At 42.6% G+C, this 57,671-nt stretch carries 58 protein-coding genes (2 of these 58 only partly in view); 33 read left to right on the top strand and 25 right to left on the bottom strand.

Annotated elements, in window-relative coordinates; all coding sequences use genetic code 11:
- Positions 1–373 carry the end of a hypothetical protein gene (locus NI389_RS05545; protein WP_308361943.1) on the top strand. 1,511 nt of this gene lie to the left of the window's left edge, so the window shows 373 of its 1,884 coding nt (coding positions 1,512–1,884); its start codon lies off the left edge, out of view; its stop codon occupies positions 371–373.
- A 152-nt stretch (positions 374–525) separates the two neighbouring features.
- Positions 526–1,182, top strand: coding sequence for an RluA family pseudouridine synthase (locus tag NI389_RS05540; protein WP_308361942.1), 657 nt, complete (start codon positions 526–528; stop codon positions 1,180–1,182).
- A 212-nt stretch (positions 1,183–1,394) separates the two neighbouring features.
- Here NI389_RS05540 and NI389_RS05535 read toward each other — a convergent pair whose 3' ends face one another.
- Complete coding sequence (locus tag NI389_RS05535; protein WP_308361941.1) at positions 1,395–1,937, bottom strand: GNAT family N-acetyltransferase; 543 nt, start codon at positions 1,935–1,937, stop codon at positions 1,395–1,397.
- 555 nt (positions 1,938–2,492) lie between these two features.
- Here NI389_RS05535 and NI389_RS05530 point away from each other — a divergent pair.
- From NI389_RS05530 to NI389_RS05485, 10 genes are all read left to right on the top strand, one after another.
- Entirely contained in the window at positions 2,493–2,891 is a 399-nt protein-coding gene (locus tag NI389_RS05530) for a PadR family transcriptional regulator (protein WP_308361940.1), read from the top strand.
- Positions 2,878–3,375, top strand: a complete 498-nt coding sequence (locus NI389_RS05525; protein WP_308361939.1) for an HAAS signaling domain-containing protein — start codon at positions 2,878–2,880, stop codon at positions 3,373–3,375. The genes NI389_RS05530 and NI389_RS05525 overlap by 14 nt, the downstream gene beginning before the upstream one ends.
- On the top strand, positions 3,342–3,767 hold the full coding sequence (locus NI389_RS05520) for a sensor domain-containing protein (RefSeq protein WP_308361938.1): 426 nt from the start codon (positions 3,342–3,344) through the stop codon (positions 3,765–3,767). The genes NI389_RS05525 and NI389_RS05520 overlap by 34 nt, the downstream gene beginning before the upstream one ends.
- Positions 3,768–3,796: 29 nt before the next feature.
- Positions 3,797–4,792 carry a CPBP family intramembrane glutamic endopeptidase gene (locus NI389_RS05515; RefSeq protein ID WP_308361937.1) on the top strand — a complete coding sequence of 332 codons (996 nt, stop codon included), beginning with the start codon at positions 3,797–3,799 and terminating at the stop codon, positions 4,790–4,792.
- Positions 4,793–5,072: 280 nt separating this feature from the next.
- Positions 5,073–7,100 carry a methyl-accepting chemotaxis protein gene (locus NI389_RS05510; RefSeq protein WP_308361936.1) on the top strand — a complete coding sequence of 676 codons (2,028 nt, stop codon included), beginning with the start codon at positions 5,073–5,075 and terminating at the stop codon, positions 7,098–7,100.
- An 11-nt stretch (positions 7,101–7,111) separates the two neighbouring features.
- Positions 7,112–7,609: a hypothetical protein gene (locus NI389_RS05505; protein WP_308361935.1), complete on the top strand. Its 498-nt coding sequence runs from the start codon at positions 7,112–7,114 to the stop codon at positions 7,607–7,609.
- Between the two features lie 24 nt (positions 7,610–7,633).
- Entirely contained in the window at positions 7,634–8,152 is a 519-nt protein-coding gene (locus NI389_RS05500; protein WP_308361934.1) for a carbohydrate porin, read from the top strand.
- 78 nt (positions 8,153–8,230) lie between these two features.
- The gene (locus NI389_RS05495; protein ID WP_308361933.1) at positions 8,231–8,647 is read left to right on the top strand and encodes a hypothetical protein; all 417 of its coding nucleotides are present in this window, start codon (positions 8,231–8,233) and stop codon (positions 8,645–8,647) included.
- A 350-nt stretch (positions 8,648–8,997) separates the two neighbouring features.
- Positions 8,998–12,099 (top strand): LodA/GoxA family CTQ-dependent oxidase, encoded by a 3,102-nt coding sequence (locus NI389_RS05490; RefSeq protein WP_308361932.1) that lies wholly within the window; start codon positions 8,998–9,000, stop codon positions 12,097–12,099.
- Positions 12,100–12,120: 21 nt separating this feature from the next.
- Entirely contained in the window at positions 12,121–13,221 is a 1,101-nt protein-coding gene (locus NI389_RS05485) for an NAD(P)/FAD-dependent oxidoreductase (protein ID WP_308361931.1), read from the top strand.
- Between the two features lie 87 nt (positions 13,222–13,308).
- On the opposite strand, the gene NI389_RS05480 is transcribed toward NI389_RS05485, so the two are convergent.
- Positions 13,309–13,788, bottom strand: coding sequence for a nuclear transport factor 2 family protein (locus NI389_RS05480; protein ID WP_308361930.1), 480 nt, complete (start codon positions 13,786–13,788; stop codon positions 13,309–13,311).
- 105 nt (positions 13,789–13,893) lie between these two features.
- Here NI389_RS05480 and NI389_RS05475 point away from each other — a divergent pair, with 105 nt between their 5' ends.
- Together NI389_RS05475 and NI389_RS05470 are read left to right on the top strand one after the other, a co-directional pair.
- On the top strand, positions 13,894–14,298 hold the full coding sequence (locus NI389_RS05475) for a winged helix-turn-helix transcriptional regulator (protein WP_308361929.1): 405 nt from the start codon (positions 13,894–13,896) through the stop codon (positions 14,296–14,298).
- Positions 14,261–14,419, top strand: coding sequence for a hypothetical protein (locus NI389_RS05470; protein ID WP_308362605.1), 159 nt, complete (start codon positions 14,261–14,263; stop codon positions 14,417–14,419). Before NI389_RS05475 ends, NI389_RS05470 begins: the two co-directional genes overlap by 38 nt.
- 34 nt (positions 14,420–14,453) lie before the next feature.
- On the opposite strand, the gene NI389_RS05465 is transcribed toward NI389_RS05470, so the two are convergent.
- Together NI389_RS05465 and NI389_RS05460 are read right to left on the bottom strand one after the other, a co-directional pair.
- Positions 14,454–14,597, bottom strand: coding sequence for a hypothetical protein (locus NI389_RS05465; RefSeq protein WP_308361928.1), 144 nt, complete (start codon positions 14,595–14,597; stop codon positions 14,454–14,456).
- 670 nt (positions 14,598–15,267) lie between these two features.
- The gene (locus NI389_RS05460; protein ID WP_308361927.1) at positions 15,268–15,900 is read right to left on the bottom strand and encodes a vWA domain-containing protein; all 633 of its coding nucleotides are present in this window, start codon (positions 15,898–15,900) and stop codon (positions 15,268–15,270) included.
- Between the two features lie 304 nt (positions 15,901–16,204).
- Between NI389_RS05460 and NI389_RS05455 the strand changes: the two genes are divergently transcribed.
- On the top strand, positions 16,205–16,708 hold the full coding sequence (locus NI389_RS05455) for a hypothetical protein (protein ID WP_308361910.1): 504 nt from the start codon (positions 16,205–16,207) through the stop codon (positions 16,706–16,708).
- 328 nt (positions 16,709–17,036) lie between these two features.
- Here the strand turns inward: NI389_RS05455 and NI389_RS05450 are convergent, their stop codons facing one another.
- From NI389_RS05450 to NI389_RS05410, 9 genes are all read right to left on the bottom strand, one after another.
- A complete protein-coding gene (locus NI389_RS05450) occupies positions 17,037–17,543 on the bottom strand; it encodes a hypothetical protein (RefSeq protein WP_308361909.1) in 507 nt (168 codons plus the stop codon).
- Between the two features lie 171 nt (positions 17,544–17,714).
- Positions 17,715–18,575, bottom strand: a complete 861-nt coding sequence (locus NI389_RS05445) for a hypothetical protein (protein WP_308361908.1) — start codon at positions 18,573–18,575, stop codon at positions 17,715–17,717.
- On the bottom strand, positions 18,572–21,022 hold the full coding sequence (locus tag NI389_RS05440) for a fimbria/pilus outer membrane usher protein (RefSeq protein ID WP_308361907.1): 2,451 nt from the start codon (positions 21,020–21,022) through the stop codon (positions 18,572–18,574). Before NI389_RS05440 ends, NI389_RS05445 begins: the two co-directional genes overlap by 4 nt.
- A gap of 10 nt (positions 21,023–21,032) precedes the next feature.
- On the bottom strand, positions 21,033–21,728 hold the full coding sequence (locus NI389_RS05435) for a fimbrial biogenesis chaperone (RefSeq protein WP_308361906.1): 696 nt from the start codon (positions 21,726–21,728) through the stop codon (positions 21,033–21,035).
- Positions 21,729–21,950: 222 nt separating this feature from the next.
- Positions 21,951–22,550, bottom strand: a complete 600-nt coding sequence (locus tag NI389_RS05430) for a sensor histidine kinase (protein WP_308361905.1) — start codon at positions 22,548–22,550, stop codon at positions 21,951–21,953.
- Positions 22,528–23,232, bottom strand: a complete 705-nt coding sequence (locus NI389_RS05425) for a hypothetical protein (protein WP_308361904.1) — start codon at positions 23,230–23,232, stop codon at positions 22,528–22,530. The genes NI389_RS05430 and NI389_RS05425 overlap by 23 nt, the downstream gene beginning before the upstream one ends.
- Complete coding sequence (locus tag NI389_RS05420) at positions 23,186–23,929, bottom strand: response regulator transcription factor (RefSeq protein WP_308361926.1); 744 nt, start codon at positions 23,927–23,929, stop codon at positions 23,186–23,188. The genes NI389_RS05425 and NI389_RS05420 overlap by 47 nt, the downstream gene beginning before the upstream one ends.
- Positions 23,930–23,939: 10 nt before the next feature.
- Entirely contained in the window at positions 23,940–24,332 is a 393-nt protein-coding gene (locus NI389_RS05415; RefSeq protein ID WP_308361902.1) for a DUF3019 domain-containing protein, read from the bottom strand.
- Positions 24,333–24,338: 6 nt separating this feature from the next.
- Positions 24,339–25,172: a MipA/OmpV family protein gene (locus tag NI389_RS05410; protein WP_308361925.1), complete on the bottom strand. Its 834-nt coding sequence runs from the start codon at positions 25,170–25,172 to the stop codon at positions 24,339–24,341.
- Between the two features lie 234 nt (positions 25,173–25,406).
- Between NI389_RS05410 and NI389_RS05405 the strand changes: the two genes are divergently transcribed.
- The 4 genes from NI389_RS05405 (at position 25,407) to NI389_RS05390 (ending at position 28,826) form a co-directional block, all read left to right on the top strand.
- Positions 25,407–26,564, top strand: a complete 1,158-nt coding sequence (locus NI389_RS05405; RefSeq protein ID WP_308361924.1) for a serine hydrolase domain-containing protein — start codon at positions 25,407–25,409, stop codon at positions 26,562–26,564.
- A gap of 142 nt (positions 26,565–26,706) precedes the next feature.
- Positions 26,707–27,195: an RNA polymerase sigma factor gene (locus NI389_RS05400; RefSeq protein ID WP_308361923.1), complete on the top strand. Its 489-nt coding sequence runs from the start codon at positions 26,707–26,709 to the stop codon at positions 27,193–27,195.
- A gap of 4 nt (positions 27,196–27,199) precedes the next feature.
- Entirely contained in the window at positions 27,200–27,844 is a 645-nt protein-coding gene (locus NI389_RS05395; RefSeq protein WP_308361897.1) for a hypothetical protein, read from the top strand.
- Between the two features lie 85 nt (positions 27,845–27,929).
- Positions 27,930–28,826: an EamA family transporter gene (locus NI389_RS05390; protein WP_308361922.1), complete on the top strand. Its 897-nt coding sequence runs from the start codon at positions 27,930–27,932 to the stop codon at positions 28,824–28,826.
- A 69-nt stretch (positions 28,827–28,895) separates the two neighbouring features.
- Here the strand turns inward: NI389_RS05390 and NI389_RS05385 are convergent, their stop codons facing one another.
- Positions 28,896–29,567: a hypothetical protein gene (locus NI389_RS05385; protein ID WP_308361921.1), complete on the bottom strand. Its 672-nt coding sequence runs from the start codon at positions 29,565–29,567 to the stop codon at positions 28,896–28,898.
- Positions 29,560–29,904 carry a PadR family transcriptional regulator gene (locus NI389_RS05380; RefSeq protein ID WP_308361893.1) on the bottom strand — a complete coding sequence of 115 codons (345 nt, stop codon included), beginning with the start codon at positions 29,902–29,904 and terminating at the stop codon, positions 29,560–29,562. Before NI389_RS05380 ends, NI389_RS05385 begins: the two co-directional genes overlap by 8 nt.
- 291 nt (positions 29,905–30,195) lie before the next feature.
- On the opposite strand from NI389_RS05380, the gene NI389_RS05375 reads away from it, so the two are divergent.
- The 3 genes from NI389_RS05375 (at position 30,196) to NI389_RS05365 (ending at position 33,050) form a co-directional block, all read left to right on the top strand.
- The gene (locus NI389_RS05375) at positions 30,196–31,593 is read left to right on the top strand and encodes a hypothetical protein (protein WP_308361892.1); all 1,398 of its coding nucleotides are present in this window, start codon (positions 30,196–30,198) and stop codon (positions 31,591–31,593) included.
- Positions 31,594–31,926: 333 nt separating this feature from the next.
- Positions 31,927–32,511 (top strand): Crp/Fnr family transcriptional regulator, encoded by a 585-nt coding sequence (locus NI389_RS05370; RefSeq protein WP_308361920.1) that lies wholly within the window; start codon positions 31,927–31,929, stop codon positions 32,509–32,511.
- Positions 32,512–32,597: 86 nt separating this feature from the next.
- Positions 32,598–33,050 carry a DMT family transporter gene (locus NI389_RS05365; RefSeq protein ID WP_308361890.1) on the top strand — a complete coding sequence of 151 codons (453 nt, stop codon included), beginning with the start codon at positions 32,598–32,600 and terminating at the stop codon, positions 33,048–33,050.
- A gap of 72 nt (positions 33,051–33,122) precedes the next feature.
- Here NI389_RS05365 and NI389_RS05360 read toward each other — a convergent pair whose 3' ends face one another.
- Complete coding sequence (locus NI389_RS05360) at positions 33,123–33,650, bottom strand: AidA/PixA family protein (RefSeq protein WP_308361889.1); 528 nt, start codon at positions 33,648–33,650, stop codon at positions 33,123–33,125.
- Between the two features lie 538 nt (positions 33,651–34,188).
- On the opposite strand from NI389_RS05360, the gene NI389_RS05355 reads away from it, so the two are divergent.
- The gene (locus NI389_RS05355; protein WP_308361888.1) at positions 34,189–35,742 is read left to right on the top strand and encodes a serine hydrolase domain-containing protein; all 1,554 of its coding nucleotides are present in this window, start codon (positions 34,189–34,191) and stop codon (positions 35,740–35,742) included.
- Between the two features lie 45 nt (positions 35,743–35,787).
- Here NI389_RS05355 and NI389_RS05350 read toward each other — a convergent pair whose 3' ends face one another.
- Positions 35,788–37,104 (bottom strand): NAD(P)/FAD-dependent oxidoreductase, encoded by a 1,317-nt coding sequence (locus NI389_RS05350; RefSeq protein WP_308361887.1) that lies wholly within the window; start codon positions 37,102–37,104, stop codon positions 35,788–35,790.
- 336 nt (positions 37,105–37,440) lie between these two features.
- Here NI389_RS05350 and NI389_RS05345 point away from each other — a divergent pair, with 336 nt between their 5' ends.
- Positions 37,441–38,787: a glycosyl hydrolase family 28-related protein gene (locus tag NI389_RS05345; protein ID WP_308361886.1), complete on the top strand. Its 1,347-nt coding sequence runs from the start codon at positions 37,441–37,443 to the stop codon at positions 38,785–38,787.
- A 136-nt stretch (positions 38,788–38,923) separates the two neighbouring features.
- Here NI389_RS05345 and NI389_RS05340 read toward each other — a convergent pair whose 3' ends face one another.
- Together NI389_RS05340 and NI389_RS05335 are read right to left on the bottom strand one after the other, a co-directional pair.
- Entirely contained in the window at positions 38,924–39,961 is a 1,038-nt protein-coding gene (locus tag NI389_RS05340) for a cytosolic protein (RefSeq protein ID WP_308361885.1), read from the bottom strand.
- Positions 39,962–40,120: 159 nt separating this feature from the next.
- Positions 40,121–40,834 carry a hypothetical protein gene (locus tag NI389_RS05335; protein WP_308361884.1) on the bottom strand — a complete coding sequence of 238 codons (714 nt, stop codon included), beginning with the start codon at positions 40,832–40,834 and terminating at the stop codon, positions 40,121–40,123.
- Between the two features lie 183 nt (positions 40,835–41,017).
- On the opposite strand from NI389_RS05335, the gene NI389_RS05330 reads away from it, so the two are divergent.
- Positions 41,018–41,224, top strand: coding sequence for a hypothetical protein (locus tag NI389_RS05330; RefSeq protein WP_308361883.1), 207 nt, complete (start codon positions 41,018–41,020; stop codon positions 41,222–41,224).
- 48 nt (positions 41,225–41,272) lie between these two features.
- On the opposite strand, the gene NI389_RS05325 is transcribed toward NI389_RS05330, so the two are convergent.
- A complete protein-coding gene (locus NI389_RS05325) occupies positions 41,273–42,172 on the bottom strand; it encodes a LysR family transcriptional regulator (RefSeq protein ID WP_308361882.1) in 900 nt (299 codons plus the stop codon).
- Between the two features lie 137 nt (positions 42,173–42,309).
- Here NI389_RS05325 and hutH point away from each other — a divergent pair, with 137 nt between their 5' ends.
- Complete coding sequence (gene hutH, locus NI389_RS05320) at positions 42,310–43,815, top strand: histidine ammonia-lyase (RefSeq protein ID WP_308361919.1); 1,506 nt, start codon at positions 42,310–42,312, stop codon at positions 43,813–43,815.
- Positions 43,816–43,829: 14 nt separating this feature from the next.
- Positions 43,830–45,827 carry a urocanate hydratase gene (locus tag NI389_RS05315; protein WP_308361880.1) on the top strand — a complete coding sequence of 666 codons (1,998 nt, stop codon included), beginning with the start codon at positions 43,830–43,832 and terminating at the stop codon, positions 45,825–45,827.
- 77 nt (positions 45,828–45,904) lie between these two features.
- Here NI389_RS05315 and NI389_RS05310 read toward each other — a convergent pair whose 3' ends face one another.
- Positions 45,905–46,129, bottom strand: coding sequence for a hypothetical protein (locus NI389_RS05310; RefSeq protein ID WP_308361879.1), 225 nt, complete (start codon positions 46,127–46,129; stop codon positions 45,905–45,907).
- 209 nt (positions 46,130–46,338) lie between these two features.
- Entirely contained in the window at positions 46,339–46,845 is a 507-nt protein-coding gene (locus NI389_RS05305; RefSeq protein ID WP_308361878.1) for a hypothetical protein, read from the bottom strand.
- Positions 46,846–46,998: 153 nt separating this feature from the next.
- Between NI389_RS05305 and NI389_RS05300 the strand changes: the two genes are divergently transcribed.
- On the top strand, positions 46,999–48,213 hold the full coding sequence (locus NI389_RS05300) for a hypothetical protein (RefSeq protein WP_308361877.1): 1,215 nt from the start codon (positions 46,999–47,001) through the stop codon (positions 48,211–48,213).
- A 168-nt stretch (positions 48,214–48,381) separates the two neighbouring features.
- Positions 48,382–49,359, top strand: a complete 978-nt coding sequence (locus NI389_RS05295; protein ID WP_308361876.1) for a YbbR-like domain-containing protein — start codon at positions 48,382–48,384, stop codon at positions 49,357–49,359.
- Positions 49,360–49,426: 67 nt separating this feature from the next.
- On the opposite strand, the gene NI389_RS05290 is transcribed toward NI389_RS05295, so the two are convergent.
- Positions 49,427–50,851, bottom strand: coding sequence for an MFS transporter (locus tag NI389_RS05290; protein ID WP_308361875.1), 1,425 nt, complete (start codon positions 50,849–50,851; stop codon positions 49,427–49,429).
- A 225-nt stretch (positions 50,852–51,076) separates the two neighbouring features.
- Between NI389_RS05290 and NI389_RS05285 the strand changes: the two genes are divergently transcribed.
- The 3 genes from NI389_RS05285 to NI389_RS05275 all read left to right on the top strand — a co-directional run bounded on the left by NI389_RS05285 (position 51,077) and on the right by NI389_RS05275 (position 54,714).
- On the top strand, positions 51,077–51,331 hold the full coding sequence (locus NI389_RS05285; protein WP_208843865.1) for a DUF3297 family protein: 255 nt from the start codon (positions 51,077–51,079) through the stop codon (positions 51,329–51,331).
- A gap of 143 nt (positions 51,332–51,474) precedes the next feature.
- Positions 51,475–51,960 carry a DUF4124 domain-containing protein gene (locus tag NI389_RS05280; protein ID WP_308361874.1) on the top strand — a complete coding sequence of 162 codons (486 nt, stop codon included), beginning with the start codon at positions 51,475–51,477 and terminating at the stop codon, positions 51,958–51,960.
- A gap of 204 nt (positions 51,961–52,164) precedes the next feature.
- A complete protein-coding gene (locus NI389_RS05275; RefSeq protein WP_308361873.1) occupies positions 52,165–54,714 on the top strand; it encodes an Ig-like domain-containing protein in 2,550 nt (849 codons plus the stop codon).
- A gap of 76 nt (positions 54,715–54,790) precedes the next feature.
- Here the strand turns inward: NI389_RS05275 and NI389_RS05270 are convergent, their stop codons facing one another.
- A complete protein-coding gene (locus tag NI389_RS05270; protein WP_308361872.1) occupies positions 54,791–55,882 on the bottom strand; it encodes an alpha/beta hydrolase in 1,092 nt (363 codons plus the stop codon).
- 86 nt (positions 55,883–55,968) lie between these two features.
- Here NI389_RS05270 and NI389_RS05265 point away from each other — a divergent pair, with 86 nt between their 5' ends.
- Entirely contained in the window at positions 55,969–56,856 is an 888-nt protein-coding gene (locus NI389_RS05265) for a LysR family transcriptional regulator (RefSeq protein ID WP_308361871.1), read from the top strand.
- Between the two features lie 80 nt (positions 56,857–56,936).
- On the opposite strand, the gene NI389_RS05260 is transcribed toward NI389_RS05265, so the two are convergent.
- Positions 56,937–57,671: the 3' portion of a hypothetical protein gene (locus NI389_RS05260; protein ID WP_308361870.1), read on the bottom strand. It continues 261 nt past the right edge of the window; the window shows 735 of its 996 coding nt (coding positions 262–996); its start codon lies off the right edge, out of view; the stop codon is at positions 56,937–56,939.

Genomic DNA, 57,671 nt, shown 5'->3' with positions numbered 1-57,671 from the left:
TACGGCTAACAAAAATGACTACTTAGGTACATTTGAAATACTCGATAATGAATATGAGGGTGAAAAACGCTACTTTACTTTATCGTCAGAAGGCAAAGCTGTATGGTCAGGTGCATTGGATGCGACACCTCGTTTTCTGACTCGTTATGAAAATGATGGTAGCTTGTCGCTTTTATATGACAACGATTGTGAATTTCCCGATCAGCCATTTGATGACTGCTTAGCATTTATCAAAAAGACCAATCCAGATACGTATTATCTTATCAATATCAAGTTAGTGCACCGAGAAGGGAGCAATTTTGGACTGGCTTACTCGATTAATTCGACTTATGGATTTTACAATTCTCTACGCACGCTGAAAAAAGTGAACTAATTCGTTTAGTGTTATACGCAAAGGCATACTTCGTTATGCCTTTTAGTTTTTAATCCAAAATTGAAGTTTGAGCGCGTCAATAACAGCCGTGCTTTGTGGCGAGAGTTCGCTCAGGTATAATTGACTCAATTTAGTTCGTAATAGCACTTAACATGCAGATATTTGAATACAATCCGCCAAGCGACCCATGGCTCGATATTCGCTATGAAGACGATGATTTAGTCATTATTAATAAACCTTCAGGTTTACTATCGAATCCAGGACGTGCTGAAGTCACGTTCGACTGCGCTCTAACACGTCTGGAGAGGCAACTTGGATGTATTTATTTGGTGCATCGCTTGGACTGCTCTACCTCTGGTGTCATGGTGTATGCCAAAAGTAAACGGGTGGAAATTGATCTGAAGGTGCAATTTCAAAACCGAGAAACAAGTAAAATCTATATCGCTGAAGTCCAAGGACAGCTAGTCGAAAAAGAGGGATGCATTGATTTGCCGCTTGCAAAAGATTTCGACAATGTACCCAAACAAAAAGTCTGCCAAGAGCAAGGTAAAAGCGCAATAACCTATTATCGCGTACTTGAAGAGCGAGAAAATTCAACGCTGGTAGAGTTAAAACCTGTAACAGGGCGTACGCATCAATTACGAGTGCATATGCTGGCGCTCGGGCACCCTATTTTAGGGGATGATTTTTATGGAGATGCGGGTTGTATCGCGGCTTCAACACGACTCAATTTACACGCGCAAACCTTAAGTTTCACGCACCCAACTAGCAAAGAACGAGTCAGTTTTAGCGCGGAGCATGAGTTTTAATCTCAATAAAAGCTGCGCGTTTGTTCAATTTAACGAGCCACCAAAAACAGAGTGTTCACGTTATGGGATGATTACACCCAACGGGCGTGAACACAGGCTCAACTGCGTTTGGTCGTTCTTTATAAACGTTGGGGGCTGAGTCTATTGGGCGACTATCCGAACCGTCTTTTTGAACCTAGATGCCTGTAACGTTGTCGTGCAAACGTAAAGAGTCAATTAAACCGACCCATAACGACAAACCGCGTATCGGGGAATAAGATCCCAACTTGAGGCAGTTTTAATGCCGAAAAACCATAACGCTGCATAACTGGGACTCGATGTTCAGGGCAGTCAAGCAATAAACTCTTTACACCTAAGTCGTCACATAAATTGAGGCGCTCGCGAATTAAGGCGCTCGCAATCCCTTTGCCACGCCAAGAAGGGACAACAACCAATCTACCCATGGTTGCGAAAGGGGCGGGCAGTTCAAGTCCGTCATAGAGCTCTTGTTCAGGAAGATGACTTAAGGTGCTGCTAATGCAAAGTCGTGCTGTTGCTATCATTCCTGTGTCAGAAGTTACCGCCCAAAGGTGGGCATCTTGGTCTGCCTCTTCTAGCCAGACTTGTTGGCAGGCCTTCTGGCGGTCACTATGTTGGTTGTCTTGCCAAATGGATGCACGGAGTGACCCTATTTCGTTAAGGGTATCCGTTGGGGCGTGCTTAGGTTTGAAATACTGAGTGCTAAGCGCTGGCAAAGCCGCAAGATTTGACGGCATAACAAATTTCCTTTTAGCGTCATGTAAGCCTTGCTTAAAAGCAATTGGGCCTAGTTTGAATCGAGGTTTGAGTTTAGTCGCTGAGCGATAAAATGCCGAAAAAATGTTACTTTTTTGTGATGTTCCTGCTTTTTTAATCTTTCTATTCTGGGACGCTATTTGCGTGACTGAGTCAAAGCGGCTTTAACTCACGAATAACGAAAGGGAAAATGACCTAAACCAGTATTTCTAGAATCTATCAGAACGAAACCAAAGTGAATTTAGGTGGGCACACAGGGCAAGAGAGAAGGCAAAACAACAAGGTCAAATTGGCTTCTCAGCGAGAATATTCAATTCATAGAACAGACAGAGATTAAGATACTAGCCTCGTAACGCATTTGTTGAGGAAAATGATAACTCCACCTTTTATTTTAAATTTTTTTAAAACAATCGCTTACAGTATTTTTTTGGGGAGGTTTAATCCAATGTCTCAAAAACGGCACGTAAATAACTAGTATTAACTTAATGGTAGTGTTAACTTGGTACTACTGTTAACTAAATACTACTGGTTTTAATGTGAACGAGTTTGATGAAAGTAATGAAGTTGAACACCATATAGCGATTGAATCGTTGACCAAAAAATTCAGTAAAGAGTTAAGTGCAGGCACCTCTGCCTTGGTATTGCTGAGTATTTTAAGTAACGCCAAACAGCCTTTGTACGGGTATCAAATCGGCAGACTGCTTAATACCGACAAACAAGGTGCTATTTACCCAGTCCTTAGAAACATGGAAGCAAAAGGGTTGCTTTATAGCGAAACTCAACCTTCAGAAAGCGGACCTCCACGGAAATACTTTACGATTTCACCGCTAGGAAAAGCCGTTCTGGTGCAGTGGCAACAAGTTTGGACACAAACCCAACAGCTCGTAAATCAAGCGATTTTAAGTACTGCCAAAGGAGAAAATGATGCCCATTAAAACAAAAGATCAACGTATTCAGGCCTATTTGGAGGCATTGGTTATAGCACTAAAGGGACAAGATGCGGCGCTTGTCCAAGACGCGTTATTTGATGCAGAGAGTCATTTTCAGGATGCGTTAGAAGATCAAGCGCCAAGTGACCATCTTATTGATGCGGTGATTGAACAGTATGGTTCGCCGGTAGAAATTGCCAACTACTATATCGAAATGGAGAGAGTGGTGAATCAAGCGCTTTATGGTGCAACTAGCTTGACCGCCGAAAAGCAGGAGTCAGGTTCACGAGTGTCTATTTTTAAATGCCAATCAGCATATAAGGCCTTGGTGTACTGCTTTGTGCAATTGCCTTTAAGCATTGTTTATATCGCGTGGACGGTGCTGGTGGGTTTTAGTAGTGTTGTCGCGTCTGCTTTTGTCATTGGGCTGCCGGTACTCCTATTTTTGTGCAATCGATGCGTTACTTCTCGCTCTTTGAAGGACGCTTAGTTGAAGCCTTACTTGGCACGCGAATGCCTAGGCGTCCGGTGTATACGGCAAAGGCTGTAAATCGTATGTCGATTAAAAATATCGTTAAACCATTTTTCTCAAAGCAACATTGGACGGCGGGACTGTATTTCGTCATGCAATTGCCTTTGGCTGTTTTTTACTTGGTCTCAGTCATTACGCCGTTGTTGCTTGCTGTGGTGCTGTTTTTATCACCTCTTGTTGATCCTATTGTGCATGCGCTTTACCCAACGCAAGACATCGATATTAATTGGTACTGGTTCCCACTGACTACCTTGTCAAGTATTGGGTTGCTAGCACTGTCACTAACATTGGCAAAGTATTTCGGCCAGTTTCATGGCAAATTTGCAAAAGCCATGTTAGTTGCCGCCTAGTCAATTGATTGACGTGGAGAAAGTCGGTTATGGAAATGTTGCGACGAGTCACTCGTGAATGGCCTATTTTATCGTTTCTCGTGCTTTGTTTTTTTATCACGTGGAGCATTTGGTTTAGCGCACCAAGTATTGCTGGTACGGATTGGGCGTTTGTCAAAATTATTGTTGGTGCAGGGTTTGGACCTGCCATAGCCGCCATTGTACTTGCGCAGCTCAATGGTACAGGCTGCAGTGTTAAAACCTTAAAATGGTGGGGAACGTTTAGTCTAACCTTCGTCTTAATGTGTTGTATTTATAGCTCGGTTCTTTCTACGGGTGACGCGATTACCTTAGCTCAATTTGAACACGCAACACCCGTTGGATTTACAGTAAAAAGCGTCATTTCAGTGGTAATTTCATCGGCAGTTACAGGCTTTATTGTTGCTTGTTTGAATTGCAGCAAAGATGCACGCTTGAAGTCACTTTTTACACAACCAAAACAAAAAAGATGGTTGTTTATCGCGTTCTTTTTACCAGCAGGTTGGATGTCGCTGGGTATTTTAACGGCGTATCTAACTGACAGTCCAATCCAATCTTTTGCCATTAATTGGTCAGATTCTTCTCATCTGATATTTTTGACTCGAAGTATTTTGTTTACGTTTTTCGTCGTCGCCATTGGTGAGGAAGCAGGATGGCGAGCCTGGTTGCTTCCTGAACTACAAAAACGCTTCAGCCCATTAGCCAGTTCTTTTTATTTAGGGCTGGTTTGGGGAGCGTGGCATTTTCCGCTCTTTGTTATTGGTCAGTATGCCGAATCACCCATTGCTACCATTGCAAAAATGGGGGCGTGTGTTCTGTTGGCGACAATGTTTACGTATTTATTCAATCGTTCAAATCAGAGCTTGCTTGTTGCTGTTTTATTTCATACTGCGTTAAACAATTCAGCGAGAGTATTGCCGCTTACCGAGCAATCGGGGATCTTTATGTTAATGGTTTTTGTCGCGATGATTTTCTTAGGTAAAATGTGGAAAAGACAACTTAACTAGTGTTCCCACTGTCTTTATTCATTATTACGCTTGTCTAGCATCGATGCTGGGCGTTACAGCGCTAGGCTTCTATTGCGCCTCGAATGTGCTCACATTATTCAGCCCGTATGCCAAATTGCACATTGAAATGTTGTTGCTACACTCTAAAAAGCAGGGTCATTTGATTCCGATTGTATTGAAATCTAAACGAGTTCTTCTGTCTCTTTGTAGATTGCCTTGAGACTTAAATGCCTCACTGAAACTGCCAAATTAGGGCACGTTCTGCGCTTTGGAGTGAATAATGAATCTAAATAGAAAAGTCTCCCTGTTGGTTGGCTGCTTGGTGGCATCGTCGCTTATTGGTGGTGGAGTGAGCTTCTTTGGTTTTTATAAACTCAATGTAGAGCTGCAATTTATCACAGGTCCAGGTTGGAACGCTTCTGACGGTGCAATGGAATCGACGATTGAAATCCAAAGCCAGATCCGCGCTATCCAAAACTACATGACACATTACGCTGAATTAAATCCAGACTACGCGCGTGAACAATTAACGGTTCAAAAAGAATCGCACGAAAAAATGCTTGAGGCGTACAAGCGGATGCTGGACTCAGGGTTAATTGCTGAGGAAGACGTGCAGGGCTTATCGCATGCGTTTGAGCAATTTGAGCGGGCCGAACAGCAAGTACTCTCAAGTTATAAAGATTACGCGCAAAAAAGTACGGACCATCGCACCATATTTGCAAATTTTCAGTCTTTCATGACAGAGCTGGAGGAAGTAGGTGACGGCGCGGTGGAGTATTTAGAGCAAAACCCTAGTGAAGCCGTTTCTTGGCAAGATGGATTGTCTGAACGTTGGAGTGCGGCGGATGGAGGCATGGAAGCGCAAATTGCATTACTGCAGATGCAATATTTTTTGCAGGAGTATTTTTCAAGCGGTGGTAAAGAAGAAGACTTAAACCACTATACCTCGGCTCAGTCTGATTTTGCGGCATTAACAAAGGAAATTGCACAACACCCATTATTTATAGAGACTAAGTCTAAAGACTCGAATCGATCATTTGCGGCGCTTATTAAAGAACATGATAGCCAATTTGCGAAAAATAATAGCGAACTCATGCGTAGTTGGAAAAGCTACACGGATAATCTTGCCGTGTTTAACAACGCGTCCGAGCTATTTTTAAAACGCTTAGAAAAAGTAGAAGCACTCGCCGATGCCAAAGTGGAAGATGAATCAGACATCATTCAGCATTTACGAAATTACGTAGCGTCTATTTTGGTGATTTCCATGCTTGTAACCGTCTTTATTTCAATTCTGGCGGGCATTGGTGTGAATCGTTTTATCGTTCGACCCGTCAAGAATATGGCTAAGGTGCTTGATGAGAATCCGAATAATTTGGCGATTAAACTGGATGATTCTCAACAAGATGAAATTGGTATGCTGTGCGCCTCGATAAACCGCGCTTATTCTAGCCAAGCGAATGCTTTGTCTAAAATTGAAATGGGTACTTACTTGGTGGAATGCCAATCTACACTGCTTCAACATTCTGCTGAAGTGACTTCTGAGGAAGTGAATCAACAAGAAGCTGACACAGAACAAAGCGCGTTTTCGATTCAACAAATGGCCCAAAGCATCAAACATTTATGTGAAAGTGCCCAGTCAGCGTCACTCGCAGCAAATCAGGCGCTAAACACCGCAACGGAAGGACATCAATCGGTTTCGTTTACCAAAAACCAAATACACGCGTTATTTAATAACATGGAGAAAATGTCTACGGCGATCCTTAATCTCAACAAAGATACCGAGAAAATTGCGACGGTGGTTGAAGTCATTGGAAATATTGCCGAGCAAACGAATTTGTTGGCGCTGAACGCGGCGATTGAAGCCGCCCGCGCAGGAGAGCAAGGTAGAGGATTTGCGGTGGTAGCAGATGAAGTAAGAACGCTAGCCTCACGTACTCAAAAATCAACGCAAGAAATTCAGATTACGATTAACAGCCTCCTGAGCAGTACTCAGGGAGTCGTCAATGCTATGCAGCAAAGTAGCGCGCAATCGCAAGAGACGGTCAAGCAGATTGATGAAACGGATAAAACATTAACGGGCATTGTGGAATTGGTTTCTCAAATAAACGACATCAACTCTCATATGGCCGCCACCACTGAACAGCAATCCGCAACATCGGAAGATATTGCGAATAACCTTGTAAACATTTCCAACTCAGCAAAAGAAACGCTCAACGCCGTTAAGTCGGTGATGATGGTAAGTAATGGGTTAAGCCAAATTTCAAATAATCTAAATAGCCAAGTAAATCAGTTTAAAATAATTGAGTAACGGATGTTTATATGGGGAAGCGTTTAACACTTTCGCGTATCCACGCGAGGCATTGTACTTACTGGTGTTTGTTGGCCTTAAGTTCGAGCCAGACTGATGCACGTGAGTTCTTTTTCGCGTTGGACTCAGACACATCTTACATTTCTGTACCTGAAGATTCACGATTTATGTCACGCGCAAAACTCGATATGGGTGTTGAACAGGATTTCGGAAGCACGTTTTTGGGTGCACATAGTCACATGGTAGTGAGTTACAGTTTGTTCCGAGGCAAAAATGCGTCGGATTTTGTTCAAGATATTCAGAGTTTTAGCAACATCGACGAGGCGCGATACAGTAAATGGTATGAAGCATATTTGGGGGCGCAATTGCCCCATGACTTTAGCTATCAAATTGGTCTTATGGATGCGACCAATGATTTTATTGCGCCTACCTATGGTGATTCATTTATCAACGCGTCGATGGGATTCAGTCCCACCATTTTAGGACTTTCAACTTTTCCAACGCCGTAGCTCGGGGTGCTCATCGCAAAAAAAATGCCGCAGTGGTCTGTAAAGATAGCAAGCTATTCGGATGCAGAGAATCGAATTTCATTTTCTGATTCATTTCAAATATTGGAGGTGGAAATCCCTTATGGAACGGCAAGTTCCATTCGGTTAGGGACGTGGCATCATACGGGTTTAGAAACACGAGCAGGGGACGTTCGAAGTACCTCAGACTTTTATGCCGTTTTAGATCAGGCGATTTCGACGTCATTGAATGGGTTTATACAGTTTGGTAATGCGAACACACATTTCAATGAGATAAAAACGCATTGGTCGATTGGGCTGAATTATCAGGGACTCTTTTATCAAGAGGACTTTAGTGGCGTAATGATAAGCAACGTAGATGTTTATGGCGCGGATAGCGAAACGGCGATTGAGTGCTATACAAACATAACAATAAATGAAAACGTCGGCCTAAAACCGGGACTGATTTATCTCCATAACATTGCAGGAGATGAAACGCTTGGCAACACAACCATTGTTAATTTACGGTTGAGTATTTCGTTCTAGTATGAATGTGCTTATCGATGGCTCAAGTATTAAGATTCCATACCGATATATGGTAAGAGCACTTTTATTGGAGCCACGATGAGAATTCAGGGAAACACATCCAATTTAGATGGAAGTACATCAATTGGACTTCATGAAAAAGACGTTAAAAATCAGCCGTATCCACTGCGTTTATCGCTAGAGAGTCTGCACAAAAACGAGCCAAGTAAACCAACTGAATCCGAGAGTGACGAACACCTACCTGACAATATCCGTAAACTCAAAGCCTATGTTAAGCAGATTAAAGAACGTTTAGAAACGGCAAAGCAAGCCTTGGCAGAACTCAAGGAGCGGATATTTGAAGATGAAGAGCAAAAGGCAGCCCAAATAAAGCTGCAATCGAGTGTAGTGAATTCGCTTAATTTCGAACTAATGAATGCGGCGCAAGCTTTGCAGAAAGCGCTTGAAGATCAAGGTGTCACAGATCCAAGTGTACTGGTCGATGTATTGGTTTAAATTTTCATGTAGCGGGCTACTTCAGATTACTGAAGAGCGCCACATCAGACGCTTTCCGTTTCGATTCTCATATCCCCAAAAAATGTAATGACATGTAATAGCGAGATTTGAATTGTTGGTTTACATTTTCTTTACGTAAATGTAAATCATCGACTCGTTCATGTCCGCATCTTGGTATTCATTTTACCGTTGTTATCTCGTCTTTACGTGAATAATAAACGGGTGTTCAAGATGTTCATCACCATGTTCTGAGCGATGACGATCCGTGTGAAGCGCCTAAGTTTACCTTTCCACCTGGTAAAAGCTGCTTAGCTGCTTGCATCGATAACTTTAATGTCGCGGAGAACATAATGAGAAGCCTCAAGCAAGGAACGAAAAGTTTCAATATTACCTGTAGCTGTAAAGATCCTATTAAATGTCTCGAACACATGTTCATTGATATGGTACAGAAAAAGCGTGTAGCTGCTGGTCAATGTCCTGTGCGTCGTCCTGTATTTTTGAGGACGCATGGCATCATGAAAGGGGAGATTGAAATCCATGAAAAAGTGAGTGATGACTTAAAACAAGGTATGTTCGCTCATGCAGGAAAGCACCCTGTTTACGTGCGTTATTCCTCCGACCTGTCGGATGGGCGACCTGACTGGAAAAGCACTATTGGGTTGGGGATCAAACTGTTTGGTATCAAAGGGGAAAAGGAAGTATCGGACGATGGCGCAGAGGTCGCTGATTTAATCTTGCAAAATGTGCCTTTCTTCTTTGTGGATAATGCATCTGATTTTTGTAACTTCACTAAGGCAGGGTTTGAAGGGTGGAGCGATCAGTGGGTACAAGAAAACTCGCCAAAAACCAACATCTTATTAGATAAAATGGCCAAACCTATCCGTTCCGTATTCGAAACCTCGGTATGGAGTGTAGTGCCGTTTAAACTGGGCAAAGACAATTACTGCAAATACATCGTCAGACCGGGTAAATCGACCTTTTCTGGTGAAGTAGACATCAATGATCCTGACTTTTTAGGTAAAGATTTGGCTGCACGAATGAAAGCGGGTAATGCAACATTGAACCTTTATATTCAAAGACGCCCAACGACAAAAGAATTTGAACAAGCCTATATTGATAAACACTTCCCGCTCGATAAGGCGATGACAGTATGGGACGAAGACGTTGCTAAACCTGAACTGATCGCAACCATCTCATTACCTAAGCAAGATATAACACAACCTGAGCAAGAAATTTATGGGGATTGGCTCGATTTTAACATTGGTCGAGTACCAAAGCTAAACGCGCCCGCGCCACAAAGTTCGATTGCATTGGCCCGTATGAAGGTTTATGCAGCAGCAGCGAAATATCGCCATGAACAAAATGGTCAACCCAATGAGCAGCCTAAGCAACCCGGTAAACCAATAATTAAAAATCCAACTTGTCCGTTACCGAATCAACCTAAATCAGGACCGGCTCCTAAAAAGCTGACCAAAGAACAAATTGACCGGATAACGTCTGTACGGATCCATCCGGGGATTGGTGTAGCCCGTGTTGGTGACAGCAAAAGCGACTACTATGTTGGGCCGGAAGTGACAGAGCCCAAATTGGTTAATTTTGGCAGCACTCGAGATGAAAGTGGCGCAATTAAGCGCCAAGCTGCGCGATTTAGGGTGTATGGATACGATGCGAATGGTGATGTGGTTGCCGAAATTCAGCAAAGTGAAAATTCAACGATAGAGTGGTCAGTGCATGTCGCTAATCGCAAGGCGCAGTGGTATGAATTTCAATCTGCTTTAGATTTACCACAAACAGCCGGTGTTACGGTTGCACTGCGCAATCCTGAGGTAACAGGAGCTGCACGAGGTGCTTTAGCGATTGACCCAGGACCTTGTAAAATTCAGGGCTTGAATATGAATGATTCAAGCTACAGCCTAGTCGGTAATTTCCAAGGTACGCAGGTTTACCTCGGCGAATTGAGAACGGATTCAGTCGGTCGATTGTTAGTTTTACCGGGCTTTGGTAAATCGGCAAGCCCTGCAAATAAGCCGGTGTATAGACCTGAAGTACCCACAAGCTTCAATAATGCAGCGGGTTGGTATGATGACATTGCAGACGGGCCTGTTCATGCAAAAGTTGTATTAGAAGACAAAGTGTTTAGCGCAGATCCGGCATGGGTGGCTTCTGCACCGCCTAATTATGGTCAAAATTTGGTAGGTTGGCGCACCATGGATGACTTGATGCGCGCTGTCTGGACGGACTGCGGTATGTTGCAGCTGCCCAAACGAGTGGAATTTCAGCGTGACGTGTTACCTGTGCTGGCACGCTTAAATGAATTGCAATGGGTAAACAAAGGATTTTTTGCCAGCTTCGGCGCGGGGTCGCCATTTGACTTCTCCAATGTTGAGCTCCTTAAGAAACTCTCTATTGCGCCACTAAGTAGCCTCTATCCAGACCCCTATGCAGAACTACGTCGTACCGTCTATCATAATTTCCGAGGTACTGACAGCGTGGTTATCTCGGATGGTACAAACGGGAAAGCAGTGAATAGTCAAATTAGCCAATGGCCGATGATGTATGGTGATCTATACGGTGAGACAGTTGGTGCAGGTGAAAATGCGGCATCGACTTATTTGACTTTACCTCCCTATTTTGACTACGTATTGACGTGTTGGGTTACCGGAAACTTTGTCAGTGACTTCAACCCAGAGGCAAATAATTGTGATGATATAGAACAGGTACCGCTGCAACAGCAACCGGATATGCTTGATAGAGCAAATATGCATTTCTGTTTAGCTGATGCTTTCCACCCGGGCTGTGAACTCACTTGGCCGATGCGTCATGCTTCTATGTACCGTGCGCCATATCGGATCCGTGAACGTGCAGAAGGTAAGGCGCAGCCGAGCTATGGCAGTATGCTAGACCAAAATAAAGTGCTTGCCGTCGGCGGTCCTCTCTATGAACAAGGACCGGGTGATTTAACACGTTGGATGGCATTACCATGGCAAGGGGATACGGCATTTTGCCGTTCAGGCTACGATTCCGATTACGACCCATTCATGCCGACGTATTGGCCAGCACGAGTACCGAATAACGTTTTGACCTTGTCGGACTACAATATTTTGGCTGATAAGAAGCAACCCATGGAACTTAGGATAGCGGCATTCAGAAATCGACCAAGTTGGTTCCGCCAGCTACCTGCAGGCGCCGTTGATGCCATGGATTACATGGTGGCGCATTTTAATGAAATGGGCATTTTGGAAGCCAAAGACAGACCTGAAGATTTAGATTGGCTACCCGAGAAATTGTGGGTAGAAAATCTGACCGCGACGAAACAAGCTGAACTGGATGAAGCGTACAAAATCTTCCAGAAAAATTACGCCAAATTGGGGCCGAGTGACAAAGCGCTGCAAGAGGCGGGTTGGTTTAATGAGGAGCAACGTGATGAGTTCGCGACGATTGTTAAAAGCTAACCTACCAATAAGGAGCGTCGTTTGAAGTTCGATTGTGTGATAGCAGGTGCAGGCCCTTCGGCTTGTGCTTGCGCACTGATTTTACGCCAAGTAGGATTATCAGTGTGTCTTGTTGCGCCAGAAAGTGAGGTTGAATGTGAGTTTTCAGTAGGGGAGTCGTTACCTGGTGCGGCAATAGCGCTACTCAATCGGGTAGGTATTGGGTGCTTAAGCGACATCCTATCTCCATTCCAAGTCAGTGCTTGTACGGGCAATGTATCTTCATGGGGCAGTGAAATTTGGCACAGAAGCGATGCCGTCCAAAACCCGCAAGGTGGTGGATGGCATGTTGACCGAACGGCATTTAATCGTGCGTTGATGAAATGTGCTCAGCAGTCGGGCGTGATGAGAATCAATTCTAAACTAGCGAATGCCATGTTTGATTCAAGCTGGAAAATCAGCTTGGAAAATACTCCTGATGTTTTAGACAGTCGCTTTTTGCTTGATGCGACCGGACGAGCATCTGTTGTGAGTCGTCTTGTTGGTTTTAAAAAGCAATATATTGATTCGCAAACCGCAGTTGTAGCGTGGTTGGAATCGGCTAAAGAGGACAAAGAGCAATTAACGCGTATCAAAGCTGTTCACGACGGCTGGTGGTACAGTGCGCGATTACCTATGCTGTCCAAAAATGGCTTGCCAGTTCGTGTTGTCGCTAAGTTTTCATTACCAAAAACGGCAAAGAAAACGAATCATGAAGCGCAATTTTTAGGCGAACTGAATGAAAGCAATGTGCTTCCAGTGCGGTGGCACGCAAAGCAAATTTTGGCGCCGTTGCAATTAAAAGACGCAAGCGTGAGTCGCCTTGAACGATTCAGTGATGCCAAAAAAGGTTTTCTCGCTATCGGTGATGCGGTATTAAGCTTTGATCCTCTTTCATCGCAAGGAATGTTTTTTGCGCTGTACAGTGGGACAAAAGCGGCTGAGAGTGTGCTTATCAATTACGATAAGTTTAACAATGACTTTGCTGGCTACGATCGGACGATAGAGTCCGTCTTTCATGCAAATCAGAAGTCTAGGAAGTTGTATTACGCCAGTGAGCATCGTTTTGCTGATAGCGCATTTTGGCAGACCAAATTTGCCTAGCGCTATCGTTGTTGAAACTGACAAATGAGAGAGTGCCTCAGAAATATCAGGTCAAATTCTTGGATATTAGGGTGGGACTAACAGCAGCTAGAAAATACTGTTATTGTTCCTAATTTTCCCGCCAGTAAGTAATGCATACAAGCGCATAGAAAAACTAATGCCTTGAACGGCATCCCAATGTTCGACAAGGCGCCCATTTTCCACACGCCATGTATCCATGATATTAAATCCTTCCGTCTCAATGCCTCGCTGTTTGGCTTTTAAGGTCGCGTGTGAATGCAAGATTACATGGTCTCCATCGACAAAAATATGTTTTATGTCATAACTGAATTCTGGGGCTTTATTGACAAGAGCGCTTACGGCTTCAATTACTCCCTCGATAGTATCCGCGATGTTACGATTATGCTGAGTGTACGGTTGGCCACAAAACTGTGCACGCAGACCATTGAAATCGTGGTCATTCATAATGCGCTGTACAAATTCTACTGCAAGCTTCGCATTAGTTAAGTCGTTTTCTGACCAGTGTAGCTTTGTTAGCTTGTTGATGTCGATTTTAGGTCCGTGCATAGGATTGGCCTCATTGTTTAAATTTAACTTTCAAAACGCAAGTTAAATTATTTGCTTGCAAAGTGCAAGTTAAATATACTTTCATCTTTCCATTTAGAGGTGCTTATGGCTAAACGTTCGGATTGTCCAATTTCAAATGTGTTGGATTTGGTTGGGGATAAATGGAGTTTATTGATCTTGCGCGACCTTCTGTTTTTTGCAAAAAAGTCCTATTCAGATTTACAAAATTCAGATGAAAAAGTGGCATCCAATATTTTGTCTAGTCGCTTAGAGAAATTAGAAATGGATGGTCTTATTTCAAAACAGCAGGATGAAAAAGATAAGCGAAAGAAAATCTATACACTGACGGAAAAAGGCATAGATATGCTACCAATTTTGTTGGAAATGATTCTCTGGAGTGCGAAATACAGCCCAGACACAAATATCCCACTGGCTTTGGTCACAAAAGCGAGTAACGATAGAGATGGATTGCTTGAAGAATTGCGAAAGCGAATCTCAATCGGTGATTGATGCATTTCTCTTCGTTGATTTATCTCTCGATATAGCTGGTGTTAAGCACTATGTTTTGTGTGGTGACAATCAGGAAGATGACTTGATAGAGGGTCTGCATGACGACAACATCTGCGGTTAAGTTGTAAACAGCCCTCCAATAAACCGCGTTATTATTAGTCTGTCATCGTACAGCAGTCTGACGCTTGAGAGTTACCTCCAGAGGCTTTTGCTCCCGCAATTTGTTTCGTTGCCGCGGTTTTAATACGTTGTGCATCGGTCAATTTTTTCATTTCTTTCTTTTTAAGTGTAATTAACATTGTTATCTCCTTTGTTTAAATATGAAGTGTTAATCTCCATTTGATTTTACGTTACGCAAAAGAAAATAAAGTTCAAGCCATCACTAGGTTATTGAATATTATCTAGTCCTTATCTTTTGCTGAGAAATGAGCGATTGGGCGATCTTAGGCCTTTGTTGACGGAGGTTCTCGAGGGGGAAGTTCGGTGTGATTTTAAAGAGTAATTGCTTTTTGTACCTTAATTTTTTACTGTTAGCCATTATACTTGCGATTTACAAAAGGAATTTTATGCTGCGAAGAGCAATTATTTTAGCCATTTTTGGCGGCTTATTCGTCTACAGCTTGAGGCATTCATCCCATATCGAATCAATATCTGATCACATTTTTCTGGTGAATTTTCTCTACACCGCGTTAATTCCTTTTATCTCGACTTGGTTTGTTCTTAAATCCGTCAAGTCAGATATGAGTTACAAGGTTAAAATTCAACCCTATTTACACGATTCGCTTTTGTTGCTCATTTGTGTAAATGGATTAAATGAAATACTGATACCCGTGCAGGTGAATATTCGCATCGACTTGTTTTTCATTATCCCGTGTATATTGGTACAGGTTTTTGCTGTCATGGTTGCGCAATTTGATTTGATCACTAAGCATCGAAACCAGAACGATGCTTAGTTTCAGAGCTAGTACATCACGCCAAAAGTTCGAGCGGAACGGAGACAAGATTGAATCGTTCTGATATTTCCTCAAAAAGTGTACTACAAAGTTTGTCGTAATTTACATCTTCTACGTAGCGTCCACTTGTTGAGGAAGTGATAAATTGGGCAATACCTCTTTCATTGAGACAATTGTTGCCAACACTCAAAGCGATAACAATGGTGTTCGTCTCCAAGAGGTTATTTACAGCCGTTTCTTTGTTATAGGTCCGACCTTGATACACTCTAGTTTCATGCGCACCATGATCACCATACCAAGCAACAATTCTGAGCGCGCCGGGTCTCCATCGCGCTACGTTGTAATTTAGTAACGATAGTGGAATAACTTGTCCCTCAAGTGTATCACCGCCTCCTGTTGCTGTAACCCGCGCCAAATTAGTCACAAGCGAGTCGACATTTGTGTTTACCGTTTGGATAAAATTGAATGGTTGTGAATCACCAGTATCTCTATAAATACCAAGTCCGTATGCAAGATTGACTCTTGGGTTACACTTGCAATAGCTTGCAACATAGTTCTTGATTTCGGTTTTCACGCCATCAATCGCATTTTGCATACTGCCCGTGGCATCCATTAAAAAGTACACATCAACTAACATTTCACTTTTCATTTCATATTCCTTTGAAGTTATATCGAGGTTGAAATGTAAAGCTAGAATTGATGGATGGAGAGAGCAATTACAACGTATTACAAACTGAGTAGGTAATACATAAACTCATCGGTATAAATAGAGTACTCGGTTTTAAACGCGCCGACGTAAAGATTGAAAGTTTGTTTTTCTTAAACAAGATCAAAGTTGTGGGCAAATTTGACGGTAAAATGAAAGAAATGTCGTTATTTTTATTCGAAATATTCGTCGTTTAAAAGTTGCAAAATACTCAAGGAATGCTGTAATTTGAAGGATAGGGGGGTCTATGCGCACATCATTAAAAAACTGGTCTATTGTATTTGCTATCGCATCAATGCCGTTGGCTGCGAATGTAACTGATTTATCAGGCAATGAAGCAAAGTTTTCGTTTGAAGGCGCGGTCGAGCCTGCCTGTAAAACAAGCAGTGGCACGAATACAGTGACGGGGCTTACGTTAGACGCATCCCAAAAAACGCAAGATATTGGCACATTAGATGTTTGGTGCAATACTGGCGAGAACGCAACAACGGAATATAGCTCAGCCAATGGCGGATTTCTTGTTGCCGATAATGCTCAAGGTAGTAAACTTGCGTATACGTTGGACATTGGTGACACATCAGGTATCGACTTACAAAGTGGTGCTTACAAGCACGTTAAGGCAACGCTCGCGGGTTCTGGTCTTGCTGGGGAAACCAAAGCAACCACATTGAAAATTACCCCTCAATCTAATGGGCTTAATGAGGCTGGCACTTATTCTGACACGATCACCGTAACGATTAGCGCCAATTAAGTAATTCTTATTAAACAATCGCCCTTTTGCAATGCCGTGGTTTGTGTACTGTGGTCGCGTATGGCTTCCGTAAAATTCAACTGGAATAGCAAAAAAGCCTTCAACGTGGTCTAACGTAATTCTCACACCTTGCAATCTATCGCTTTTAAAAGGCAATGCATCCCAAACGTTGTTAATTCAGAGTACCGCTGTGTATTCGTGTGATTTTTTGCGTGAGAGAATTAAATTGACTCGTCGTAAAGAAAAACGCTAGTCATGTTATGACCAGCGTTTGTAGGGTTACAGGCAATAAAGATTAAGCCATAAACTCCATTGCCTTAAATCTAAATTAGTTCGGGCTTACTGTTACTGTGATAGTGTCTGAGTAAGTACCAGCATCATTCAAACCGTTAGAAAGAGGTTTGATTTTTAATGTAGTTGCTTTGGTTTCACCGTTAACACCCGTTCCAGCAAGCGTTGAAGTGTGAGTGTATTTACCACTTTGCAGGTTAATATCAGCGATACCATCAATCGTTAGCGTATACGCAATTTGGCTTTTTTGTGTATTGTCTGCTTGTAGGAAGCCACCATTTAAAGACGTGTATTCTGTCGTTGCATTTTTACCCGTGTTACACCAAACGTCCAATGTACCAATGTCTTGAACTTGTTGTGATGCGTCCAATACAAGATTAGTTACACTGTTTGTTGTGCCGCTGCTTGTCTTACACATAGGGTCAATTTTGCCAGCAAATGAGAATTTAGCTTCAGACGCTGAAGTGCTTGTAACGTTTGCCGCGTTTGCCGCAGCTGATGTGATTGCAGTCGTTACAAGTAGAGTTTTAAGTAATGTGTTCATGGCTTTTCCCCTTGAATAAGTACAGCTTTGTATTTATTTGTATTTAATTAGTTAGGTTTGATTACCTAGATGAAATACATAAAGCAAAGGGTGTGCCAACTTCTTTAAAATATATTGTGTTAGTTTCTTTATAACTCTTATTTCTGTTTAAAGTCTTTTTAAATCAACTTGTTATCTTGGGTAGACAGTCAGGGATAAATTATCTCGGTAAATACCCGCAGGTTTCATTTCGGTATTACCCAAAATAAATTCAAAGCCGTACCACGTATTTCTGACACCAGGATAAAAGTTGTAGCTACGCATAAGACGCTCAGATGACGAAATTTTGACGTTATCGAAGCCAATGGTGTAATCAATTACAGATTGCGAGTCGGATTCATGACGTAATCCATTGAATTCTGAATCTAAAACAACGTCGTATGAACTATTGCTAAGAATTTTAATACCCCAGTAGAATCGCATGTTTGATTTCAAGTCACCCAGATCGATCTGATAAAGCCCGTTACTACCCGACACTTTACTTTGGCTGGAATTATCAAGCGAAATAGCGATTTGCGGCTCAGAGTAGTAAGTGACATCTAAGTACTGTTCATCAATTATTTTGCTTTTGCGTAGTAGTGTTACTTTTATACTGCCTGTGTAATTTCCTGCAGGGAATAAGCTGTAGTGTCTTAATCGAATCCATAATTGAGTTGTTCGACTATTAAGCGGCATGCTCCAAATTCCATTGCGAGGAGATAAGGTATTGAATTGCTCGTCGAGAAGCTTGCCGTATTTGTCTTCTGTTGGGCCTGAGAATACAAGCGAATAGTAGTAAACATCCTCCACCCAAATTTCATCTGCACAACTGACTAATGAATCCGGAACTTGGATTTTTAAGGGTAAATAAACCGTCGCGCGATTGTTGTACTCTTCAATCACTTCAGAGGAGTTCGACGAGACTAATATGTTGCCTTTGCACGGTTTTGCAAATGCAGTGTTTATTAGCAGCAAATAACCCAATACAAGTAAAACCATATTCCTTAATTTCATTTGTTTGAGTTTCCTTTTGAGTTAGCTTGCTTGAGCGTGATACTACCTACTTTAACAAAGCGCTTTTCGGAGTCATCAATCTGGAAGTTACCCATAGCACTTCCCACTTCGATTCGATAGTCGCCAGCACTAATGCCTTCCACAACAAATCGGCCAGCGCGATTGGTGAAAATAGGCCAGCTCATTGCAGGCGTATTATCGTCATGGCTTACTTTTATGACTTGCCCACGTTTCATTGCAAAGGGCATGCCTTGTTCATCCTGTAGGGCGCCAATCGCGGTGAAAGAGAGATCAGAGCCTATTTGGATATAGTGACCAGTGGCTGCGCCGCCTATCAGGGTGTAAGTGCCAGGGCCCCAATCATATCCCAGTGGAGCATCGGGTACATCAACATTGAATTGAGTTGCCGCATAGCCCGTACCAAGGTTTATTAACGCACCTATTTGTGCGGAAGGCGTTGTTTGAGCTTGACCCAATCTATCAACGTTGACGGCGACTTCTGTCTTACTCAGCGTTTTGTGTTTCGAAATGACAGCAAAAGGAGCCGTTGTGGTCGAACCCATACCGACATGTCCGTCAGCAATACCGAGGCTCGTTGATAAATTGACGCTTGCACTGCTGTCGCTATATTGATGAAGACGCGTGTAGTTGTTAGCGGTTACGTCCGTTCTAAAAAAAGCACCGGTGTAACTGGCTCTGACTTGTTCTTGCCGAAAATCACTGCCTCTTTCCGAGCGTAGTTCATAACCATAATCATGCACAAAGTTGTTGTTGGTTTTTTCGAAACTCGCACTGCCGACTTTCGTGCGATTATCGTACTGAGCTCTAGTACGCGTATTGGTCTCTCGATTAAACCCATTCCAAACGATATTGAGTACAAATTGATTGTCTGAAATGAGGCGCGTGTCTTCACTGTTATTGTGGTTATAACCGAATCTAACGCGAAATCCATCATAGCGGACGTTAAATTCAGCCGTAACGTTTTCACTTGCTTGGTTAACACTGTTCGTGGAACGTGACGCATTCAAGTTGAAATCCATCGTGTCACTAATGACGTAACTATAATCAAAATAGGTGCGTCTGGTATTATTTATTGTGTTGAGCTCGAGCCACGGTGTATTCGTAAAATTATCTTTAATTTCATACCCTAAACGCAAGTTTGGTGAACCAAAATTGCCACTACCAAAGACACTGTGTTCCGTTTCTATCGAATACGCGTACCCGGATATTTGAGGTGCTTTACTTTGTGAGTAACGTAGAGATAAATTACCAAGAGGCGTGTTGAGCGAGGTTGTCGAACCAACAACGTGTCCTAAATCGTGGACAGCACCATTAAGACCAACCGTTATTGCATCAGTCAAACCATATTCGTAACTACCTGACAACAAGGCTTCATCGTCATAATGATAGTGGCCGTTATCTAAAGACGAAACAAAGCCTAATACGAGTGAATAATCGCTAAGTCCTTTTGCAAGCAACCGAGAATTGTAGTGGGTTGTGAAATGGAATGCTTGTGTTTCGCCGTTTGCGTAGGTGGCAATCAGATGAATATTGTTAACGCCAGAGGTCAACGGCAAGTCGCTGAGATTGTAGCGTCCTGCTTGCAGTCTCAATCGAGATATTAAAAATTCGTTGATAAACACTTCGACGGTAGCACCACGAGGCAGCACAAATTGTTGGTTGTTGCTTGGTGAAACCCTGCGCTGAGGTTGTAACTTCGAATACGCTTTTTCGATGCCAATACCCGCAAGTTGGACCCCAGCCAAGTGTCCTGTACTGTTTACTTGCGTATCACCGAGAGTCATTCGCAGAGGCTTTTCAGGCATATCATAAAACAGGGAGGTATCGCCTCGATAAACGTGGCTTTCCTCGTTTGTGCCGCTTTCCCAAAATACCGCGCTTTGGAAATTGAGCCCATTGCCACCACCCACATTGCCGTTTATTAACCATTCAAATTGTGAATGGTGAATTTGGTTATTGTTACTACGCTCATGGCTTAAATTGAGGTTATTTAACATTGCCCAATAAGCTTCCCCTTTGGGGATTTCAAAATGTTTTTCGCGGCCATAAGATAGACTGTCAGTGGCCATCGCGGATTCACTCAAAGTCATCTCGATAGTGAGATCTTGTTGCTGCATCACGAGAGTAATGCCATGCGCTTTGAATTCATCAGGGGTGATCGCTTCATCTTCGCGACTTGCCAACCAGGCTAATACTTCCGTACTCAACACAGATTGCAAATTTTGTCTAAATTCACGAGCACTGACAGAGGCAAGCTCAAAATCATCGACGGCTGCAGAAATTTGCCCCACTTCGGCAACATTTAGCCGCACGGGAAAATCCATGTAATAAACTGCCGCGACACTTTGTGCTGCAGAGGTAGCCAATAGGGTATAGAAGGCAGGTTTGCATAACCAAGGCCAAGTTTTAGAGCCTTTGTACAACATCGTTAAATGATTACTTCTTATTGGACAAATTGACTATTGTGACCGTTTTGGTTGGTTTATCTTTCAATAAGGTTTTTAAGTCAACGCTCATCGAATGAGTGGGCATGATAAAGCGGCCCGATGTCACGGCCTGAAAATCGGCCCAATTTATGACGGTATTTTCTTGATGAAAGCGATATTCAAACTGAGCTAAATCGAGAACTCGTTCTCCATCATTGCGGATGGTCAGTTTACATTCGTCCAATTTTTCACAATTCAGAGTGTGAGTGAGCTGCGCTTGGACGCCGTCAGGGCTCACAAAAACCAGTGTCGCAAAGTTATAAACCATCTTCACGCCAGATTGTTCATTTTCACTTGGTAAAGGAAGCTGTTTGAACACGATGCGGTAAGATTCCGTCTTCTTAAGCTCTGGTGACCCTAAATATTTAGCTCGAAACACTTGATAACCGTTGGCTGGCACTTCAATTTGTGGAGGCAAAACAATGAAGTCTTCTTCAGCACTAACCAATACTTCTTTTTGGTTTTCATCAAAGGTACGCTTAAAGACTTCAACTTCGATAGGGAGCGTACTTTCGCTCGGATTTTGCAGTCTGTAGGTGACTAACGACTTTTTACCATGAGATGCAAGATCCACGATCATTGGTTGAACTTGATAAGCAATTGCAGGTGCAGATAACCACACGAATAGTAAAAACAGTTTACGCATTTGACTTCCAACTCCAAAAACGAGACTTACCATTTGCTAAATACGGTAAGCACCTTCAACGCTATCAAAAGCGCAGAACATGTCCGTCATTAGCAAGCGAACAACCAAAAGAATTGGCTTCAAAAACGGTATTATACCGCTTTGAGAAAATTCGTCAGTTTTTTAATCACTTTGTTAATAAAATCGAGATATTCAGGGGGAGTAATGAACCACCTGAACAGGCTAACGTGATGGCTTAAGAAGCGGTAGAGTTACAACAAAGTGCGCACCACCTAATTGTTCACTTGTATCGACGTTTACGTCGCCCTGAAGCCAGAGCGTAATCCGTTCAACAAGCGCGAGTCCAATCCCAAATCCTTCTTTACTCGCTGCTGTTTGTTTTGCTAAACGAACGAATGGTTTGAATATTTTTTCTGCTTCACTTGCCGCAATGCCAGTACCGTCGTCTTCGACACTTACCAAGACGGCCGAATTCGCTTGGCTTAGCGTCACATGGACCTTTTCGTTGCAATGCTTCAATGCATTTGTCACGAGGTTGCTGAACAATAAGCTAAGGTAATATTCATGACCGACAACCGAATGTTCGTCTCCCTCTATAAACAGCAACAAGCGTGGGTCATTGGCCTTAGTGCAAAGTTGGCTAACCACGGTTTGCACATTGACGAGAGACTTTTCCGTATCATTAAGTGAGTGTTGTAACCGGGCAAAATTGAGTAGCGCATTAATGAGTGCTTCCATGTCATCTAAATTTTGATTGATGCGGAGCTCGTATTTGGTGCGAAGTGTTTCGTCTTCAGTATCACAAAGCGTATCTAATCCCATTCGGACCCGCGCCAGAGGTGTACGTAACTCGTGTGACAACCCCAGACAGCAAGCGCATGTCTTGCATAAGATTTTCAATGCGTTCAGCCATTTGGTTAAACGTTTGTTCTATGTCTTTGAGATACCAAAGCGATCCAACAGTCAAACGCGTAGTCAGTTTGCCTTCACCAAAGGCCATTGCTGCTGAACGTAGGCGATAAATTCGAAGCAAAAACGGCGCTAAAAATATCAGCATTAAACACAGTAAGACTCCATAAAAACCGACAGTCAACAATAAGGGAATAGTATCTGATTCGTTGCTGATGTTTTGAGTAATAAGAAGTACGGTTTGTGGGTCGATGAACGAATAAGCTGTAAGCCCTTCATTTGATTCTAAAAATACAGCACCAGCAGACTCCAATTGGTCAAGTAACGCTGCGGGTAATGGGTAGTCTTTGAGAGATTGTATTTCGTAACGAACTTCTGAGGTCGTTGAACTGAGCGCCAACCAATTAGGAAGTTTGTCTACGGCAACTCCTGATGCTAACGCACTCTGTATGAGGTTTACTTGATTCATCAACTGTTGTTGCTCTGTACTCAATCGTTGTTCGGATTGACGTATGGCGAGTGCATCAAAAAGTTGGCCAACGAAAATGCTACCCATCACGACGATGAGGAGTAACGCCAGTGTAAAGCGCCACATTAGTGTGAAACCTCGGGGGCAAGCAAATAGCCTTTACCCCAAATCGTTTTGATTTTATAAGGCTCAGCGGCATCGTCCATGAGTTTTTTCTCAACCGCGAAATCCGCAAATCGATAGTTCTATCAAATCCGTCATACTCAAAACCACGTAGTTGCTGACTTAATGATTCTCTACTGACAACATTGCCGGCATGTTGTGCGAGTATCCATAAGACATCAAACTCATTGGTCGATAATTTCAAATGAGTGCCGCCAAGTTCAGCAGTGCGGGCAGACTTACAAATAGTTAACTCACCTAGAGTGTATACATCTTGTTCTAAGCGCTCAGGGTGGCTTGGGCCTGTGCGTCTTAACAGTGATTTGATTCGGGTTTCAAGCAATCGACCACGAACGGGCTTGGTGAGGTAGTCATCCGCGCCCATTTCCAGTCCTAAAATTTCGTCAATTTCTTCGTCTCGAGCCGTTAACATAATAATTGGAACTTGAGAGTGCAATCGTATTAGTTTGCAGATGTCGAGGCCATCCATCGAAGGTAACATTCCGTCGAGAATAACGAGATCTGGTATGTGTCGGTGCAGCGCCTCGTACGCTTGCTTTCCATCGTGATACACCGTGACATGATATTGTTTTGCACGTAAGTATTCGGCAATCCAGCAAGCCAGTTCTTGGTCATCTTCTACTAATACGATTGAAGTCATTGGCTCTCCATCAGAACATGCGCCACCGCATGGCTTTGCTGTTATTTTTTTTATGTACCCATGCATAGCGAATGGTGTGTGTATGAAGTGTTTGTTGGTGGAGTGACGTAAGTCGTATCTCCATATCCTCGGTAAGGGTTAACGCTTGCTGCCAAGCGCCTTGGTCAACATTATGCCAGCACTTCAGTTTTTGTTGGTCTGCAAAAAGGCAATAATCTGACGTTGAAGGCATGTTCCAAATGACATCTAAATCTAAAAAGCACGTATCACCTTGTTGTAAAGCAGTACATTGTTTTGGCGAAACGACCAGATTAATGGTTTGCTCGGGTGTTTCAGCAAGACTTGGATGAGTCAGTATCGCTGCACAGGTGAATAGAAGTAATTGAAGGATGTTTTGCATCATTTACCCCTAAAATACGTAGTTGATAGACAGGTTAAACAGGCTTCCTTTGTCACTTCGACCCTCATTGTATTTGAGAATATTCTGCGAATAAGGACTGTCAACGATACTTGATGCATAATGGGTGTAACTAAAAAAGCCCTCCATTAGCCAATGCTCATCAAGTGGCTTTTTGACTCCAAGTTTATAAAGGTAATTAAATCCACCGGTTGCTTGAAATGGCTCTGTCACGTTCGCTGATTCTGGAACGCCATAATAGTAGTCAAGCATTGTGTCATTGCGGTACTGCGCGCCAATAGACGAGTACAGGTTCCAATTATTGATGTTCCAGCTTTTTGCAAGCCAAGCAGCCGCGTAAAGACCACCACTGTAATCCATTTTATTGCTGTTTGTCCCCACCACAAACATCGCATCTAAGTCTGCAATAGTCCCCATTGCGCGGATACCCCAATAGGGCGTTGCCTCTTTACTGAATCCATCCTGTTCTGCTTTATACTCGATGGCTCCATGAGCCATTGAAAGCAGCGCATCAACTTCCCAGTTGCCAAGATTCGCGATGTTGTATCCTAATGCAAATTGACTTTCAAACTTGTCAGATAGCCCAGGAAACTCGAGTAAAAAGCCATTTTCAAAGTAATAGGCCCCGTGTACATTGCCTTTTAGTTTAATTCCTGAAGATTGATATAGACCTTGTTGATTTTGAACCGCAATGCCGACAGATAAGTAACCGCCAGCATCTCGTTTGTTTGTAAACGCATCCACCCAATGAGCCGTATTTTGGGTTTCGTTCGCGGCGCTCAGTGCGCTAAAAAACAAGAAGAGTGTGAATATAAACGTTTTCATTGCAATTTCTTATGATAGTTAATTTGCCGTTATCCTATTTCGGTTGGTGGAGTTTAACCGTAACAGTCAGTCTATGAGTGTATCAATGTGTATCACCTAAAACCAATCAAAAGCAGTGAGTTAGAATCACAAGGTAATCGTGATACAAAGTGATACATATCGTTAAACGTCGGTACAGCTTGCTGTCTTGTGCCGCGTTAAGTTAGTGACATCAAAACTACATTGGATGTCAAAATGAAACTAAAATTGAAACTCTTGCTACCGACACTAACGACCTGCTTTCTGTCACTGGCGCTCACTGCATGCGGCTCGAATGGTAACAAAACGCCTGATCCTCAAATTGAACCGACTACGCCTTTCGATTATCAAGCATTAATTGAGAATGTGGTACTCGGCGAATTACCCGGAGTCGTCCTATACATTGATTCACCACAACTGCATTTTTACAGTGCCGCAGGGATAGCCGATCAGGAAGAAAATACACCAATGCAAATAGATGCTCGTATTCCAAATGGTAGTGCAGGGAAAAAACTAACCGCTTTGTTAGCCGGAATGCTTGCACAGGAGCAGCGGCTCGATTTGGACAAACCGATAACGGAGTATCTTGCGTCGGACATCACCGATCACATTCCTAATGCATCTATCATGACAACAAGACAAATGCTGCAACACACTGCTGGGCTATTCGATTATTTAAATGATTCGGGTGGCGCATTTTATGACGCGGTAATTGCGGATCCTGACAGCATTAAAACGGATGAATTCGCACTGCAATTTGCATTGGACAAACCAGCGCATTTTTCGCCTAGTCAAGGCTGGCGATACTCAAATACAGGTTATATTTTGAGTGGTCTTATTTTAGATAAGGTACTTGGCGCACATCATTCAGGCGCAATGCGTTCGATGATCATCGAGCCATTAGGGCTGGCGAGTTTGAGCTATGGTGGCATAGAACAAAACCTAGGCTCCATTACTTCCGGCTACTTTAAAAATGAAGATGGCGTGCTGAACACTCGGCCGTTTTATCAAAACATTGGTGTGGCGGATGCCCCTGTAGTCGGCAACGCAAAAGACATGGCTGATTTACTTAAAATAATTGTTGAGGGAGCGCTCTTGAGTGAGCCAACACATCAATTCTTGATGGCCGATGATCACTTTATCCCAACAGGGATCAACGGATTGCAATACAGTGCTGGACTTTTTAAAGAGATGATTAACGGTAAGCATGTTATACACCATGGTGGTTCTGAATTGGGTTATGCGACCTATAACTTTTACGTTGTCGAAAGCAAAACGACGGTTGCGATGCTAGTGAATTGCAACGGTTACAAAGCCTGTGATGATGCGCATGATGCGTTATACCAAAAGGTGGTCAATGAATTGACGAAGTAAGCCAACGTGAGAAGAAAATGAGGAATAACAGGATTCCTCATTTTTGTTTTTTCTTTTCCTATCAAAAAATTTTCCAGTAGCCTGTAATAAGTTGCGCACAGAGGTCACTAATAAGAACAAATCAATGTATGGAACGGGGTGAATGGGAAGCGACTTTTATCAGCAATCAATTTTGCCGTATGCAGGGATCATCATCAAAATATGCAGAGCTTATACTCATAATCATGCGGATTTTGAAGATTATTACCAAGAAGTCTGTTTACAGATCTGGCGAAGCCGAGCGAACTTCAATAAACAAGCGAAATGGTCTACGTGGGTTTATAAAGTTGCACTCAATGTGTGTCTGACTCATTTAAAACAGCATAAGCGTGGAGAGAGGCGATTTGCATCAGATGCATTGTCTGAACTCGAATTCGATGAGGTAAAAGCATTTGACTCAGATGAAATTAATCAACTTTACAACGCGATAAAGCATCTATCCGAAATTGATAGAGCAGTGATACTGCTTTATTTGGAAGAGAAATCCTATGCCGAAATTGCGGAGATAATTGGCGCTAGCAGTAATAGCATTGGTGTTCGAGTTTCGCGAATTAAAGAGCGTATTAACAAAATTATTCATCAGATGGGGTGAGTGTATGAGCAAATCAATCGAAGCGATGTGGAAACAAGGGTTTGTCGATGAAGGTGAACTTTCCGTGCCAAAAGTAAATGATTTATACAATCAAAAATCGCAAAATATTGTTGATAAGCTTCAAGCGATGTTTGCGCTAAATATCAAAGCGATCATCATCGGCTGTGGTGTGATGTTCATTGTGATGACGATGATAGGTGCGCCGTTATTAGGGGGGTACATTTGTTTGTTAGTTTCGCCGCTTATTTATATCGCAAAGCGAGAGTTGAGCAAATCGTATGATTTATCGAAAGGGCAGAGTAGTCTGGATTATCTACAGAATTTTGATCTTTGGCTAAAGAGCTCGATTGCAGCATATGGGGCATATTATCGTGTTGCATACCCTTTGTTGTATTTAGGTATGGTGACGCAAGCGATCATGAGTCAAGCAGGTCACAAGGTGTTGGCTCTGTGTTTGACCCAACTTCCAACGGACTATGTTCTCTTTGATGTGCCGTATTACCTTTGGTTAGTGATACTCTTGGTGTTTGTTGTCGTTGTTCGTTATTCAGAGGCGATTTATCGCTTTGATCTCAATGTGGTTTACGGTCGACAATTCAAAAAGCTAGAAGAAATAATCGCAGACATGCGGGAGCTTAAAGGCGTATAAAGTGATTCGAAGTGCCATCGTGCAAAGGGACACAGGCTAAGTACTTCGTTTGGCAGGAAATCTATCTCAAATATAGGGAAAGCGAATGAACACCAAAGACATTTTTTTAGCATTGTTGGTGGTATTGATCTGGGGCGTGAATTTTTCCTTCATCAAAGTGGGACTTCAGGAACTGCCGCCGATTCTTTTTTCTGCCTTACGTTTTGCGGTGGTAGCACTTCCTGCGGTGTTATTTATACCGTTTCCTAAAACATCGAAATGGAATGTTATTGGTGTAGGTATGTTTTTAGGCGTCTTCAAGTTTGGTTTATTGTTTATTGCCATGAAATCGGATGCGTCTGCGGGTCTATCGTCACTCATTTTGCAAGCTCAAGTGTTTTTCACCATCGTGCTTAGTGTGTTGTTTCTTAGAGAACATATTACGAAAGTACAAATCGCAGGTATTGGTATCGCTGTGATTGGATTTAGTTTTTATATGTTTAATGCGGGGGGAAATATTACCGTACTCGGTTTGATGCTGATTTTATCTGCTGCTTTTTTCTGGGCGATTGCCAATGTAATGATGAAAAGAATGCAGGGAGTCAATCTGTTTCACTTTATAATTTGGGTGAGCTTGATACCACCTTTGCCACTGTTGGCGCTCTCTTTGTTCATGGAAACATCCAATCCAGTCGAGGTTTTACTTTCGACTTCTATGAAAACATGGGGAGCATTAGCCTATGTTAGCTACATTTCGACTCTACTTGCTTTCGCACTTTGGGGAGCATTACTTAAAAATTACTCAGCAGCATCAGTCACTCCGTTTGCATTATTAATCCCGGTGGTCGGAATGTTGACCTCCAATATTATGCTGAACGAAAGTTTAGAAACCAGTGAAATTGTTGGCGCACTGATGATTATGTCCGGACTCGTTGTTTGCGTGTTGGGGAAAAGGTTATTGGCACTTTTGGTGGCGCCAAGCTCGCAGAAAACCTTAGGTTAGCGCCATTTCATTGGTTTGGTGCTTTGCACGAAAGCATAAAATTGGCGCTGGTTGTTTAAAGGTAGAGGACTACGTTACCGCGTTTAGCGAGTTCAAACGGTATTGAACCTTTTGCTCTGCTGCGTAACATACTGTTTTTAGTCCGAAGCTGTACATCAAAACAAGCATACAAACGCCAAGTGCAGGGCCAAATTCGTGCTCTACATTTTCGATATTTACAGCTATGGCAACGGCACCAATAAACGCGGTGAATACCGACATCAACACGGCAGTATTACCCAACACGCGATAGAATTGCTTTGCATTTTGCATCTGTAACGCACTCAATGCGAGCTCGTCATTATACAAAAGTGCAAAAGCATTTTTCATGTCTTTGACCGATGTGACGCCAATCGCAAATAAAATTGCAGGCGGAAACGTCAACATAAGTGATGGCAAATCTGCAAAAGTATCGCCGATGCTGCCATCAACACTGAACCACAACGCCATGTATGACATTGCTGAAAAAACGAGTAAGCTTAATACGAACATAAGTATTCCTTTTTTAGTTTGCCAAATATATTGATTTGACGTACGAAGTACCTGCTTTAAGTACCACTGAGTTGCGCAAGATTGATTGCTAAAATGAAGTAACTGAAACTCTTCGGCCAAGTCTCCGAGCAAAGGCTCTTTAAGTTCTTCCGGTAGTGACCAGCGTAAAAAGCGTTCGGCGAGTTTGGGTGGTTGTTGATAATTAGCCAAAAAAATCTCCCTTTAGTTGGAAAGAGAGTCCTTGCCATAAATTAGTTAACGCATCCTTTGAACGTTTTAATGCCTGAACGCCATCAGCGGTCACATTAAAGTATTTCTTTGCTCGACCACCTCGTTCGCTGGTCGATTCACCCAACATACTGGTTAAAAGCCCTTTTTTCTCCAGCCTATCCAATGTGGTATAGAGTGCGCCAATAGAGACATCACGTTGAATGGTTTCTGCTAACAATTGCCGAATGGTGGCACCATAGGCATCTTGCTTTAGTCGAACAATGGCGAGCAAGACCATCTGTTCAAATTCGCCAAGGTACTTTTCTTTTTCATTCATAATAAATACTACATTGTAGAGTATATATTGAGTGTAATTTGCATTCTAAGTGAGTGCAAGGGTTTAAACTACAAAGTAGAGTAAATGTTATTGAAAAAGATGTGGCTTGTGTAAAGCAACGCGGCGTCTATCTCTATGTATATGTCAGCTGCGACGTAGGGGGCGATTGAAATGTTCAACACTCATAGCTTAGTCGTCATACTTGAAATGAGTATAGGTAATAAATAATGCTCAAGTTTTGACCTTTGTAGCCGATAATGAGACATTGCTATTGTCATCTAAAGGACTGAGATGAAAATTAACTCACCAACCCTTCCCAATGTGTTGTTGCCAAAATCGGATACCGTACCCTCGTCAACTACGCTTGATGAGATGTCTCAGGCTGCCCGCAATTTCCAACAAACTAGCGAATTAGATAAATACAAAGAATTCGAAAATGCGCCTGTTATTGCCTATGAAGATCCATTTAAAGGTCGCAATGCATCATTGCAACAGTATTCTCGTTTTGTTGGCATGCGGCATTATCGAATTCAATCGAGTGCGATTGAAATGGGTAACCCGAACAAAGAGCGAACCTACCAATATGGTGATTTAACTGAAACCGACGACATTAATGCGTTCTTGGACCAGCTTGAAAGACTCAGTGGTGACCAAAAACTAATGTTTGAGCATGTGAAACCAACAAAAGAATTACTCGAGTTGGCGACTAAGTTAACCGATGAAGAGCTTGGTCAGCTTGCGGAGTTTATGGTGGAAGTGTCGCAGTATGATTTTTTGCAAAATAAAAGTAGCAAATTAGCGGAACGGCTTATTCCCGCACTCAATGATCTCTCTGCAGACGCCTTAAGCTCTTCAATTGGCGCGATGAAGTCGCTCCTTGAAAATGGCCAATCATATAAGAAGAATCCTCCGCCAGTTGGGCTAGATGAACGAGGATTAGAAAATACATTGTTCACTGCAAGTGAAGATGGCATGGATTTTAAGGCTGGTTATTTAGCGGCGAACGCAGACACGGAGTTGTCCAAGCGCTACGCCGAGCTTTTAATCACAGGTAAAATGTCTGACGAGCAAACCGTACAATTCAATACACATCTTTCTCAAAGCTCGTTTGAACAGACGAGGGGAATGGTTGATATGGCAAGTCTTATCAAGACACATCAGATTGATGACATGTTGGCTATGTTTAATGACGTTGATAAAGACGCGGAACAGGATTTATTTGCGTACCTCGGTGAACAAATGAATTATCAAGCGCATCGACAATATTACCAAACCGAGTCAGGTGACTATGTTGCTCAGCAAGACGATATCGCGTCTGAATCCGACCGCCGTAGCCTCTATAAGAACGTGCTCAAAGCGTATAATGAATTTGGAGTAGGTTGGATAAATGATGCCTTGAAGGAAATGGAAGGCTCTCCAGCTCAAATACAAAAAGAACTTTGGAGTAAGTTACTTGCGGATAAAGACGAGATGCCAGAGCAATTTTCTAAGTCCGATGCACTTGAACAGTGGGCTGTGAACAATGTAGCCAGTGTAGAGTCAACGTTTCATTTCAATCAAGTGATGAAAATCCACGAGTTTAATCAAACTCGATATTTTCAAGAGCGTCTTGGTACACTAACGTTTTATACAAGTGGTAACCAGTCGATTGCCGAAGGGAATGCTTCAAAAGAGAACAGCAATCTCTAATAAGAAACTTTCATTCGAAGTTTGTTTTGGCTGATGAAGGCACACAGGGATCGCTGAATTTCAATGCGTTGGTATTTGGAATATTCAACCAAAGTGGTTTGGACACGCTAAATGTCGAAACGAAATAGGTAGGATCGGTATCGGATATTCATATCAAATTGAGCCTTTGAACTAACGCAAACTGTCGCGCAGGTCCTAGGTGGCAATGCTAAGTTGAATTATGTTTTTATCATGCTCATTTGTGAGCGCTTTTGGCGTTATCTGGGGTCAGTTAATTGAATGCCACTAGTCTGCCTGTTATAGTTTTTTAAACACACACTGGACGAACCTCATTTGCTCGAAGCAATCGCTCATCTAACCCAAGTTGTTCATCGCTACAGTGCATTAAGTAAAGAGTCGCTTGGACTTTACTTGGATGCGTGCAAGGTGAAACATCTAAAGAAAGGTCAATTATTATACCGGATCGGAGAGATACCAACGAGTTTTGCTTTTATTCACCAAGGGTTGATGCGAAGTTATGTCGTGGATGAGCGAGGAAATGAATTTAATAAAAACTTCTTTGCTGAAGGTCGATTTCCTGGTTGTATGTCTGCGCTTTTGCAAGCTGCGCCAACTTTGCTTGCAATCGAGGCACTCGAAGACTGTGTACTCGTTGAAATTGATTTTAAGCTGTTTCGATCCGCATTACTTACCAAACCCGACTTGATGATCTATCAGATCAATTACCTCGAAACACACTGGTTGTTGGAAAAAGAGCAAAAGGAGATTGAATATTTACAGTTTGACGCCAAGCAGCGTTATCTCGCATTTTTGAATACCCATAAGCCAATAATTTCGCGGTTAACGCAATACCACATTGCGAGTTACTTGGGGATTACACCCACTCAGCTTAGTCGTGTCCGTAAAGAATTAAAATAAGTCCGTTGTTTCAACATATGTAAATGCACTGTCGGTTGCTTAGGCGCTAGACTCGTCACTTACTCGTATTCTACTGGGAGTCTGTTATGACGTTTCTTTGGCCTATCGCGTTATTTGCGGGGAGTTGTATTGCTTTGCAAGCGGCAATGAATGCGCGGCTTGGACAACATTTCAATAATGCATGGCTTGCTACAAGCTACGCATTTTTAACGAGCTTTCTACTCATTGGGTTTGTGCTAGTAGTCACTCAGTTTAAATCTCTCAGTGCTCAATTTGAGCAGCTCCAAACAAGTGCAATTCCTTGGTATCTGTGGCTATCTTGCTGTTTGAGTGTAATTGGTGTTGGCAGCATGTATTGGCTCATTCCCAAAATGGGTGTAGGCAATTTAATGAGCTATGCGTTAACAGGTCAACTGGTGATGGCGATGGTGATCAGTCACTTTGGTTTGTTTGATTCGCCTCAAAAGCTGCTCTCTACAACAAAGTTGGTAGGCGCAAGCTTGTTGATTTTTGGCATTCTTTTGATAAACAAGGATTAGTCTTCGACAGGTTAAAAAAATTAGCCTAGTTAAAGCCAATGTTTAAAATTGGCTTTAACGGTCAACCAGAAATTATGGTTGAACTACGGTTACATATGGATCCCAGTTAATTTCTTTTATCAACTGTGAGCCTTTGTATACTTTTACCCAAAAGGTATAAGCTTCAATTTGTGATGTGCCAGGATTTGGGCGGCCAGGCAGGCGAGCCGTTGCTTGAACGTAAGGTTGGTAACCTGTAACGCGTTTTACAGGCACTTCACCGTCGTCGTTCATGCTGATGGCATCACTCTCGTACACGTAGACGTCCATGTCACCTTGAAATGCAGTCCAATCTTTTAGCAGGGTATTGTTATTCCAGTCGTGTTCCGCCGAAATGATCACCGCGTAGTTTTCAGTACTGCCCTCTGGCTGCACGACTTTTGGAAATGCTGACCATCTAAGTACATCGTCATTTTCTACACGTACACTTAATTCATAAGAGCCTTGTGAATTGCTTACTATAATGTCCGGTGACGCAAACATATTAACAGCAGTATATGCTGCAGCACCGTTTTCAATGCTTTCACAATCGACTACAACTTCAATGCGTTGAATTGCCATAGTTTTTCCTTAAAGGTAATTTCACGTGGTTTTACCAATACCCGCTACTCCTTGGGTCTTAGCAAAACGGATATACAACTACATTTATGTGTTTGAACAATACGAGATAAATTTTGGTTATCTATATGTAAAATTCGAGTTAATAATAACGGTGAATCTGACTTCTGCAAGGTTATATTTAAAAAATATTTGGGTGATTTTAGTTTTATAATTCTTCTTGTTGTCAACTTGTGGATTAAAAATGCAAAATAATTCCAATTAATGCATTAGTGTTTGTTGTTTTAGCGTTTTTTAGTAAGTACCTTAAAGGTATACCCCTATTTGAAACCGCTAAATTGTCTACGAATCAGAATGAATAAGTTTAGTTTGGGTTGGTTTTAGCTGGAGAGTAGTTCATATACCTACCGTATTTCTGTTTTGCCATCGTTGCACTTAATTACATAAAATTACAAAAAATATCAATAAAGGTACGATTCCTCACAGTGAGTTACTTTTAGCGCAAGTATGCTGCTTTAAATTCAATACAAAAGGAATTCAAATGAAAACATCTGTTCATTTAGTTGCACTCGGTATATCTGCATCGTTGTTATCTGGTTGTTTTTCCGGAAACCAAAAACCGAACATAGAAGTAGCCCAACCTGAGCTTACACAGATTGTCACCAGTCAAGCTGTGCTTACAGCGTCGGTAAAGGACAAAGATAATAACCTTACCGAGATCCGTTGGCAGCAAGTGAGTGGGCCTACTTCGGCCATTTTACATGTTGAAGGTAAACAGGATCAGCGTATCGAAGTAGATCTGCCAAACATTCCTGGTACCTATACCTTTAAAATAACAGCAGAAGACAAATTCAAAACGAAAGACGAAGCAACTTTTACCGTTAACGCCCAAAGTGTGGAACAGGTGATATTTCCAAAGCTAGACGAACTGCTAAAACAAAATTTTGAGTCGGCAAATGCAAGGACGATAAATATGTCCGCTTTGATTGATTTTAATATCCCCAATGTTGTTTGGCGCGGCGCTTTAGGTGAGACGCATCACGGGACAGGTATCCCAATGACAAGCGAGCAGCAATTCCGGATTGCCAGTATTTCCAAAACCCTGTCAGCAGCGGTTGTTTTCAAATTGATAGAGCAGGGGCGACTATCATTAGATACCACACTGGCGGAATTAATCACCAATGACGATATGCCAAGCGGATTTGTTGTGGATGACTTTTATGATGATGGACAACAAAAATACGGTGGTAAGTTAACGGTAAGGCAGCTTCTAGATCAAACATCTGGACTAGATGACTTTATTTCCTATCTCAGTGAACCTGATTCACCTGACAGTAGGGCAATGCTAGAAGCGCTATCCGGTGAAGACATGAATGTACCTGATATCTGGCATGCCGATTTGATCATTAAAGAATTCCTTGAGCGCGGTGTGACAAGGAATCGAACTCATAAACCGGGAGAGGTTTACAGCTACACCAATACTAATATTGATCTGCTTGCATGGGCTATTTCAAAGTACCTCAATAAGCCTTTTGAACAACTGTTGCATGAGATGGTGTTTGTCCCACTCAATATGTCTATGACTTACATGGATTTACATGAAGCGAAAGTGGGAGATGGCCCTGTTGATCATTATTTCTATATTCCGGTTGAGTCATGGATAGCGCCTATATTGTCGGGTAATCACAATATACTCGAGTTGAGGGTAAATACGTCATTTATCTGGGCTGGTGGAGGGATTGTGTCTACTTTGGATGATCTAAATCGTTTCTTTAAAGCGTTGAAAGAAAAAACCTTTATTACAGATCCTGTGCTCAACCAGGTACTTCAAAGTCACTGGATTGATGTGTCAGAAGATGAAGGTCATAAAAGTTACTATGGCCTAGCACTTGAAAAAGAAGTGTTCCCAACTTATTCGGTTGTTGGACATAATGGATTTTGGGGCTCAAGTGCGATGAATGTCGAACCGCTAAACATTCGAATAGTAAGCTGGATTGGTCAAGCCAACACAGAGGTGTTTTTTAACTTTGAGCAACAAGCTATTAAGTATATTCAAGACTTAGGCTTTAATGGTAAACAACCTCTGGTTCAATAAACTATGTGCGAGTTCACTATTCAAGGTGAACTCGCAAATTGTGACTTAATGCAGTTTCATTTTCGGTCTGACACTTCTCATCAACTTTTCACATAGCCACAAACCGATAGTCTTTACTGGCCCGTGAATTGCGCTTTGATGCATACGATAAAGTGAAACGTACATCAGTCGTGCGAGTTTTCCCTCGACGTACATCGAGTTTCCAGTGAGATTACCCATTAGGCTACCCACAGCGCTATATCGGGCTAAGTTCACTAATGAGCCATGATCTTGGTATTGAAAAGGCGTGAGCGATTTTCCATTCAGTTTTGCGACAAGATTAGCTGCAAGGTTACTTGCCATTTGATGTGCAGCTTGTGCTCTTGGTGGTACAAAACTACCATCTGGTTGTTGGCAAGCGCTTGCGTCACCCAATACGTAAATGTGTGCAGTTCCTTTAGCTTGGAGATATTCATCGACGAGAATTTGGTTGTTGCGAGTGAATTCGAAACAATCCATATTTTTAATAAAGTCAGCAACTTTAACGCCAGCCGCCCAAATCATTAAATCGGCACCGATTGTTTCGCCTTGTTTAGTGATGAATCCTGTTTTGGTTGCTTCACTCACTTGCGTGCCTTCAAGCACAGTCACACCGAGGTTTTTTAGTTCCTTGCGTGCTGCATCACTGATCCGTTTTGGTAACAGAGGTAAAATACTTGGGCCTGCTTCAATCAGCCTAATGCTCAGTTTGGTACTTTTGAACTCACTCATCCCATAATGTTTCAGTAACTGAGAAACGTGAATAAGCTCGGCACTCAGTTCTACCCCCGTAGCTCCGCCGCCGACTATGGCAATGGACAAATGGTTCGACGATTCAGGCTCTTCGCTGGCCATTTGGTGAACTCGGGTAAATCGGTCAAGAAGGGCGTGTTGAAAGCGTTCGGCTTGGGTTTGTGAATCTAGGAAGTAGCAATATTGGCTCACACCAGGGGTATTAAAATCGTTGCTGACACTACCCACCGCTATCACTAATTCATCGTATCGAATATGCCGCTCGGGTATGAGTAACTGACCATTTTCATCGAGAAGTTGTTTTAAAGTAATGGTTTGAGATTCTGAGTTGAGTGCATTAAATTCACCCAAAATAAATTGAAAGCCATGTTTTGCCGCATGGGCTGAATAGGATACCCCATCAAGACTGGTGTCGAGAGAGCCTGTCGCAACTTCGTGAAGTAGCGGTTTCCAAATGTGCGTACGGTTTTTATCAATAAGTGTTATGGTTGCTCGTTGGGACTTTCCTAATTTATGTCCTAATTTCGTGGCGAGTTCTAAGCCGCCAGCACCACCGCCGATGATGACAATATTAGGATGCGTGTTGATCATGATTGTGCCCTTTTAAAAGTTATAAAGAGCTGAACACTTTGAAGACTCTGCGTTTCGACACAGTAGAGATATTCAGGTCATTATAACCTGGCACAAGCTAACACTAGCATAACGCTAAAGCTTAGGAAGCTAAAGCGATAAACTATTTCAAAATGTGTCATCAGGGGCATTAAAAGGAAACACTTTTAAAGTATTTTTGTCGTGATTTTTAGTATTAAAGTCTGGTTAAATGTTAATACTGTTAGCACCGTAAACTATTGTTAATGAAGCGCGTTATTTTGTTGAGTTCTTGATTGTTGAATAATAGGATAATAGGTTCTAATATAAGGAAATTATATGAAAACAAAACTAGCCCTATTAACTTCTTTAATCCTATCTACACCATTCTCTGCGTTTGCAAATGATTTCGTATCAATTACAGATAGCCGATTTGGCGCGGTCGCTAATGATGGAAGAGATGATAGCCAAGCGATTCAAAACGCAATTAATTATGCAATAGCAAATAAGAAAAGTGTCTATATTCCATCCGGTACTTTCAACGTATTTCAAGCTGTAGATGTTGCAAAAGCATATGGCCCGCATAATGCCAAAGTTAAAATATATGGTGAGCAAAAAGATATTTCTATCTTAGAAACGAATAGTTCTAACTCAATTTTAAAAGTGGCACATGGTATTGAAGTTGAAAATTTAACATTTAGACAATCATCAAGCAGTCGCCAAGGTAAAGCGATTGAAATTGAGTTTGCGAGCTATCGTTCGAACTTTAAGAAACTGGATATCATAGGATTTGATAAAGGTATCTATGGTAAATGGATGATTTGGGACCGATTCCAAGATCTTTTCATTTATGATGTTAACGTAGGTATTGAGTTTCACAGTAATGGAGAAAATCCTGCTTATTGGAATACGGAACCAAATGGTTGGTTTAATAACGTAAACGTCATTGATAATGTCTATGTTCAAAATGCTGATATCGGTATGAAATTAGCTGCGATGGGCACAAACATCGTAAATTCGACTGTTCAAGGCTCCAATGTTGGTGTTGAGATATTCGGTCCTAAATCGACAGATTCTACATGGAACAACTCAATAAGTAATTTCTATGCCGAAGGTGTCAAAACAGTATTCAAAGTTCGAAATTCACGCTCTCTTGATATCAACAGCGTTTTTGTTCAAGGTGGAAGCAGCTCAAATCGTAACATCGCTGTCATTGATGCTGAAAATGCGCAAATGATTAAAGTGAGTGGAATGACGGGTCAAGATTGGTGGCAGAATTCAGTAATTTTGAAAAACAGTAATGTTGAAGGCAACATCGTAGCAATTGGCGGCCAACCTAGCCTTGACGAAAATTCAACATTTCAAGATACACCATCTAAGCTAACCGCAGATGTTTCTTTACCGGCAAACAAATCTTGGGTTGCGTTACCAGAATCATTCAGAATCGGTTCCAATTCCACATACAGATTGACGGTTTCAGGCCTGCGAGATGGATATGAACCTGTTCTATCTGAATTTACAATTTTTAACTGGACTGCTGCTCCATATCAGATTATCCGTAAAGAAAATGACGCTTCAAGCCGTATCGCGGTAAAAGCTGAAGGCGGAAGATTATATCTTATGTTAGATTTTTATGGTGGTAATGGACTCGGTGGTGGTAAAGCTACTCTGGAAAAAGTTCACTAATCAAAATGTAAAAGGCAACCAAATGGTTGCCTTTTAAGTTAGAGTGAGCGCCTATTGTATCATCATAAATTAATACATATTGAAACGACTGGAGAAATACTACCCGCATTGCGAATCCGCATTTAGAGCTGTGTTTTCAATCTTTATCCAACTGTTTTAATGTATGTGCAATGAGTGGATCATCAGGGACGAGCTGTTGTGCCACTTCAAGGAGTTGAATCGCATCCTGTGGATGTTCTTCTTGATGTTTTATGGCGATATCAATCAAAGGTTGAATGTCGATCTGCGCTTGGTGCTCTTGTACGTGTTCAACTTTTTCTTCAAGTAAGATGTTGTGCGCTTTACTGAGCAATTCGAGTCGATGCAGAGATTTTGCATTCGCCTTGTTGAGGCGTTTGTAATAGTCTTCTTTGAAACGTAACGTTTTGGTTTGCTGTCTAAATTGAGCAATATCGATGTGTTCTGAACGCATAAAATCGACAGCGATTTGTTTGTAAAAACCAAATTTGTTCATGTACGTTGCATGCGTGCCATGACCCATTCCAAACACCCTTAAATGCGTCAATCCGGTGTAACGTTTCGCGTGCCCTCTGTCTATTGGGTTTGTTGGATCATAAATAATGTATCCTTGCGCTTTCCCTAAATCTAGGTCGTGATAATCACCTTCCCAGTCAAATTGCTGTGCAATGTCAGTACTAGAACGAGTATCCCAATGCGCTTTAGCTTTATTTTTTGTGCTGACAGGATGAAAAAGTAACACGGTATCGAGTTGTAGTAAGTTTGCAAATGCACCAATACCGAATCCTCCGCGGCTTAGTCCATAACCAAGTCGTCGATTAAATGGCTCAAGCAGTGTCGCGAGTTGTTCCAAGAAGAAGATTAAATTGCGGCTTCGAAACCAATTACTTCGTCCCAAATGCTGAAAGGCAATAATATTTACCCCTTGCTTCTTGGCCAAGCGATAACCCCATGGCGAAAAATCCGCATGAAAGTCATGTTCTTGATAATTTGTACCTGCGGGAGAGAAGGTAAAGAGAAGCGGTTTGTTGAGGTCAACGAAGTGGTATTTGACAAAAACATCATCGAGTAAATCGTCACCGGTGAAAGGTAACTGTGCTTGTTGTTCATTCGTGGAAAGGGTTAGCCAGTCATCAAGCCAATACAGTAACTTCATTCATCCTCCATTTACGCAAGTGAGACATTGTAGCAAATTTGAGAGGGTGATGAAAGTTGTACAAAATTCACTCGAGTTATTTGTGAGTAAATTGAGTTCTAAATCATCAGGATTACAGAGGTAAATCCTGATGATATCTTACGTACAATAACGACCCTGCTAGCGATCAAACTGTTTGTAATATCGACGTTTTAAGAACTTTATGCTTATTGCGCCAATAACACTTGGCAAAATCCAACTCATTAGTTGCAACGAAGCAACATTTGCAAAAAGCGCACGTCCACCAAAGGCGAAAAACGCAGTATAACAAGCGATCCCAGAGCCAATCATGCTACTTAGATGTTCTATAACCCATTCTTTCGTCGACAGTGTTGTTTTGAAACTGTAGAAGAGAAAATTGCAAGCTAATAGCGCGCCCAGCGAACCAAAAATAATGAGCAATACTCGATTTAACGTCCAACCATAGTAGGCCAGACATGGGCCTGCAATGAACAAAGCGGCCATCAGCATGAGATGACTTGCCTGTCTTAGCTGCGTACGTTGTTGCTTCGCCTGTAACACCAGTGTGGCGTGACGTACCGTCGTGACGGTTAACAAACTTAAGTACAGCAGAAAAAGACGTGTCGCTTGCAACTGGAGTAATTCCGCGGCATTAAGAACGCGTCCAGCCAACGCTTCGGGGTAGCACAAACCCAGTAATGACATCATCGTACCAACACCCGCCGCGACATACATTACGTATACATAGGCCCGGCCGGATTGATTATGCTGGCGGCTGCCTTTTTTAAAATAGGCAGGTAACCAAAATAAGATAAGGGCAGAAGCGCCGGCCAAAATATGTAAATAAAGTAACGTTTGGTAAATTGTGTTCATCGCTTACTCCTTTTTGAAGACTGAAATCATCTTAGTCAGAAGTGTCACTTACGATGAGTGCCAAAAGTCATGATTTTTACGACAGCATAGCTCGAAGGAGGATTAATTTGTTAACTAAATATTCATTTACATATTACAAAAGGTTAAATAGTATTTAGATTGATTCTAAAAAAGGAGATAGTTATGAATCTAAAACTGAAAAAGAAGAATATGAAAATGCTGTCAAACGACAAAAACGCCTTACCCCTAAATCAAACGGCGTTGGTCGCAGGTGCGTTACTCACTATTGATATCCGTACGACGCGCACAGAAGGTTTTGCAACAAAGACAACGTTAGTTGGCGAATTGGCTGACGTAGGTCCGAGTGTTGGCCCTACCACAGGGGTTTAAAACTCAGTGAACTCGACTAGCGCGAAGAATATCGCGCTAGACTTAGCGCTACGTTTTACTGTGGCACTGTTTTAGTTCCTCAATTAAGGCTTGTGCAAGACTGGATGTGCTGTTTGTTTTTGATGTGATCAACATAACCGGGATTTGATAGGAATATTGCTCTGGTAGAATCGCTTTAAACACTCCTTTATCCACCCAGTAAGCAGCATAGTGTTCTGGCAAATAACCAATAAATGCACCAGATAAAATTAGATGGGCAATCCCTTCATCGTGGTAGGCAATCGCGCTGTTTTGATAGTTTAATCCATCGTTACGCGTTTCTTTGTCACGCATGTAATTACTTGTGACGACTTCCGCGTCGAGTAATAGCTTATGTAATGAAGTGGGCTCGCAGTTAAAAAGCGGGTGTCCCTGAGCACAATACAGATAATTGGTTTCATTGTGGAGCGGATAATAATCAAGACCACGTATTTGGTGTCGGCTAACGCCAAGTCCGACTAGCGAACGACCATTTACTACCGATGTTTCCACTTCTCGCGCTTCACATACGTTGATATCGAATTGGAGATTTTTGCCTTTTCGTTTAAGAATCGAAATAGCTTTTGCTACGCCGCAGCGAGGATCGCTGACCATGGTATCAATAATGGCAATGGTCGCTCGTCCAGAGAGTTCATGTTTAGAACTTGCCACGGTTGACGCAAACGCTTCGCATTGCTGCAAAAGCTCAAGTGATGCTTGATACGTTACGCGACCAGCTTCGGTTAATTCAAATCCACTACGGCCACGTTTACACAATTTAAGCCCCAAGCGAACTTCTAAGTCCGACAAATGTGAACTGATGGTTGAACGTCCGATATTAAGGCGGGACTCTGCGGCCGATAATCCACCACTTTCAACAATCGCGACAAATATGCGTAACAAACGTAAATCAACGTCATGGACTTGCATAAAGCTAACTCTTTTTAGTTCGATATAATCGGAATGAATTACGATTATTATGCATTTATAAAACTTCATGAGCAAGCTAGCATAAGGACAATATAAGCGTTACGACGCATAAAGAATCAGCAAGTTAGGAGAAGAATATGACGTTTAAATACGGTGTAGACAGATTAAATCTGGATATCGTAAACGGGATTGCCAACGGCACGATTAAGGCCGAACTGTGTCAAGAAGCGCTAGATAAAATTAATAAAAGCCGCCGCAATGTCGATATTATGGCGAGTTCTGACAAAGCGATTTACGGTATCAACACAGGCTTCGGTCCACTTTGCGATACACAAATCTCTCCTGAAGAAACGCATTTACTGCAAAAAAACCTACTCATCACACACGCGGTTGGTGTGGGTGAACCCATTGCAAAACCAATTTCTAAGCTAATGCTGATCACTAAAGTGCACGCGTTAAGCCAAGGTTTTTCGGGTATCCGCTTGGAAGTGGTGGAACGCATGTTGGCGTTTATTGAATTAGACCTTATTCCGGTTGTACCTGAGCAAGGTTCTGTTGGTGCATCTGGTGATTTGGCGCCTTTATCACACTTGTTCTTACCCTTAATTGGTGAAGGCGAATTTTGGCAAGGCGATCAAATCGTGTCTGCAGCGCAAGCGTTAGAAAAACATGGCTTTGCACCACTTGAATTACACGCGAAAGAAGGTCTAGCCCTTATCAATGGGACGCAGTTTATTCTTTCACACGGTATCACTGCATTAACAAGAATGCGCTACTTGCTTGATTTAGCTGATCTTGCTGGTGCAATGAGCATTGAAGGGATGCAAGGTAGCCAATCGCCATTTAGACCAGAATTACATGAAATTCGCGCGTTTGCAGGCAATATTGAAGTGGCAACACGTATGCGTCGTTTCTTTAAAGATTCAGAGAATATGGCGGCACATACGGATTGTGATCGCGTCCAGGATCCTTATTCATTGCGTTGTATTCCACAAGTACATGGTGCATCACGTAACGCATACAACCATCTTAAAGACATGGTTGAAATTGAAATGAACTCAGTAACAGATAACCCAATCGTTATTAGTGCACAAGAGGCGATTTCAGGTGGAGGTTTCCACGGCCAACCTTTGGCAATGGTACTGGATTACGCTTCTATTGCCGCCGCTGAACTGGGTAATATCTCTGATCGACGTTGCTATTTATTGTTAGAAGGATTGCACGGTTTGCCGCGTTTACTCACGACGTCGGGTGGCTTGAACTCAGGAATGATGATCCCGCAATATACAACGGCTGCATTAGTAACTGAGAATAAATCGTTATGTTTCCCGCCTTCCGCGGACAGTGTGCCAACATCAATGGGGCAAGAAGATCACGTTTCAATGGGCAGTATCTCCGGTCGTAAATTGAACCAAATTCTTGGTAATCTTGAAAAGATTTTTGCAATCGAACTAATGTATGCAGCGCAAGCTATTGAGTTCCGCCGTCCAAACAAATGTTCTGATTTAATTGAAGAAAACTTCGATATTATCCGAGCGAAAGTGGCGAAGCTCGAAGAAGATAGATTACTCAAACCGGATATTGATGCGATGATCAAATTGGTGAAATCACAGGCGTTCAACGTACAAACTGGGAGCTTATAACGATGGAAGCAAGCATGACATTTCAAGAACAAATTAAGCAAGGTATTCCGACAGAGCTGCCAGCTGTAAAACCCTATCCAGAAGACGCAAACCGTGCGCCAAAACGCAAAGACATTCTGTCAACGGAAGAAAAGCAATTGGCTATTCGCAACGCGCTCCGTTACTTCCCTAAAGAGTGGCACAGTGAACTGGCACCAGAATTTGCCAAAGAATTAAACGGTTTTGGCCGTATCTACATGTATCGCTTCAAGCCAAACTATGCGCTGAAAGCACGAGCAATTTCTGATTATCCTGCAAAGTGTGAGCAAGCAGCTGCGATCATGTTGATGATTGACAACAACTTGGATCCAGCCGTTGCACAGCATCCTGAAGAGCTTATTACGTACGGTGGTAATGGTGCAGTTTTCCAAAACTGGGCGCAATATCGTCTGGCGATGAAATACTTAAGTGAAATGGAAAGTGACCAAACGCTTCATATGTATTCAGGCCACCCAATGGGCTTGTTCCCATCGTCAGAAGACGCCCCTCGTGTTGTCGTAACGAATGGTATGATGATCCCGAATTACTCAAAACCAGATGACTGGGAGCGCTTTAACGCTCTGGGCGTTACCCAATACGGGCAAATGACGGCAGGCTCGTTTATGTATATCGGTCCACAGGGTATCGTTCATGGCACGACAATTACCGTCATGAATGCGTTCCGTAAAGTGTTGAATAAAAGCGAAAGCCCGAAAGGAAAGATCTTCCTAACGGCCGGTTTGGGTGGTATGAGCGGTGCGCAGCCAAAAGCGGGTAACATCGCAAACTGTATTACGGTTTGCGCGGAAGTAAATCCGAAAGCCGCGACAAAACGTCATCAGCAGGGTTGGGTTGATGAACTCATCGACAATATGGACACGTTGATTTCTCGAGTTCGTGAAGCACAGGTAAATGAAGAAGTCGTATCGATTGCTTTCATTGGAAACGTAGTCGATGTGTGGGAAGCGTTTTACGAGCACAACATTTTTGTTCACTTGGGGTCGGATCAAACCTCTTTGCATAACCCTTGGTCAGGCGGTTATTACCCAGTTGGAATAAGTTACGAAGAGTCGAACCGTTTAATTCGTGAAGAGCCAGACGTTTTCAAAGCGAAAGTTCAGGCGACCTTGAAACGTCATGCAGATGCGGTAAACAAACATACCGCGAAAGGCACGTATTTCTTTGACTATGGTAATGCGTTTTTACTTGAAGCGTCGCGCGCAGGTGGCGATGTCATGGCTGATAACGGGATAGATTTTAAATATCCGTCGTACGTACAAGATATTTTAGGCCCAATGTGCTTTGACTATGGTTTTGGTCCATTCCGTTGGGTGTGTACGTCTGGTAATTCAGAAGATTTAGACAAGACAGATGCTATTGCTGCACGTGTGTTGAATAAAATTATGGAAGAATCGCCAGAAGAAATTCAGCAGCAAATGCAAGATAACATTACTTGGATTAACGACGCGAAACAAAACAAGTTAGTTGTAGGTTCTCAGGCGCGTATTCTTTATGCGGACGCACAAGGTCGCATGGAAATAGCTAAAGCATTCAACGATGCAATTAATCGAGGCGAAATTGGCCCAGTTGTACTTGGGCGTGACCACCATGATGTCAGCGGCACAGATTCTCCTTTCCGTGAAACATCCAATATTTATGATGGAAGCCGTTTTACCGCTGATATGGCCATTCACAACGTGATCGGCGACAGTTTCCGTGGTGCGACTTGGGTCTCTATTCATAATGGTGGTGGTGTCGGTTGGGGCGAAGTTATCAATGGGGGATTCGGCATGCTGCTAGATGGTAGCGAAAGTGCAGAGCGACGCTTGACGTCAATGTTGTTATTCGATGTAAACAACGGTATTGCGCGCCGAAGCTGGGCACGTAACGAAGAAGCCAATTTTGCAATTAAACGTGAAATGGCTCGCACACCAAAGCTGAAAGTAACACTGGCAAATACGGTTGACGACGACATTCTAAACGGCTTGTTCTAAGTCATTTCGATTGAATAAAAGCGCTGTGAGTGAATATCCGCAGCGCTTTTTTTATGGTTGGGTTGGGTAAAGTAGAATCAATCGTCTAGGTTATTGTCCATCCATTTTTTACACGCTAACCAACCTGACTTATCTGTAAGGTCATCTAGGTTAGGGTATTTCTCACGGAGTTTTTCAAGTACTTGGGTTTGAGTGCGATCAGACACGTTTACACGAGCACCATTGTGGTACTTAATGTGGTCGTTGTGGTGGATATGCCAAGCATTAGCATCACCCACAAATGAGTTTTTACCATTTGCCATAATTTAATCCTTTTATTTAATAACCGTGGAGCCGCGACAAATGCGACTAGGACAGCTTAGAGAATGTAACGTCTTAATAGTCGGGCAATAGTCTTATATTGTGAGGGAAAACCGTGAAATGTGCGGTAGGGCTTAGTGGAGCACTTGTTCTGGCAAACTTGGTACAGAAGCGTTTGCAGAACAAGCGAGAGCGAAGATGAATCTATTCACTAGGGAGTTTCATCGGGCGGGCGTCGAATCACCACTTCGGGATCGCACATAAAGCTTTGCTGCAATTCTGTGTCGTAAATCCAAAGTTCAAAATAAGTTTGCCCGCTTAGTGGTCCATCGTCCAAACCGACGATTATTTCGTCCGGTTTCATGCTCACGATGTGCGTAAATTGTGGAGTGTCCGCAGCTATCCAGCGAAATTGATACCGAGCCTTTAATGATTTATTCAATGAAAACACAACGACTCGGTTGGTTTCCGTCTCTTCGAAAGAATGTTGTTCGGGTGTATAACGATAGCGATAGTTATCCCCAAACTCAGCGGGTTTAGTATCGAGTGGCGCAGCTTGGTCCGGAGACCACAGCTCTAAACTAAACGTTTTAAGCGCCGAAGGTAATCGAGCATTTTGTCCGTGGTCTATGTTCTGCGCATTGGCTGTGAGGTTTACACCAAGCACTGCACTTATCAAAACGAAAAAGGGTATCAGGTGGAATTTTATTTTTCTCAAGGTGGGCTCCTTTCGCTATTTCATGTATTAATATTATTTTCTACCGAACGATACCTGTTTTGGCGAAATATTTCTAAAATAGAAATGCCCAATCAGACTGTTTAAGCCTCTTTGACTTCAAGATTGATATAAAACGGCAACAAAGGGATATTCGTGCACAAGAAACCTTTATCGACAACTCGTTTACTGACGTATATTGCGATGGTTCTCGTTATCGCCATGGTAATTGTACAAGTGATTTTATTTTGGTTGGAATCACGAGATGAGACCTCGAACGTGACCCTTCCTTTGGTAATAGAACACTCAGTTAAAGCTGTAAAATTGCAGGATACTGCGAGCGATGTGCCTCAAATTAGTGAAACTCCTACCCATGAGGAGTTCGAACCAAAATCATCCCCAAAAATGACTTCCGACGGGGAAGTGTACACGCAGTCTGCGCCTCATCCTTGGTTAGAGGTCAGACCGTCTATGGCGGATCTCGAACTGTGTCGCAGGCTTGAACGAGTACCAATTGTGTATGACGAGAAAACGGAGCGCTTCACCGATTTATATCACCTAGAAATTCAACTCGTTTACAGTCGTCGCTATACCATGCCGCTGTCTGAATTCGTGAATCAAAAATTCGAAAATAAGATTTATGAGACAGTCTCGAAGCACCTCGACAAAGTATACAGCCAATATATTGATTGGCTCGGTTATGAAAAACTCTATCAATCGGATATCAAAATCCTTATTGCCTATGATTTAGAAACCTATGAGGCATTACTGGACAAATATCATGCATCTACCCCATCAAATATACCTGGTGTGTACTTACCCTTGGAACATATCTCGCTAGTGCACTTACCACTAACGTACGAAGGGTATATCGATACGAACAGTTTGTTACGTACCACCATTCATGAATCTGTTCATGCTGTTAACTTTGTTCAATTTGGCTACATGCATCGCTGGGCACAAGAAGGATTAGCTCAGTATTTTGCGCATTTTTATGAAAGCGAAAATCCCGAATTGTTTTTAGATAAAGCAACGTGGGATGCGCGCAGTAATTATCTAGGTGCACCGCTGTTATTTGATGATGTCATTAATACAAATGAGATGTGGAGCGACAATCGGCATGCTTTATATGCGTCTGCATTTGCTTTCATACAATATCTAAGTACGTTGTCAAAAGCAGATAATCCCTTGTTAAGAATACTTAAATTCGAAAATAAACAACCTTGCTCGGTAGTAAACAAAACATGGACAAGCGGAGCGCTCGATTTTGATGGTATGTTTAATAATAATGTGCTGACTTGGTTTGAATACCTTGTGTTAGATCATGAAGCCCGTTTACTTGAAAAACAGAGTGAGAGGCCGACTAAATAACCTGTTCTAGAACTAGGCTGTTTGGATCACTCGCGATATTCGCATCAACTTAAACTAATTTCATTTGAATAAAATTCATTTACTGGTTAAAAATTGACTGCGCTGTCATTTGGTCCATTGCAGTTGCGTAAGTGGCATCGCGTTATTAACCAATAAAAGGAAATTTGAATGAAACCTTTCAACAAAGCGGTGATAAGCATCGGTGTTGCTGCGGCTTGCATGTTATCAAACGCCGCGATTGCACAGCCACACATCGACGGTGTAGAAGCCCAATCGTCGGCAAAATTTTATCGACTTAAATTAAACTGCCAACAAAATCCGTTGGCATTACAACAATACGCCGCTCGAGGTGTTTGGTTTAAAACACAATCTGAATTAGAAATTCGAGGCGAATGCCAAGGTCCCGTTACTTTTGAGTCTGACAACATTTCAATTGTTGGTGACTCATCAGTCGCAAGTAGCATTAAGTCCATTCAGGCAGATATGAGTGTGGTTACGGCTATCCACTCAGTTGTCAATTTAAAAAATCTTACGATTACGACGCCAAGCAATGTCCAAGCTGTTGTGGCGAAAGGCAACAGTACACTAGTGCTAGAAAACATCACTGCAAACAGTGAAAACAGTGACGGCGTGTTTTACCCATTTTTAATTACGGATAACAGCACAGCCTACGTGAGGAAACAGTCTCGAGCTAAATTTCGTGTGTCGGGTAGCTCAGTAATTGAGTTTCAAGCAGAAAACACGGAAATTACGTTAAATGTCTTGGATACCTCTTTTGCTCGCTCAACGTCTGGGAGCCAATTTAGTTCCGTTGAAGTCTCAGGTAATGGTTATTTTCTTGCCGACAATCAGTCTTCAGTTGCGTTACTTATGATTTGGAGTAAAGGTGCAGTGGATGTCGACAATCAAAGTTCAGTTGGCCATTTGATGATGGGAGGACAAACGTTGTTTGCAGCCTATCATGAATCTTCTATCACTGGACCTTACGAGATTTACGGCAACGTTGTGTTTGAATTGGAACATTCAACGGCGACAGGTTGGACCGCGTTAGATAAGCCTCATTCTATTTTTACCGGTAACGAGGCTGTCGTAAATGGCGTGCTGTATCCAAGCTGGAGCTGGTATGGACAAGACGGACTAGAATAAAACAGTCCATTACTAATGCTAATAACAGTGTCGTCATAACGACACTGTTGTTGCTGTGTGGACGCGACTATTTTGTCAACGGACTATTCGCCACGGGCTGTTCGTCCGCTGCTGTTGGATTCTCAGCGCTTTCATTGGTTTGTTCAACGTTATCCGTTTGAGGCAAACCTTCTTCCGTTTTAAGCGTTTCGTCTTGCTCGTCTATGCCATCTTCTAAGTCGTCTTCAATGCGTTCATTGTCTTCACCCACTACTAATAGCTGTTCATGGGCCGTTGTTTCTTCAATACGGGGATCCATGGTTGCTGCGAGTGGTGAATTGGTGACGTCGGACGTACCCATAACGTAATCGGTTGGCTCTGGTTTCTCTGCTTTTTGCTTTGAGTTAATGAAGCTCAAAATTATGAACATGAGAATGGTTAAAACAGTGATTGACGCATACAAGGCTTGGTGTCCAAATAAGGCCATAATCTTTGCGTTGGCCGCTGAGCCTAGTGCTGCGCCTGAGCCAAATGCAACAAGTAGTGCGGATGAAACACCGACACGGTCTTCATCTTCCACTCGTGAATTAGCTAAAGCGGAAGAGAGTGGATAGAGCGTAAACGCGAACAGACCAAATAGAAAGGTGAGGATATACGCTGAGAGCTGCGAAATAGGCAGAAGAAACATCAATAAGCTTATCACCCCAATGGCCACAGCATTGCTGCGAATTAGAACGCTACGACGGATTTTATCCGACACAATCCCCATAGGCCATTGTGCTAACAAACCCGCAAAAATGGTGACTGACATAAACATAGCAATTTCAGTGGCATTAAAACCCGATAAATTCGCAAACGTGGGCGCAAGTCCGTAAAAGCTGCCGTTAATGATCCCAGCGAAATGAACTGCGGTGAGTGATTGTGGCACTTTCTTCAAATAACCGAACAGGCTCACCTGAAGGGGTTTCAAGGGTTTGGGGTGAATACGTCGCGTAATAGAAATCGGAATAATACCGACTGACAATGCCATACAAACCAAGAAAAGCGGTGCGTAGCCGAGTTCAGGGAACTGCGACAAGGCATATTGACCCATAACCATTCCGAGATAGGAGGTGATCATATAAAAAGAGAAAACGCGGCCGCGGGATTCTGGGGCGGCTTGTTCATTTAGCCAACTTTCCAAGACCATGTAGTTACACATCATCCCAAGGCCGACAATAAAGCGCAAAGCAAGCCAGAGATAAATGTTGTCACTTATCCCATGAGCAGCGACACAGGCGGTTACCGCCGCAGTGCTGGCTGCAAAAGTACGAATATGGCCAACGGATTTGATGAGCGTGTAGCCTAGTTTAGAACCAAAAAGTAGGCCTAGGTAATAGCAGGAGGTCAATAAACCTATCCAGAAAGTCGAAACGCCGTGTTGACCAAGGTAAAGGGCAAGATAGGTGGTCAGTAAGCCTGTGCCACCGATCAGAAAAAGATTTGTAAAATACAGTGAGGGAAATGATTTCATTTTTATACAAAATAGCGGCAAATACAGTCACATACTAGTGTAACTAGGTGGGATTTCCAAGTCAGGACAGCAGAATTCGACCATCATTCCTGCAATACGCTGCTTGAAATCAATTTTGTGGTACAAAATCTCGTTTGGATGATTTTAGTTTCGCATTACTATTGAGCGTAAAGATGGGATTACCTACAATACACGTCATCAATTGATTACAGTAGATAAGACACAATGAACGACACAACGACATTACCGGCATTACCAGATCGCCTATCAATTAACCCGCGCAGCAAGTTCTACTCTGAAGAAGTACTTCAGCACGATATCGGCATTCGCTTGAATGGCAAAGAGCGTTTTGATGTTGAAGAGTATTGTATCAGCGAAGGTTGGGTTATGATTGCCTCTCCAAAAGCATTAGACCGTCGTGGTCAGCCACTGCTTATCAAATCAAAAGGCACGGTAGAGGCATTTTATCGCGAAGCGTAATTCGCTTTCCGGCCTTGTTAGATAAAAAGGAAACCTCAGGTTTCCTTTTTTACTTTACGTATTCACCAAAGTTAATCCAGTCGAAATGTGGCCGTTTGTGGTATGCTGTAATTCATTAAGGCCAACATGCATGGAGTGTAAGTATGTCTATTTCTCTACTTTTCGCGGTTTCTAGTTGGATAGCCAGTGCAGCATCCTCTGTTTATAAATGTGACAATGAGGGCACCATCGTATACTCGCAGTTTCCTTGTGGAGACAATCAACAAGTGGTCACAATTACACCACCGCCGAAAATGTCGACTAATGAACAGGCCGCCAATACTGATGATCTCAAACATCAAAAAACACTTGAACAAGTTGATATGTACGTAGAATTGGAGCAGATCAAGCGAGAATTCGAACGGCTTGAAGGAAAGCGGAATCGGTTGATGAAACAACGCGATGCTAAATTGGACGCGCTGATGCGTAAAAAGCAAAGCGCGAATAACAATCTTGCCGGAGCGCAATGGGAAACGAGCATCAGCGAAGAAATGAATGCAGTCAGCAAGGCATTTGATACCGACATTAAAAGCTTGGATGCGCGATTAGATAGACTTGTTGAGAAAATTAACGCGTTTACACGTCCATAGCGCACTTTTCGTATTCAGCCCACAATGAGTCAGTGCGCTCACCTGAGTACTTGCTCCTAAATCCACGTTGCCTTTCTAACAGTCTTTGCACATTTTGACGTCACGGTTTATTGCGTTTATCAATCTTATATTTTCAATTGCGTAACACTTTACTTACCTATAAGCTGGTTAAGCTTTGAACAAAAACATGTAAAGGAGTCAATAATGACACAACGCAATATAGCGACGAAAAGCGCTTTGGCACTCGTCACCCTTGGGCTAACTTCGTCCGTTTATGCCTTTGACTGCACAGGCCTCAGTACATGGGAGCAAAATGCCGTGTATACGTCTGGCAGCAAAGTCACGCTACAAAATACAGCATTTGAAGCCAAATGGTGGACTCAAAACCAAACACCTGCAACGAACAGTAATACTTATGATGTTTGGAAAGTGTTAGGGGCTTGTGGTGGTAATCAGTTTCCTGTGGTGGCGATTGATTCGCCAACGGACAACAGTATTTTGGCTGAAAATGACAGCGTTATCATTAAGGCGTCTGCAACGGATAGTGATGGCTCAATTGCCAATGTTGCATTCTATATTAATGGCAATTTACTTGGGGAAGTAAGTAAAACACCTTATGAAATAAGTTGGTCAGCGGTTCTTGGTCAACACCGATTACTTGCCAAAGTAACGGATAATGACGGTGCAACGACAGAAAGCTCGAGTGTAAATATTACTGTTCAGTCAGCATCGGGTAATGTGCCGCCAACTGTCTCGATTAAGAACCCTGTATCGGGCAGTCAGGTTAATGTAGGCAGTACTGTCAGTATTCAAGCGGAAGCATCGGATAGCGACGGGAGTGTTAAATCAGTCACGTTTTGGTTAGGTGAAACACTACTTGCGACACTCGATAAATCACCATATCAAATTGCTTGGCAAGCAAATACCGTTGGAAGCCAAACGCTAAAAGTCATTGCGACAGACGATAAAGATGCAACGACAATGTCCAGCGTTTCAGTGAAAGTGGTGGAACAGCAGTCTGGTGGTTGTGCAGGCCTTGCAAGTTACGTTGCAGGACAGGCATATAGCGCAGGCCAAATTGTCGCGCATAATAATCTTAAATATCGTTGTGATGTTGCTGGCTGGTGTAGCTCTAATGCCGCTTGGGCTTATGAGCCAGGAACTGGCCAATATTGGAAAGATGCATGGACGGAAAGTGGGTTGTGTGCAGCTGTGCCTACAGTTCAGTTTCAAACACCAGCGCCGGACAGCACAATATTGAAAAACGCCGTGACTAAAATCCAAGTGACGGCAAATGACGCTGATGGACAAGTGAGCCAGTTGGCTGTCTTTGCAAACGACACGTTGCTTACACAAGTAAGTCAAAGTTCATTACTATTTGACTGGACGCCAACCCGTGTTGGTAACGTAACCTTAAAAGCACAAGCAACTGATAATGAGGGTAATGTTGGTGAAAGCACACAACAAGTTGTTGTTACCGATCAATCGGTTGTAACTACATTAACGGCACCAAGCGCTGGTAGTCGTTTAGTACTGGGTAAAACAGTGCAATTGCAAGCTGATGCATCGGCATTTGCAGGTCAAATCTCACAAGTACAGTTCTTTGCCAATGGTTTGCTGCTTGGTACGGACACCACGCTACCTTATCAATGGGCTTATACACCGGCAGCAATCGGCAACGTAACATTATCGACAAAAGCCAAAGATAATGTTGGGAATGAAGCATCCAGCCAAGGTGTGTCCGTCGAGGTCGTCAATGCGCCAATTGGTAAAACACACAAGTTAATTGGCTATTGGCATAACTTCGTGAATCCAGCCGGTTGCCCAATTCCACTTTCGGATATTTCGCCTGCTTGGGATGTAATCGATATTGCGTTTGCAGAAAATGATCGAAACTCTAGCGGTACAGTGCATTTCACGCCGTTTGTTCAAGATATTCACTCAACTTGCCCAGCGATTGACCCGGCTAAATTTAAAAATGATGTCAAAGCTTTACAAGCACAAGGCAAAGTAATTGTGCTGAGCCTAGGTGGTGCAGAGGGAACGATTACACTCAATACCGATTCAGATGAAGCAAATTTTGTAAGCAGTCTTACGACAATCATCAAGGAATGGGGATTTGATGGCTTAGATATCGATTTAGAAAGCGGTTCAAACCTAGTACACGGTTCGCAAATTCAAGCGCGTTTGCCTCGTGCATTGAAGAAAATAGAGCAGAACATCGGTGGTGATATGTACCTTACTATGGCACCAGAGCATCCTTATGTCCATGGCGGTATGATTGCGTATTCGGGGATTTGGGGAGCATATATTCCTTTGATAGATGAGCTGCGCGATATGCTTGATTTGCTGCATGTGCAATTGTACAACAATGGTGGTTTACCGAATCCTTATGAGGCGAGTAGTGCACCAGAAGGTTCAGTAAACATGATGGTTGCACACGCGAAAATGCTGGTGGAAGGTTTTAAACTCGCAAATGGTCAACAATTTGCGCCACTGCGTGATGACCAAGTCGCCATCGGTTTACCATCGGGTCCTAAATCGGCAAATTCAGGTCAAGCACCCACGGCGAATATTATCGCGGCACTCGATTGCTTAACGAAAGGAACACAATGTGGGTCAATTAAGCCTTCTAAGTCGTATTCGCAATTTGGTGGCGTAATGACCTGGTCAATCAATTGGGACAAATTCGATGGTTATAACTTTTCAAAACCTATCGGCGATAAATTGACTCAAATGAACCAAGGGCAGTAATTTTGCGCTGTTTTTGCTCGTCGGTATTACGTAAAGTTGCGTAATACCGACTTTTCTTGTTTCTTTGATGCAAGGGTTAGTTTGACCTTATCTTTGTGTGTTGAGTGAGCACATTTACAAAATGTGGCAACATACTCAACTCAATTCGTTGTCCGAAATGGTCACCGTGATCACCATCAAAGACAGTGACTTTGACAATACTGTTAGCTTCCTCGCTAGCTACTTTTAGCGTTACGCAGCCGTTTGTGATCCAACGAAACTCATCATGGTCACCGACCTCAATCAGGACCGAATTCAGTTTATTGAGCACGGAAGAGGACTTGTACATAGATAAGATGTCGCCGAACCCAGCTTGCCATGTTGGATAAGCACTTTTTTCCTCGGAATAATGTAGACCAAACGCCTCATTAGGGCGACTCGCAAAAGCGCCACCATAGGCCAGAATGAACGCGTAATCGCTATTCTCATCGCCATTATCCCAAAGCTTATCACCTTGGAATGAGGCGAACTCCTCATTCAGGTATGCCAACTTATCGTCAACTTTTGCATAGTTTTGGCGAAAGGTATTGTAGTGCGTTATTGCCGATTTATTAGAAAGAAACGAATCTTCAAGGCCCGTTTTGTTGAACACACCAGGACTTAATGCGTAAACATGCCCGAAATGGTTTGGATATCGAGCGGCAAGTCGCAACGCGCCCGTGCCACCCATTGAGTAGCCCGCTATCGCGGTAAGATTTGGATTATGGGTGACTCTGAAATGACTACGTACCCAAGGAATGGCCTCTGACATAATGAAATCCTCAAAATGGCCATGCGCCTTTGAATTAACGTAAAAACTGCCACGTAGCGGTGTATCCCCATCCAGCATCACAACAATAAACTCGACAGGTTGGTTTTTAGTACCGAAGCGGTCAATGCGTTTTTCCATTGGAAGTGCAAAATCATTCGACCAACTGTAGGCACCAAGAAAATAGACTACAGGGTAAATTTTGTCCGGAGCGTTATCATAGCTCGCTGGCAGATAGACACTGATGACCCGCTCAGGATTTGTGCCAATGACGTTGTTTTCGATCGCTTTTGAATAGTAGCTATGGCGTTCTAATTTTGCATTTGCAAAGGGGCTGCAAAGCAATGCAAACAGCAAAATGAAGGAGAGTAATTTTGTCATTTCTATTACCGATTTTGTTATTGCTTTAGACACTAAAGGTAAGTTAAATAGAAAACAAATATATAGAATTCGGGTATTTATATTACATGGATATAAATAAGTTGGATCTCAAAAAGTTAAAATACTTGGTAACCGTTGCACAAGAATTGAGCTTTAGCCGCGCCGCGGAGCGATTGAACATTGCGCAACCGCCATTAAGCCAGCAAATAAAAAAAATCGAAGAAAGCTTTAATATCAAGTTGTTTGAACGTTCAACTCGTCAGGTTAAATTGACGGCTCAGGGCGAGCGCATCGTGCAACAAGCGGGTCGGGTTTTGGAAGCGCATAGTGAGTTAATGCAGTATATCCGATCTCAATCAGACGTCGATAATGCGCCACTAAGATTAGGGGCTATTGGACTTGCCATTGACGTTTTAATAGCGCCGCGCATGATGGCATTTCGTCAACGTAGGCCAAATGATGTCATCCAACTTGAGGAAGGTACAACGCAACAATTACTGACACAGTGCCACAATAAGCTGATTGATGCCGCCGTTATTCGCCTACATGAGATGAATTTACCTGAAGAACATTTGTATCTTCTGAAGCGCGAAGCATACGTATTAGCCGTGCCAAAGTCTTGGAGCGAGTTCGGCGAGCACGTTTGTTTGTCGCAACTCAAAGGCAAACCCTATATTGGTTACCCTCGGGAGCTTCATCCTGAACTCTATGACGAAATCTATGCGGTGCTTGATTCTGTAGGTGTTATGCCAAAGCTAGTTCAAAAGGTGAGGACGAAATCAGCAACACTGGCGTTGGTGGCCAATCAAATTGGGTGTGCAATCGTACCAAAATCACTCTCGACAAAGTATCAGCAGGACATCCATTTTGCGTATATTGAGCAAGCATTGCCAACGGTAGATTACTATTTTTATTGCCAAGATAAACGTCTGCATCCCGGAATGGCAGACTTGATTAAAGTATTAAAAACATAAGGTTAAAGAAGTTTTTTTGTCAAAGAAAGCGAGCCAGCGCAAAAACCTCTGGCTCAATCATTCACGATGTAGCGAGTCGCTTACAGGGTGTTAAGTTTAGTTAGAATTTCAGAATAGTCTTCGCCTTTGATTTCATTGGCGTATTGCGTACGTACGAGCGTTAAATAGTCGTAAGCCCGTTCTTCGGCTTCTAAACGACCATAGATTTCCGTATCCCACGTTTTATAGGGTTTGCCTGGGAAATAGGCTTGTACGATACAACCTTGCGGTGCCATAGGCTGCATTTCATGACCTTCGATTGAGAACGATTGTTCCGCTTCAACATCCATTTGGTACATTTCTTTTGCCTGTGACAGCGCACCCCAGCAACCGTTACCAAAAGTGCGGACATAGCCCATTTTACTTGCTTTGGTGTCAACTGCTGCGCCTAAACTCGAAAGTGTTGATGCCATCGCTTTAGCTTGTGAGCGTACGAAACTTTGCGACACATAACCATTGACATAACGCTCAGTAAGTACAGTTACATTAAGTGACGCCATTAACGAGTAAGATGTCGTTAGCGCATAGGCATTAGAGTTGTACCCTAAGTCGTATGCACGGTGATAACGCAATGTATTAACATAGTTTAATAGGCTACTTAAAATCGCAGAATCAAAGCGGCCTGAATTTAATGAATCTTGGTAGTACTCGAAAGTGGTACCAAAACCATTTAATTGGCTTTTGGCATCGTAGACGGCATCGGTGATGATGACGTCAGTGATCATGTTTTCGATTTTTTGTAAATCTTCTTCGTGTAAACGAACGATCGCAGGGCC

The sequence above is a fragment of the Pseudoalteromonas xiamenensis genome (assembly GCF_030994125.1).
Lineage (GTDB): Bacteria > Pseudomonadota > Gammaproteobacteria > Enterobacterales > Alteromonadaceae > Pseudoalteromonas > Pseudoalteromonas xiamenensis_B.
The sequence above is the reverse complement of the archived record's forward strand: the minus strand, read 5'-3'. Positions and strand labels throughout refer to the sequence as shown.

Coding starts and splice junctions, on each gene's coding strand:
- NI389_RS05540 (WP_308361942.1), top strand. CDS start 526: ATGCAGATATTTGAATACAATCCGCCAAGCGACCCATGGCTCGATATT.
- NI389_RS05390 (WP_308361922.1), top strand. CDS start 27,930: ATGAACACCAAAGACATTTTTTTAGCATTGTTGGTGGTATTGATCTGG.
- NI389_RS05355 (WP_308361888.1), top strand. CDS start 34,189: ATGAAAACATCTGTTCATTTAGTTGCACTCGGTATATCTGCATCGTTG.
- NI389_RS05450 (WP_308361909.1), bottom strand. CDS start 17,543: ATGAACACATTACTTAAAACTCTACTTGTAACGACTGCAATCACATCA.
- NI389_RS05415 (WP_308361902.1), bottom strand. CDS start 24,332: ATGATGCAAAACATCCTTCAATTACTTCTATTCACCTGTGCAGCGATA.
- NI389_RS05430 (WP_308361905.1), bottom strand. CDS start 22,550: ATGGGATTAGATACGCTTTGTGATACTGAAGACGAAACACTTCGCACC.
- NI389_RS05265 (WP_308361871.1), top strand. CDS start 55,969: ATGGATATAAATAAGTTGGATCTCAAAAAGTTAAAATACTTGGTAACC.
- NI389_RS05275 (WP_308361873.1), top strand. CDS start 52,165: ATGACACAACGCAATATAGCGACGAAAAGCGCTTTGGCACTCGTCACC.
- NI389_RS05395 (WP_308361897.1), top strand. CDS start 27,200: ATGAGCAAATCAATCGAAGCGATGTGGAAACAAGGGTTTGTCGATGAA.
- NI389_RS05420 (WP_308361926.1), bottom strand. CDS start 23,929: ATGACTTCAATCGTATTAGTAGAAGATGACCAAGAACTGGCTTGCTGG.
- NI389_RS05365 (WP_308361890.1), top strand. CDS start 32,598: ATGACGTTTCTTTGGCCTATCGCGTTATTTGCGGGGAGTTGTATTGCT.
- NI389_RS05410 (WP_308361925.1), bottom strand. CDS start 25,172: ATGAAAACGTTTATATTCACACTCTTCTTGTTTTTTAGCGCACTGAGC.
- NI389_RS05400 (WP_308361923.1), top strand. CDS start 26,707: ATGGGAAGCGACTTTTATCAGCAATCAATTTTGCCGTATGCAGGGATC.
- NI389_RS05515 (WP_308361937.1), top strand. CDS start 3,797: ATGGAAATGTTGCGACGAGTCACTCGTGAATGGCCTATTTTATCGTTT.
- NI389_RS05505 (WP_308361935.1), top strand. CDS start 7,112: ATGGGGAAGCGTTTAACACTTTCGCGTATCCACGCGAGGCATTGTACT.
- NI389_RS05285 (WP_208843865.1), top strand. CDS start 51,077: ATGAACGACACAACGACATTACCGGCATTACCAGATCGCCTATCAATT.
- NI389_RS05500 (WP_308361934.1), top strand. CDS start 7,634: ATGCCGCAGTGGTCTGTAAAGATAGCAAGCTATTCGGATGCAGAGAAT.
- NI389_RS05475 (WP_308361929.1), top strand. CDS start 13,894: ATGGCTAAACGTTCGGATTGTCCAATTTCAAATGTGTTGGATTTGGTT.
- NI389_RS05340 (WP_308361885.1), bottom strand. CDS start 39,961: ATGAAGTTACTGTATTGGCTTGATGACTGGCTAACCCTTTCCACGAAT.
- NI389_RS05520 (WP_308361938.1), top strand. CDS start 3,342: ATGCGTTACTTCTCGCTCTTTGAAGGACGCTTAGTTGAAGCCTTACTT.
- NI389_RS05460 (WP_308361927.1), bottom strand. CDS start 15,900: ATGAAAAGTGAAATGTTAGTTGATGTGTACTTTTTAATGGATGCCACG.
- NI389_RS05425 (WP_308361904.1), bottom strand. CDS start 23,232: ATGTGGCGCTTTACACTGGCGTTACTCCTCATCGTCGTGATGGGTAGC.
- NI389_RS05280 (WP_308361874.1), top strand. CDS start 51,475: ATGTCTATTTCTCTACTTTTCGCGGTTTCTAGTTGGATAGCCAGTGCA.
- NI389_RS05510 (WP_308361936.1), top strand. CDS start 5,073: ATGAATCTAAATAGAAAAGTCTCCCTGTTGGTTGGCTGCTTGGTGGCA.
- NI389_RS05325 (WP_308361882.1), bottom strand. CDS start 42,172: ATGCAAGTCCATGACGTTGATTTACGTTTGTTACGCATATTTGTCGCG.
- NI389_RS05405 (WP_308361924.1), top strand. CDS start 25,407: ATGAAACTAAAATTGAAACTCTTGCTACCGACACTAACGACCTGCTTT.
- NI389_RS05345 (WP_308361886.1), top strand. CDS start 37,441: ATGAAAACAAAACTAGCCCTATTAACTTCTTTAATCCTATCTACACCA.
- NI389_RS05495 (WP_308361933.1), top strand. CDS start 8,231: ATGAGAATTCAGGGAAACACATCCAATTTAGATGGAAGTACATCAATT.
- NI389_RS05380 (WP_308361893.1), bottom strand. CDS start 29,904: ATGAATGAAAAAGAAAAGTACCTTGGCGAATTTGAACAGATGGTCTTG.
- NI389_RS05335 (WP_308361884.1), bottom strand. CDS start 40,834: ATGAACACAATTTACCAAACGTTACTTTATTTACATATTTTGGCCGGC.
- NI389_RS05535 (WP_308361941.1), bottom strand. CDS start 1,937: ATGCCGTCAAATCTTGCGGCTTTGCCAGCGCTTAGCACTCAGTATTTC.
- NI389_RS05445 (WP_308361908.1), bottom strand. CDS start 18,575: ATGAAATTAAGGAATATGGTTTTACTTGTATTGGGTTATTTGCTGCTA.
- NI389_RS05295 (WP_308361876.1), top strand. CDS start 48,382: ATGAAACCTTTCAACAAAGCGGTGATAAGCATCGGTGTTGCTGCGGCT.
- NI389_RS05490 (WP_308361932.1), top strand. CDS start 8,998: ATGAGAAGCCTCAAGCAAGGAACGAAAAGTTTCAATATTACCTGTAGC.
- NI389_RS05310 (WP_308361879.1), bottom strand. CDS start 46,129: ATGGCAAATGGTAAAAACTCATTTGTGGGTGATGCTAATGCTTGGCAT.
- NI389_RS05375 (WP_308361892.1), top strand. CDS start 30,196: ATGAAAATTAACTCACCAACCCTTCCCAATGTGTTGTTGCCAAAATCG.
- hutH (WP_308361919.1), top strand. CDS start 42,310: ATGACGTTTAAATACGGTGTAGACAGATTAAATCTGGATATCGTAAAC.
- NI389_RS05455 (WP_308361910.1), top strand. CDS start 16,205: ATGCGCACATCATTAAAAAACTGGTCTATTGTATTTGCTATCGCATCA.
- NI389_RS05440 (WP_308361907.1), bottom strand. CDS start 21,022: ATGTTGTACAAAGGCTCTAAAACTTGGCCTTGGTTATGCAAACCTGCC.
- NI389_RS05435 (WP_308361906.1), bottom strand. CDS start 21,728: ATGCGTAAACTGTTTTTACTATTCGTGTGGTTATCTGCACCTGCAATT.
- NI389_RS05360 (WP_308361889.1), bottom strand. CDS start 33,650: ATGGCAATTCAACGCATTGAAGTTGTAGTCGATTGTGAAAGCATTGAA.
- NI389_RS05480 (WP_308361930.1), bottom strand. CDS start 13,788: ATGCACGGACCTAAAATCGACATCAACAAGCTAACAAAGCTACACTGG.
- NI389_RS05525 (WP_308361939.1), top strand. CDS start 2,878: ATGATGCCCATTAAAACAAAAGATCAACGTATTCAGGCCTATTTGGAG.
- NI389_RS05315 (WP_308361880.1), top strand. CDS start 43,830: ATGACATTTCAAGAACAAATTAAGCAAGGTATTCCGACAGAGCTGCCA.
- NI389_RS05290 (WP_308361875.1), bottom strand. CDS start 50,851: ATGAAATCATTTCCCTCACTGTATTTTACAAATCTTTTTCTGATCGGT.
- NI389_RS05270 (WP_308361872.1), bottom strand. CDS start 55,882: ATGACAAAATTACTCTCCTTCATTTTGCTGTTTGCATTGCTTTGCAGC.
- NI389_RS05330 (WP_308361883.1), top strand. CDS start 41,018: ATGAATCTAAAACTGAAAAAGAAGAATATGAAAATGCTGTCAAACGAC.
- NI389_RS05350 (WP_308361887.1), bottom strand. CDS start 37,104: ATGATCAACACGCATCCTAATATTGTCATCATCGGCGGTGGTGCTGGC.
- NI389_RS05465 (WP_308361928.1), bottom strand. CDS start 14,597: ATGTTAATTACACTTAAAAAGAAAGAAATGAAAAAATTGACCGATGCA.